Source organism: Streptomyces sp. NPDC031225 (assembly GCF_055570355.1).
Genome location: NZ_JBVIHJ010000010.1, coordinates 266,850 through 315,947, shown reverse-complemented (window position 1 = coordinate 315,947; position 49,098 = coordinate 266,850). Strand labels below are relative to the sequence as shown.

Annotated in this window: 23 protein-coding genes; 13 read left to right on the top strand and 10 right to left on the bottom strand. The window is 71.4% G+C overall.

Annotated elements, in window-relative coordinates:
- Positions 1–216: 216 nt before the first annotated feature.
- The 3 genes from ACZ48Z_RS19685 to ACZ48Z_RS19675 form a co-directional block, all read right to left on the bottom strand.
- Complete coding sequence (locus ACZ48Z_RS19685) at positions 217–4,866, bottom strand: RICIN domain-containing protein (RefSeq protein WP_468737118.1); 4,650 nt, start codon at positions 4,864–4,866, stop codon at positions 217–219.
- A 915-nt stretch (positions 4,867–5,781) separates the two neighbouring features.
- A complete protein-coding gene (locus ACZ48Z_RS19680; RefSeq protein WP_468737110.1) occupies positions 5,782–5,940 on the bottom strand; it encodes a hypothetical protein in 159 nt (52 codons plus the stop codon).
- Between the two features lie 156 nt (positions 5,941–6,096).
- Positions 6,097–7,089: a ScbA/BarX family gamma-butyrolactone biosynthesis protein gene (locus ACZ48Z_RS19675; protein WP_468737109.1), complete on the bottom strand. Its 993-nt coding sequence runs from the start codon at positions 7,087–7,089 to the stop codon at positions 6,097–6,099.
- Between the two features lie 182 nt (positions 7,090–7,271).
- Between ACZ48Z_RS19675 and ACZ48Z_RS19670 the strand changes: the two genes are divergently transcribed.
- Together ACZ48Z_RS19670 and ACZ48Z_RS19665 are read left to right on the top strand one after the other, a co-directional pair.
- Positions 7,272–7,958, top strand: coding sequence for an HAD family hydrolase (locus ACZ48Z_RS19670; RefSeq protein WP_468737108.1), 687 nt, complete (start codon positions 7,272–7,274; stop codon positions 7,956–7,958).
- Between the two features lie 222 nt (positions 7,959–8,180).
- Positions 8,181–8,837: a ScbR family autoregulator-binding transcription factor gene (locus ACZ48Z_RS19665; protein ID WP_468737107.1), complete on the top strand. Its 657-nt coding sequence runs from the start codon at positions 8,181–8,183 to the stop codon at positions 8,835–8,837.
- Positions 8,838–8,846: 9 nt separating this feature from the next.
- Here the strand turns inward: ACZ48Z_RS19665 and ACZ48Z_RS19660 are convergent, their stop codons facing one another.
- Positions 8,847–9,647: an SDR family NAD(P)-dependent oxidoreductase gene (locus ACZ48Z_RS19660; protein ID WP_468737106.1), complete on the bottom strand. Its 801-nt coding sequence runs from the start codon at positions 9,645–9,647 to the stop codon at positions 8,847–8,849.
- Positions 9,648–9,732: 85 nt separating this feature from the next.
- Positions 9,733–10,392 carry a ScbR family autoregulator-binding transcription factor gene (locus ACZ48Z_RS19655; protein WP_468737105.1) on the bottom strand — a complete coding sequence of 220 codons (660 nt, stop codon included), beginning with the start codon at positions 10,390–10,392 and terminating at the stop codon, positions 9,733–9,735.
- 267 nt (positions 10,393–10,659) lie between these two features.
- On the opposite strand from ACZ48Z_RS19655, the gene ACZ48Z_RS19650 reads away from it, so the two are divergent.
- Both ACZ48Z_RS19650 and ACZ48Z_RS19645 read left to right on the top strand, forming a co-directional pair.
- A complete protein-coding gene (locus ACZ48Z_RS19650; RefSeq protein ID WP_468737104.1) occupies positions 10,660–11,199 on the top strand; it encodes a helix-turn-helix domain-containing protein in 540 nt (179 codons plus the stop codon).
- 65 nt (positions 11,200–11,264) lie between these two features.
- On the top strand, positions 11,265–11,990 hold the full coding sequence (locus ACZ48Z_RS19645; protein ID WP_468737103.1) for an LmbU family transcriptional regulator: 726 nt from the start codon (positions 11,265–11,267) through the stop codon (positions 11,988–11,990).
- Between the two features lie 260 nt (positions 11,991–12,250).
- Here ACZ48Z_RS19645 and ACZ48Z_RS19640 read toward each other — a convergent pair whose 3' ends face one another.
- The 3 genes from ACZ48Z_RS19640 to ACZ48Z_RS19630 form a co-directional block, all read right to left on the bottom strand.
- Positions 12,251–13,519 carry an NAD(P)/FAD-dependent oxidoreductase gene (locus tag ACZ48Z_RS19640; protein ID WP_468737102.1) on the bottom strand — a complete coding sequence of 423 codons (1,269 nt, stop codon included), beginning with the start codon at positions 13,517–13,519 and terminating at the stop codon, positions 12,251–12,253.
- Complete coding sequence (locus ACZ48Z_RS19635) at positions 13,519–13,842, bottom strand: 2Fe-2S iron-sulfur cluster-binding protein (protein WP_468737101.1); 324 nt, start codon at positions 13,840–13,842, stop codon at positions 13,519–13,521. The genes ACZ48Z_RS19640 and ACZ48Z_RS19635 overlap by 1 nt, the downstream gene beginning before the upstream one ends.
- Positions 13,843–13,921: 79 nt before the next feature.
- Positions 13,922–14,749 carry a 4'-phosphopantetheinyl transferase family protein gene (locus tag ACZ48Z_RS19630; RefSeq protein ID WP_468737100.1) on the bottom strand — a complete coding sequence of 276 codons (828 nt, stop codon included), beginning with the start codon at positions 14,747–14,749 and terminating at the stop codon, positions 13,922–13,924.
- Between the two features lie 255 nt (positions 14,750–15,004).
- Between ACZ48Z_RS19630 and ACZ48Z_RS19625 the strand changes: the two genes are divergently transcribed.
- Together ACZ48Z_RS19625 and ACZ48Z_RS19620 are read left to right on the top strand one after the other, a co-directional pair.
- Positions 15,005–15,229, top strand: coding sequence for a hypothetical protein (locus tag ACZ48Z_RS19625; protein ID WP_468737099.1), 225 nt, complete (start codon positions 15,005–15,007; stop codon positions 15,227–15,229).
- Between the two features lie 220 nt (positions 15,230–15,449).
- Positions 15,450–18,413 carry an AfsR/SARP family transcriptional regulator gene (locus ACZ48Z_RS19620; protein ID WP_468737098.1) on the top strand — a complete coding sequence of 988 codons (2,964 nt, stop codon included), beginning with the start codon at positions 15,450–15,452 and terminating at the stop codon, positions 18,411–18,413.
- A gap of 239 nt (positions 18,414–18,652) precedes the next feature.
- Here the strand turns inward: ACZ48Z_RS19620 and ACZ48Z_RS19615 are convergent, their stop codons facing one another.
- Entirely contained in the window at positions 18,653–20,938 is a 2,286-nt protein-coding gene (locus tag ACZ48Z_RS19615; RefSeq protein ID WP_468737097.1) for a S9 family peptidase, read from the bottom strand.
- 309 nt (positions 20,939–21,247) lie between these two features.
- On the opposite strand from ACZ48Z_RS19615, the gene ACZ48Z_RS19610 reads away from it, so the two are divergent.
- Positions 21,248–22,759: a tryptophan 7-halogenase gene (locus ACZ48Z_RS19610; protein ID WP_468737096.1), complete on the top strand. Its 1,512-nt coding sequence runs from the start codon at positions 21,248–21,250 to the stop codon at positions 22,757–22,759.
- Here the strand turns inward: ACZ48Z_RS19610 and ACZ48Z_RS19605 are convergent.
- Positions 22,735–23,556 (bottom strand): AfsR/SARP family transcriptional regulator, encoded by an 822-nt coding sequence (locus ACZ48Z_RS19605; RefSeq protein WP_468737095.1) that lies wholly within the window; start codon positions 23,554–23,556, stop codon positions 22,735–22,737. The two genes, ACZ48Z_RS19610 and ACZ48Z_RS19605, sit on opposite strands and share 25 nt — an antisense overlap.
- Positions 23,557–23,849: 293 nt before the next feature.
- On the opposite strand from ACZ48Z_RS19605, the gene ACZ48Z_RS19600 reads away from it, so the two are divergent.
- The 6 genes from ACZ48Z_RS19600 to ACZ48Z_RS19575 all read left to right on the top strand — a co-directional run bounded on the left by ACZ48Z_RS19600 (position 23,850) and on the right by ACZ48Z_RS19575 (position 48,098).
- Entirely contained in the window at positions 23,850–24,635 is a 786-nt protein-coding gene (locus ACZ48Z_RS19600) for a thioesterase II family protein (RefSeq protein ID WP_468737094.1), read from the top strand.
- Positions 24,632–28,483: an SDR family NAD(P)-dependent oxidoreductase gene (locus tag ACZ48Z_RS19595; RefSeq protein WP_468737093.1), complete on the top strand. Its 3,852-nt coding sequence runs from the start codon at positions 24,632–24,634 to the stop codon at positions 28,481–28,483. Before ACZ48Z_RS19600 ends, ACZ48Z_RS19595 begins: the two co-directional genes overlap by 4 nt.
- A 91-nt stretch (positions 28,484–28,574) precedes the next feature.
- Complete coding sequence (locus tag ACZ48Z_RS19590; protein WP_468737092.1) at positions 28,575–44,888, top strand: amino acid adenylation domain-containing protein; 16,314 nt, start codon at positions 28,575–28,577, stop codon at positions 44,886–44,888.
- A complete protein-coding gene (locus ACZ48Z_RS19585; RefSeq protein ID WP_468737091.1) occupies positions 44,885–45,103 on the top strand; it encodes an MbtH family protein in 219 nt (72 codons plus the stop codon). Before ACZ48Z_RS19590 ends, ACZ48Z_RS19585 begins: the two co-directional genes overlap by 4 nt.
- A gap of 37 nt (positions 45,104–45,140) precedes the next feature.
- Positions 45,141–46,331, top strand: coding sequence for a cytochrome P450 (locus ACZ48Z_RS19580; protein WP_468737090.1), 1,191 nt, complete (start codon positions 45,141–45,143; stop codon positions 46,329–46,331).
- A 243-nt stretch (positions 46,332–46,574) separates the two neighbouring features.
- Positions 46,575–48,098, top strand: coding sequence for an MFS transporter (locus ACZ48Z_RS19575; protein ID WP_468737089.1), 1,524 nt, complete (start codon positions 46,575–46,577; stop codon positions 48,096–48,098).
- Positions 48,099–49,098: the final 1,000 nt, after the last annotated feature.

Genomic DNA, 49,098 nt, shown 5'->3' with positions numbered 1-49,098 from the left:
TCGCACCCACTCCCCACGAGGGAGGGATGCGGGATACCTCCCCCCCCCCCCCCCCCTTCCTCCCCCCCCCCCCCCCCTCCCGGCCCCCCCCCCCCCCCCCCCCCCCCCCCCCCCCCCCCCCTCCTCCCCTCCCCTCCCCCCCCCCCCCCCCCCCCCCCCCCCCCCCCCCCCCCCGAGCCCCGGTCTTCTGCTTCTTCTACGACGCGGCGCGGACCGCTACGGCGCAGCCACCGGATAGGCGCTCAGAATCTCCCTGGTCTGCGGGTTGACCGCGATCTGTAGATATCTCTCTCCCCTGGTTCCGATCGCTCTTCCCATGGGGAAGACGAACCGGAAGGCGTCCGCGGGATCCTTTATCGCCTTGCTCTGCATGGCCCACGCCTCGTCCACCAGGGCGAGAACCTTGCCGGGGTCCTTCTCGATGAACACCGTGTGTGTCGCCCTGGACGCATCGGGCACCGTGTGGGCGAGCACATGGTCGATCTTGGTGCCGAACTTCCTGTCGAGACCATAGATCAGCCCGCCGGGCGATTCGAGCTTGCCTGCGCCCAGGTCCGCGAAGCCGACCGGGCAGAAGGTGTTGTGTACGAGAACCGGCGTGGTCCCCGCCAGCACGTAGTAGGTGTGGATCTCGGCGACGCTGAGGTTGTAGGCCGAGTGGAGCCGCTGGTAGCGGTGCACGTCCACGACGGTGACGGTCTCGCCGCTGCTGGTGCGCAGCGTCTGGCCGGGTTCGAGATCTCCGGCGTCGACCCATCGGTGGACACTGGGCGACCAGAACGGGTGGTGTTGTGTGGCGGTGATCCGTGACCGGCCGGCGTCGATCGTGATGTCGGCGAAGTCGGTGTCGTCCGGCGTGTAGACGGTGTCGGTGACAGCGCGGCCCGCGGTCCGGCCGCTTCCGGGATCGGTGGCGAGGACCGCGTCACCGGTCCTGACGTCCTTGATCTCCCTGGTGGTCCCGTCGGCCATCAACACCTGGGTGGCGCCGGGGAAGCTGTTGGGCCGGCACGCTATGCGGGACTCCTCGTAGGCGTTCGCCGCTCGCTCGACGCTCGCCAGCGCCTCCGCGTCGATGTCCAGAGCACGCAGTGCCTTCATCGCGTCGGCGACGCCGATGCCGGTACGCAGGGAGGCGTCCACGGCACGGATCGCGTCTGCGATCTTCCCGATGGGTCCGCCGAGCGGGAGCCAGGTCGCGGCCCAGAAGCAGTCGCTCGCACTGCCCTCGCCGCCGCCGAAGGCCTTGTGGTAACAGCCGGTGAAGTCCCCCTTGATCGACTTGGCTATGCCCTTCCAGACGTCGAGGGTCGCGTCCCAGGTGTAGATCTTGACCGTCTTGGTCTGGTCCTTGACGGTGATCGTCTTCAGGAAGTACGTGTCGTCGGACGGGCAGCCGGCCGGGGTGGCGGGCACGTCGGGGTTCGCGCACAGGTAGAAGCTGACCACCGCGTCGAAGTGCGCGACGTACACCAGCTTGTCGCAGACGATGAGGTCGTGGCACTCGTTGGGGAGGCGCTCGGGCTCCCCGCGCGGTCTGATCTCGTCGATGACGGAGAAGACCCCGCCGACACCGGTCCCCGAGCCGTTCTTGACGTTCTTGCCGGCCTCGGCCGCCTCCGCCTCCGTGGCGGCCTGCTGGGCTTCCGTGGAGTACTTGTCGGCATCCTTGGCCGCTTGTTCGGCTTCGGTGGCGGCGGAGTCGGCGCGGGTGGCGGCGGCGCGGGCGTCCTTGGCGTCCTGTTCGGCCCGGGCCGCTGCGGCGCGGGCGGCCGAGGCGTCGAGTTCGGCCTGGTCGGCGGAGGCGCGGGCGTCCTCGGCGTAACCCTCCGCGTTGCCCGCTGCCCTGTCGGCGGCTGCGGCGTCGGCGGCCGCCTGCTTGTCGTAGTCGATGGTGCGGGCCAGTGAGGCTGCCGCCTTCGAAGCGGCGGTGGCGGCGTCGGCCGCGTAGCCGAGTGCTTCCTTGGAGTAGGTACGGGCGTCGGCCGCGTACTGGGCGGCGTTCGCGGCGTGCTGGTAGGCCTCCTTGCTGTCACCCTGCGCCTGGTCGGCGAGGTTCTTGGCGGCCTGGGCCTCGGCCGCGGCATTGCCGGCGTGTGCCTGGGCGACGGCCTGCTGCTGCTCCGCGATCGACTTCGAGGCCTGTCCGGTCAGGACGACCAGGCCGGCGGCGGAGTCGGTGTCGATGTAGGGAGAGCCGAGCTGGATGGCGTCGTTGGCGGGGGCCGCGACCTGTTCGGCCGATGTGGCGGCGTCGACAGCGGCCTGGGCGGTGACGTGGGCGAAGCCGACTGCCCTGGCCGCTGCGGCGATGGCCTTCACGGCTTCCGCGTTCGCGGCGTCGGCCTGGGCCCTGGCGTCCTTGGCGTGCTGTTCGGCCTCGTCGGCGAGTTTGACCGCGGCCTTGGCCTCGGCGGCGGCGTCCTGGGATGCCTTGATGGCGTCGGCGACCGCGGCCGTCGCGGTCCTCACCGCGGCGTCGGCCTTGAGCTTGTCGGCCTGGGCGGCGTCGGATGCGGCGCGGGCGCGCTTGGCGGCCGCCTCGGCCCGGGTGGCGGCGGCGTCCGCCGCGGCTGCGGCCCGGGTGGCGGCATTGGCCTCGGAACTGGCGTTGTCCGCCGCGGTCTCGGCGTCACCGGCGGCCGTGTCCGCCTCGTTCGCGGCCGCGCGGGCGTCCTCCGCCGCGGAACCGGCACTGAGTTTGTCGGCGTAGGCGCTCTTGGCATCGGCCTTCGCTCGCTTGGCGTTGGCCTCCTGCCGGGCGTCCCAGGCGTCGTCCCGCATGGCTTTGGCGTGGTCCCTGGCCTTGACCGCGTCGTCCCGCCTGCCCTGGGCGGTCTTCTCGGCGGACTCGGCCCGGCCCTTGGCGTCGTTGGCCTTGGTCGCCTCGGCCTCGGCGTTCTTCCTGTGCTCGGCGGCTTCGGCCTGCTCGGCGGCGGCCGCCTCCTTCTCGGCCTTGGCCGTCTTCTCCTCGGCCTCCGCGGTGAGCCGCTTGGCGTGGGCGTCGGCGGCGGCCGCCTTCGCGTCACCTTCGGCCGTGAGCGCCACCGTGAGTTTGGCCTCCGCGGTCTCCTTGTCCTTCTTCGCGTTGTCGCGGTGCACCTTGGCCGCGTCGGCGGCCGCCTTGGCCTGCAACTCGGCCGTCCTGGCGGCCTCCTTGCGGAACTCCGCCTTGGCCTGAGCGGCCTGCGCCAGCGCACGCTGCGCGATCGTCGCACTGTCTCCGGCGGCGGCCCGGGTGGCGGCCTCGGCCGTCTCACCGGCCTTCACCAGCGCCGTCAGAGCCGCGACCGCGCCCTTGGTCACCTGTGCCTTCTGCTGACCCACCAGCAGACCCCGGCCCCGCGGCGCACCGTTGGCGTCCGCGGTGTTGTACGCGCTCTGCAGTGCGGCGTCCGACCCGACCGCGGCCTTCTGTGCGGCGGCCAACTGCGCCTTGAGCACGGCCAGCTGGGCCTTCGCGCCGGTCTGGGCGGCGGTCACGCCGTTCTTCGCCTTGGTGAACTGCGCCTTGTCCGGGTAGTCCAACGCGGCGTCGCCGGTGTGCCCCTTGGGTACGATGCGCAGCTTCTGCGAGGCGGAGCTGTTGCAGGTGAGCAGCGAGGAGTTCTTGCTGTTGTCGAACGAGGGCAGGTTCAGGCACTTGTCGGTCGCGGCGTTGCGGAACACGGCCGCCGCCCGCACATCGAAGTCCCACTGCTGCGCCTTGCTGCTGTTGCAGCTCGAGATCTGGATCTTCGTACCGTCTGCGTTCTTGCCGCCGGCCACCTCCAGGCACTTCAGCGACTTGGTGTTCGCCAGGGCGTAGCCGCCGGGGTACGAGCCCCACAGCTGCCACTCCTGCGCCGCGCCACCGTTGCAGGTGTAGACCTGGACCGCGGTGCCGTTCGCCGTGCCGCCGCCTTCCACGTCCAGGCACTTGCCCTTGGCGCCGGGGATCTCGATGGTCAGCGGGGCGTCGCCGATGTAGCCGATACCGCCCGCGGACCAGTAGTCCTGCCAGCGGGTGGCGTGGTCGGCGATCCAGGAGTGCCCGAGCATCGCGCCCAGGGCCTTGGTGCCCTTGGTCAGGGCGTCGACCGCCGCCTTGTTGGCGTCGACGATCTGGTTGCGCTCGGTGGCCTGGGAGGCGATCTCCTGCTGCCACTCGCCGGCCGCGGTGGACGTGATGTCGTCCAGCACGCCGTTCGGATCCAGCGGGTCACGCCAACCGCAGGCGGCGAAGCGGGACTTCACGTCCTCCACGGAGATCCGGTACTCGGGCGTGCCCGGCTGCGGTGCGGTGCGCGGGAAGCCGCCCGAGCCCAGGAATATCCGCGCGTCGTCCGCACCCGGGTTAGCACTGGGACGGCCGTGCATCCATTCGAACGCGGCGTGCTCGGCCAGCGCCTGGTTGAACTCCTCCCAGGTCTTGCCCACCGAGCTGGGGTCCTGCCCGTACAGGGAGGTGCCCACCTGGTCGACGGCCGCGAGGGTCTTCTCGTCGGCCGCCGGCGTCTCGTCGTCGTAGAAGTCGGTGTCCGTCTTCCAGTACCGGTCGGAGATCCAGGACGTCAGACCGGTCTGCCCGTAGAACGTCTGCTGCCCGTCGTTACCGGTGCCCGGCGGCCAGTGGAACCCGGTCTCCGTGAACCCGCCCGGCGTCACCAGACCGTCCAGCGGCTTCTTCCAGGAGTCCTGGAGCGCGGACAGCGCCGCGCCCTCCTTGCTCGCCGTGTCCTTGTCCGCCTTGTAGGCGACGGCCAGCGGCGTCTTCTCCCAGTTGTTCCTGTCGGCCGCGACACGCAGCTTCTCCGGAGTCTGGTTCAGGCCGTCCTGCGCAGTCGCCGCCATCGAGGTGCCGCCCAGCCGCAGCACGTCGGCCATCAGGCACTGGTCCTGCCGCAACTGCTCGGCAGCGGTGTCCTCGTACCAGGGATAGGAGTCACTCGCCGGCTCCGCCCGCAACGGCGTCGCACCGGGCTGGACCGCCAGCCCGGCCAGCACTGCCAGCGCGACGGCGGCGGAGGTCACGAACCCTGAACTGCGCGATCTGGCCAGGCCGGATCGTGGTGTGGAACGCAAAGAAGCATCCTTGTCTTCGTCAAGGGGGATGCGTGCCGGGAGAGCGTCGAAGAACAGCCGAAGAGCAGCCGAAGAGCAGCCCAGAAGCCGTACGAACAGGTACGGCGGCATGACGAAGCGAACTTCCCCGTAAACGACGGTGGTCCCCCGGTCGCTTAGATGTGCACGGACACAGGTTGGTCAGGCCCGGTCATGCGCAGGCATCATATGAACCCATAATGTTCACGTAAAGTCCCCACTCGGATGTCAAGTCGGCTCGCCGGGGACATTCGTGCTGGTCGCGGGCTGGTCGTGATGAGGAAGGCCCGGCAGCGGCCGGGTTTCTGTGATGATCCTGTGCCCTTGCCGACCGGCTTCCACGATGCAGGACGCCCAACTCGCCCGCGCGGTGCCGGACGGACGCGACGGCGCGAGGAGCCCGGGCGCACGGGCCGGCGGCATCGGAAGGGCCGTGTTCCTCCGACCGCGGGCCTGGTTGCGGGCTTCGCGACTGCGCTCGGTGTCCCGCGCGGTGACCTCGCCGCCATCACGGGGTTCGAACGCGCCGAGCCACCGCGGGCCCAACATCCGCTGCCGGCGGAAATGGCGGGGCTGCTGTGGGGCTGCCGACGCCTGGCGGCGTCGAGGCGGTGAAAGGCTGGGCCCACCCCCGCCCCCGCCCCCGCCCTCAGCCTTTCGGATCGCTCTCCTCGGGGGAGTCGTTCGGAGGCAAGGCCATCACGAAGGGACCCTTGCCGGGCAGGTCAGGCCGCGTGCGCGGAGCTCCTGGGTGGCACGTCGTGCGGTGAGGTGTGCGAGGCCGTACTCGTCGGCGAGGTGGTTCTCGGAGAGGATGGGCCTGTCCGACGTCGGCTTCGGCTGTGCGGCATCGCTCATATGTGCCGCTCCCCAAAGGCTGGGCCTCTTCCTCGCCTCGGCACCGGACAACGCCGTCGAGGCTGCCCAACTCGCAACCGGCACCGACGTGCTGGACCTCGCGGCATGAAACGGAAGTGTCGGCACCTACGGGGTCACTTCACGTGGCGGCCGAGGCTAGTACGGGACCACCGGGCCGGAGACCGAAGAGCTGAACGCCGTCTTCCCGTCCTGTCGGCCCGTCACCAGGAAGCCGGCCAGTCCGTCCCGCTGGTCGGGCAGGGGAGCGGCTTCGATCCAGCAGGGGCTGCCGAAATCGACGTAGCGGTGGAACTCCGTGGACGCCTGCACGGGGATCAGGGCGGCAGCCGGACCGAGCAGGGCGCAGGACGCCTGACGCACCGCCTCCAGAAGGACCATGCCCGGGATGTGATCGCCGGCATGGTCGAACAGCACCGGGTGCCGGGTGTCGGAGGCGAGCAGCCAGCAGTGGGGCCGGTCGGTGGGCGCGAGCACCACCTCGCTCGGGAGGGCCCGGCCGACCTCGGCCGGGTCCATGCGGACCGGGTGCTCCTCCGGCCCCGGACCGGGGGAGGGCTTCAGCGCGTCCCCCCGCAGTCGCCGGTACGTCTCCGGCGTGAGGCAGGTGAAGCGGGAGGTGCCCGTCGCGGCGATGCGTCCGTCGCGCCGGATCGTCACCTCCAGGCGTCTCTTGACCGTCACGGCGTTCTTGCGGCCCTCGGTGGTGATCACGGCGTCCACGACGAAGTCGGTCGGCGTGGCACCGATGCCGAGCTGCTCCGGTGCGGCCGTCCAGTTGAGGTCCCACATCACGAAGTGCTGGCCGAGCAGGACTCCGAGCTCCGCGTGGGCCACGCACAGGCCCGCCTGGCGAATGGTTTCGGCTATCTGCAGGGGGTCGTGCTCTCGGCCGTCTGGGCTGTTGAAGTACGTGTGCGCCCGGGGCCACTGCCCGGTGAGTACGAAGTGTGACTCGTCGATCCGCGTGCAGCTGGTCAGGAAGACCTCCGCGACGGAGGCCCGGTGGACGTACTCCCGGGGCACCGTCGTGGTGAGTCGCGGCAGCTCGTCGAGGCCTTCGCCGGGAAAGCGTCTCTCCGATCGGTCGATGTGGCGGTGCTCTGGCTCGTGGACCGTGCGCACACTCATGGACCTCTCCCCCGAAGGAGGTGAATGGATGCGCCAAAGATACGTACTCACCGGTTTTTTTTCAAGGCTGGCGGTGGCGTCAACTGGCGTGGATGATGGGCGAGTTGGGGTCGAGACGGTTCCGGTGGGATGAAATGACGCCGATGAAACCGCGCACCTGGTTTATAACAAACGGAGCTGACATGACCCTCTGCCATCTGCGACTGGTCGCGGTGAACATCGACGGTGTGCTGCTCAACGACACGTTCAGCCCTGTCATCCACAGGTTCATCGTGAGCCGCGGCGGGCAGTACACGGCGGAGATGGAGCGTGCGGTGCTGTCCCGCCCCCGGCTGGAGGCGGCCGCGGCCACCGGACTGGAGGGGACCGCGGAGGAACTCGCGCAGGCCTACTTCCGCGAGCGGGACGAGTACCTCCGGGAGCATCCGCTCCGGGTGCAGCCAGGCGCGAGCGCACTGCTCGCCGTCCTGCGTGGTCTCGGGGTGCGCATGGTCTGCTACGGCGGGCTCGATCGCTCGCACTTCGATGCGCATCTCGCGGCGTACTCCGGGCTGTTCGACGATCCTGTGTACGTGTGCACCGATGCCTTCCGGCCGGGGATCCGGGAGATCGCGGAGGATGTCTTCGGGCTCCGCTGCGACCAGGCGCTCTTCATCGACGACGCGGCGAGCGTGGCGGAGGCGGCCAAGGCGCTCGGTGCCGCGTTCATCGGGTGCCCGACCGACTACGAGCACAGTTTCCAGGAGCAACTGATGCGGGGGGCCGGCGTGCGCCATGTGGTCCGGTCGCTCGGGGAGATCGACGAAGAGCTGATGCGGACCATCGACGCCGAGTCCGCCGCCGCGGTCACGGCGGTGGGCCGACGCTGATTCCACACCCCGCCGCGCACCACCCGGCCGAGCGCCGGAACCGAGCAGTCCGTGTTCCTTCGGACCGAGGTGCGCGGTGCTCGACGGGTGGGGATTCGATGCCCGGACCCCGAATTGGACCACTCGGTCTCTTACGGCTGCCCCCTGCCGCGTATAAGGTACGTGCTGGACGGTTTCTTTGCATGGCCGCCCCAGGCAAGTCCCCGAGCTGAGGGAGGTCCCGTGGCGCAGCAGGAGCGGGCGGTCCGGACCCGCGGGGTGATTCTGCAAGCGGCGGCCGAGGTGTTCGCCGAGCGCGGGTACGCCGCGACGACGGTTGCCGACATCCTCAAGGTCGCCGGCGTCACCAAGGGCGCCCTGTACTTTCACTTCGACTCGAAGCAGGCCCTGGCCAAGGGAGTTCTGGGGGTGCAGACGTCGCTGGACGTCCCCGCCCAGAGCTTCAAGCTCCAGGAGATGGTGGACACCGCCATGGTGGTGGCTCACCGGCTGTCGCACGATGCCGTTCTGCGCGCCGGCGCCAAGCTCTCGGAGGACCGGGACGGGCGCAACCACTACGGCAGCGCCTGGCCGGCCTGGATAGAGCTGCTCAGCGGCTTTCTGGTCGAGGCGCAGCAACGCAATGAGGTCCTCGCGCACGTGGTGCCGCGGCAGACCGCGGAGTTCATTCTGACGTCCTTCCACGGCGCCCAGACCTACTCGCATCTCGAGAGAGACCTGGCGGACATCGAATTCCGGGTCTCCGTCCTCTTCCGGCACATGCTGCCCTCGATCGCGGCCCCTGCGGTCCTGGCGAACCTGGACACGGCGCCGGACCGGGGGGCGCGCGTGTACGCGCAGATCATGAGCGAGGAACTCGACGAGCTGCGGGCGAGCTGACCGGGCGGTTCACCAGGCGGTGGCTCCGCCGTCCACGGGCAGGGTCGCGCCGGTGACGAACGAGGCCGCGTCGCTGCACAGCCAGGCGGCGGCCTCGGCCACCTCCTCGGGGTCGGCGACGCGAGCCTGAGGCGCCGAGGTGAGGCTGCGTTCCCTGGCTCCGGCATGGCCGGCGAACCAGTCGTCGGTCATTTCCGACCGGGTCAGGCCGGGGGCGATGGCGTTGATGCGGATGCCGTCCTTCACGTATTCGACGGCGGCAGCCTTGGTCAGGCCGATGACGGCGTGCTTGGAGGCGATGTACGCGGCCCCGGCCGACGTGGCGACCAGGCCGGCCGTGCTGCTGGTGTTGACGATGGAGCCGCCGCCTGACGCGATCAGGGCGCTGATCTCATGGCGCATGCAGTTCCACACGCCGCGCACATTGGTGTTCATGATCTCGTCGTACGCCTCGTCCTCCAGCAGGTGGAGGGGCAACGGGGCCACCGCCGTTCCGGCGTTGTTGAAGGCGGCGTCCAGGCGGCCGTACGTGGTCGTCGCGTGCGCGACGGCGCGGGCGATCTCCGAGGAGTTCTGCACGTCACCCACCGCGTGGGAGGCCTGCCCCCCTGCGGCCCGGATCTCGTCAACGAGGTCCACCAGCTTCTTCTCCCTGCGGGCGACCAGCACCACGCGGGCTCCCCTTCGGGCGAACAGCCGTGCCGCCGCCTGGCCGATCCCGCTGCTGGCGCCCGTGATGAGGACGACCTTTCCCGCGAGGGACCGGGCCGGTGCGGATGCATTCCGGGCAGGTCTCGTCGAAGCCTGCACAGGTGTCATTGAACGTTGCCCCCGTCTTCGCGACCTGCCGACCTGGGCAACCTAACCGGCGCGCAGTGCGAAGAAGACAGGGCGGTCAGTTTTTACTTTCCAAAATCTCCACACCATGTGGTCGCGCCAGGGGGTCGCCGGCCGGCGGGTCCAGGGCGGCGAGCGCTTCCGCCGTGGCCAGGCGGGGGAGGATCAGGTGCCAGAAGCGGCTGAGCGAGGCGGGGGAGAGCCAGCTCGGATCCGTACGGCCCAGGACCTCGAAGCCGGTGGTGGCCGCGGCGATGGCGGCGGCCGCGTCCTGCCGGGAGACGCCCTCGGCGAGGAGGTGCTCGTGGTCGGCCTCGGTGAGCAGACGGCGGATGCACTCGAACCACTCCCCTCGAAGGTCGAGGTCCGGGCGATGAGGGCCGTCGCCGCAGCTGAGCCGGAAGCCGGCGCGGGCCACGACGTCGTGGCGGAGCCGGTCGGCCAAAGCGTGGGACGCGCCGGTCAGCCGCTGCAGGGCGTTCGCTTCCGGCCGGCGGACGCCGTGTGCCGCGCGGCGCAGGGTCGCGGCCGCCGTCGCTTCCACGGTCGAGGCCAGGGCGTCCTTGTTGGCGAAGTGGAAGTGCAGGGCTCCGGTGGTGACCCCGGCGCTGGAGCTGATGTCCGCCAGCCTCGCCCGGGTGAACCCGTGTCGCTCGAACGTCTCGGCCGCCGAGCGGATGAGTAACTGGCGGGTGCGGGCAGCACGTTCCTGCTTCATCATCGGCTTCTTCCCGAGGGCGGCTGCGGTATGAAAGGTTAACAAACCGGGATGCTGGTTTGCCATGCTCCCCTTCACTGAATGTAGCCCTCCGCGCACAGCCTGACTTGCTCGTTCGGGACGTGCGCTTGTTTGTGGGGAATTGTGCCGTGGTGACTCCCGAGACTTGGTGTGAAGTTGAAGTTCTGGGGAGTAAAAAAAACCTGGGAACTGGTATTTTTATGGAAGTCCTGTGGCGGAGTGGCCTGCCGAAGAGACGGGGTTCGGATGATCACGCAAGAAGGACAGACCCACAGCAAGTCGCTGGACAGGGAAGTGCAGTTGTTGCGCTGGCCGGCCCAGCAGGACCTGCGCGAACAGTGCAGGTCCCGTGGCGTACCGCGGATTCTGGTGGTCGAAGCGGGCCTGCAGGCGCCGGTCTGCGACGACATCTACGAGGACTGGGTCCGTACGCCGGTCCCTTCCCACGACCTCAAGGCGCGGGCCGACGCGCTGGCGTACCGCTACCGGCGCTTCCGCTCGCCCCAGCTCGACGAGAACGGCGTGCTGTGGTTCGCCTCCCGGTCGGTGACGCTCTCGCCCACCCAGGCCGAGCTGCTGTCGCTGCTCGTGTCCCGTTTCGGCCAGGTCGTGCCGCGTGAGGTGCTCAGGTTCGAGGCCGGCGACGGTGCGGAGCCGATGACTCGCAACGCCCTCGACCTGCACATCATGCGCGTCCGGCAGCGGATCAACGCGCTGGGCCTCACCGTCCGCACCGTATGGGGCCGGGGCTATGTCCTCGATGTCCGGGCCGAGATGGCGTCCTGACCCCAGGCCCGTACAGAGCACCGGGACGACCGACACAGACAGCCGACACAGACGGGGGAACGTACGTGAGCTCGAACCATGGCGTTGAGGGGCACACGACGGCCCTGCCGCAGCCCACTCCGTGGACGACCAGGAATGCACCGCCGCTGCGCGGGACGCGCAGACCGCGCAACGACCAGGTACTGACGACCAGGGTGGGACTGCAGATACCGGACGTGCTCTCGTTCGACGAATGGGAGCGGGCCGGACGCCAGTTGGCGGGCGTGGTGGACTCGTCCTCGTGGTGGCTGGGCGACTGGCTGACCTACGGCAAGGACCACTACTCCGACCGCTATCTTCAGGGCATCCGCAGCGCCGGCCTCCGCTACCAGACACTGCGCAACTACGCCTGGGTGGCCCGTCGGTTCGACATGACCAGGCGGCGCGCGCGGCTGACCTTCCAGCACCATGCCGAGGTGGCCTCCCTGCCCACCGAGGAGCAGGACCGGTGGCTCCTGAGGGCCGAGGAGCTGTCCTGGACGACCAAGCAACTGCGCAACGCGCTGCGGGAAGCCAGGGGCGCCGAGCCCACGGTGGCGTCCGGCACCGTCCCCTTCCGTCCGTCGGCCGTCGCACGGGAGCGCTACCAGCGCTGGAACAAGGCCGCCGAGCAGAGCGGCGTCGAGGTCGCCGAGTGGGTGCTCACCACCCTCGACTCGGCCGCCGAACAGGTCATCGAGGACACCGACGAACCGTCGGCCGCCGTCGAAGGGGCCGTACCGGCCGACGAGTTGCCGCGTGCGGTGTCCTAGGCCGTCTCCGCAGGATCCCGTCATCCGCCCGGAGGCGGACGGGACTTCGCGGACGCGGCCTGGCCGGAGACGGGACGTCGCGCACGCACCGGCCTGGCGCGTGCGCGACGGTGGTCGCGGAAGCACCGGTACCGATCGGGTACCGCTTGGTCCGCGACGCCGGCCGGGTGGCCCGATCGGGGCCCGCCCTGCCGGGGCGTGGGGTGCGAGAGCCAGGCCGGTGGGCAGCGGCCCTCGCCGGGGCGGGGCAGGTGGGCCCCTCACACAGGTGTCGGTACGAGGCGGCCCGTGCGGGCCTTGAGGTGCCCCTTGAGCGTGAAGTCCGCCGCGGCCGCCTCCCATCGGACGAGCGGGATGCCGCCCGCCAGCAGCCGGCGCGCCGCCATGTGGTCCGCGGGCCGGCCGACGGACTCGACGGCGATCAACCGGTCGTCGCGGAACAGCAGCACGGAGAAGGAGCCGGAGTCCGGCTCGCCCAGGACCAGTTCGGCGTCGCTGCCGTGGCCGAGCCCCGCGATCTGCAGGGTCGCCGAGAACTGGGTGCTCCAGAACCAGGGCAGGTCGTCGTAGGTCCTCGGGGTGCCGGTGAGCCGGTCGGCGACCAGGCGGGCCTGGTCGACGGCGTTCTGCACCGACTCGATGCGCAACGGGCCGGCGGCGCGCGGGTGCGGGAAGACCGCGCAGTCGCCGATCGCCGAGACATGCGGGTCGCTCGTGAGCAGCCGGGAGTCCACGACGATCCCGCCGGCGACGTCGAGTCCGGCCGTCTCGGCCAGTTCCGTGCACGGCACGGCTCCGACACCGGCCAGCACCAGGTCGGCGGGCAGCCGGCGGCCGTCGGTCAGTTCCACTGCGGCCACCCGTCCGGTGCCCTCCGCGTGGAAGCCGCTGATCCCCTGTCCGAAGAGCAGCCGGTTGCCGTGCCGTTCGTGCAGGCGGGCGAAGTACGCGGCACTCGCGGCCGAGGCGACCCGGGCGAGAGGGCGGTCCAGTGCCTCGACCACCGTCACTCGATGCCCCAACTCCCTTGCTGCGGCGGCGAATTCAAGACCCACGAAGCCCGCGCCCGCGACGACCACGTTCGCGGCCCCGCTGAGCTGCGCCTTGAGCGCCCGGGCGTCCGCCAGGGAGCGCAGGGTGTGCACACCGCGCAGTCCGGCGCCGGGAACCGGCAGCGCTCTGGCCCGGGCGCCGGTCGCAAGGACCAGGTGGTCGTAGCGGTGGACGCTCCCGTCGGAGAGACGGACGGTCCGCGCGGCCCGGTCGAGGCCGACCGCGTTGCCGGTGACCCGTTCGATGGCGTTGCGTGTGTAGAACGTCTCGGGCCGCAGCCACAGTTGGCCCTCGTCCGCCGTTCCCTTCAGATAGGCCTTGGACAGCGGCGGGCGTTCGTACGGCAGGAGCCCCTCGTCGCCGACCAGGGTGAGCGGCCCTTTGTGACCGCGCTCGCGCAGGAACGCCGCGGTCTGGTGGCCGGCCTGTCCCGCGCCGACGACGACGATGCGGGCGGCCATCCCGTGGGTACCCATCAGCCCTGCCGTTCCGGGAGGCGGACCCGCAGCCCGTCGAGGTCCTCGCCGACCTTGATCTGGCAGCTGAGGCGGCTGCCCGGCTCCCGGGGGCACGCCGTGAACTCCAGCATCTCGTCCTCTTCGGCGCTCACCGGATCCAGGGTGAGGGCGGCGTCCTCGTCGACGTACACATGGCAGCTGGCGCACTGCGTGTAGCCGCCGCACTGGCCGACGATGCCGTCGATGTCGTTGGACAGCGCGCCGCGCATGACGGTGGTGCCCACGGGGAGGTCGAGTGTCTGCTCGCTCCGGTCGGCGGCCACGTAGGTGATCTTGGGCATCGGGTTCTCCTTGAGGGGCGTTGGGGCTTCAAGGTGTGAGTCAGGGGCGGGCCCCGGTGGCCGATCGTTGCCGACCCCTTTAACTTCCTGGAAAACGCCGGGAGTTAACGAGCAGCTCAGCGCCGGTTCCCGGGAGCAGTTCCGTGCCGCTGCGCACGGTCGTCCGTACCGAACGGACATCGAGGGCGGCCACGGCGGCGTGGTAGCCCTCGTCCAGCTCCACGTCGGCGATCGCGGGAACCGGTCGGTCGGGTGCTGGACCGTGCCACCCCAGCAGGGCGGGCCGCTGGTCGGGTCCCGAGAGGGTGAAGTCCGTCATGGGGACGTCGAGCCCTTCTCCGGTGGCCTTCAGTACGGCCTCCTTGCGCACCCAGTAGGTCAGGCAGGCGCGGGTCCGGCGCTCCGGTGGCAGCCGCTCGACGGCTGCCCGTTCGGCGGCCGTGAGGACCAGCTCGTACTCGGGCTGCAGGCCGGGGCCGGGCCAGGGCTCGTAGCGTTCGACGTCCAGGCCCAGTGGTGTGTCCAGGGCGACCGCCACCGCCACGAGCCGGCCCGAGTGGGAGATGGACAACTGCCACCCCTCCGCGAGGCCGACAGCCTGTGGCTTGCCGTGCGGGCCGCCGCACCCCGGGCACCGCGTGCGCAGCCGGATCGCCTGGGGACCGGTGCCCAGGAGACGTGCCAGTGCCGTCCTGGCGAGCACCCGACCGGTGACGAAGCGGGCCAGGTCGAGCTCATGGGCGAAGGACGAGGTGCGCAGCAGCTCGGTGCTGTCGAGCAGATGGAACCAGGACGACGGCCGGGGCAGCGGAGGGAGCGACCAGATACGGCACTCGGCGACCGGCCGCGGTGCACCGGTGCGGGCGGCGGACACGGGTGTGGCCGTGGCTGCTGGAAACGGCGTCATGGGTTTTCACCTCCGTCGGGCGGCAGTGCTTCTGCCGCCCTACCGAGTCTTCGTTTCGCCGAGCCGCCGCAGTAGCCGGAAATCCTCCGTTCTTCGGGGGGTGGAAAACCTCCGCCCGCCCCTCGTTATCGCCGCACCCGGCAGACGAAGCTGATCCGATAACGGCCCGAAAAGACCGGTCTTTAAGTTTTCTGTCAACCGCCAGGAAGCGCAGCTCAGAACCCCTGAGCGCCTCACAGACAGGAAACGAAGACAATGACGAAGAAGCTGAATGCCGCTGTCAAGTCCGTCGCCGTCGCGCTGACCACCGTCGCGGCCCTCGCGGTGGCCGTTCCCGCAGTGGGCGCGGCCTTCACCACGCCGGTGGGGGCCGCAGCCTCGCTGCTGGCCGACCCGATCGGGTGGGGCACGTCGAACTCCGCCCCCGCCGGCGGCACGGTGGTGTCGGCCGGGGCCCAGGAGGACCCCATCGGCTGGTAGAGGGTTTCCCCCACCCAGCCTTGCGCTCGCCGAATTAAGGGCCGATATCACGGGACCGCGGCCCGAGTCACGCTTCGCCGGAGCGTTCGAGAATTAACCGATCAGCACCGTACGGAAGTTGATTGCGTATGCCGCCAGTGCATCGCATTGGAGCATCTCGTCAGGTGACCTACATTGGTTGTCGTCCGGGAAATCAGGACTTCGACAAGGGGGAGCCGGAGTGGGCGCACACGTCAGCTTCAAGGTCTTGGGGCCCCTGGCGGTGACCGCGGGGGAGGCGACCGTCCCGATCGGCGGCGGCCGTCAACGGACCATCCTCGCTCTGCTGTTGCTCACGCCCGGCCGTGTCGTCCCCGTGGACACCATGGTGGACGCCGTCTGGAACAGCAACCCGCCGCCCACCGCGCGCACCCAGGTCGCGATCTGTGTCGCGGCACTGCGCAAGCTCTTCAAGGCCGCGGACGTCACCGACGACGTCATCGTCACCGCACATCCGGGATACGTGCTCCACACCGCGGGGCACCGGTTCGACTCCGTCGACTTCGCCGACCTCGTCCGGGAGGCCGAACAGGCCGCCAAGGACGGAGAGCCGCCACAGGCCGCGCAGCTCTACACGCAGGCGCTGCAGCTGTGGCGCGGGCCCGCGTTCGCCGGGGTGTACGGGCAGCTGATCGAGGACGAGGCGGCCCGCCTGGAGGAACACCGGCTCAACGCCTACGACGACTGCACCCTCGTACGCCTGGAACTCGGCCAGCACCAGGAACTCATCCCGGAACTGGCCGCCATGGTGCGCGAGCACCAGCTGCGCGAGCGCACCCGGCACCATCTGATGCTCGCCCAGTACCGCTCGGGCCGCCGCGCCGACGCGATGGAGACCTACCGGGACGCCCGCGAGCACTTCATCGACGAACTCGGCATCGAGCCGGGGCCCGACCTCAACGAACTGCACGACGCGATCCTGCGCGACGACCCGGCCCTGGCGTCCACGACGTCGGCCGAGACACACCGGCCGGCACCGGTCGCGCCCGCCGTCCCGTCCGAACTGCCGCCCGAGGTACCGGCATTCACCGGACGCACGGAGGAACTCGCCGCTCTGGAGAGCCTGGTGAGCGACGACGCCCGGGGCCAGGCCACCACCACGGTCGGTCTGATCACCGGCGCCGCCGGCATCGGCAAGAGCGGTCTCGCCATGCGCTGGGCCTTCAGCGCCGCCGAGCACTTCCCCGGCGGCCAGATCTTCGCCGACCTGTGCGGCTACGACGAACACCGGGAACCCGTCCGGGCCCACGAGATACTCAGCCGGTTCCTGCGCTCCCTCGGAGTGCCCGGCGAGCAGGTCCCCGACGACCCGGAGGAGCGCGTCGCGCTGTACCGCAGTCTGCTCGCGGACCGCAGGGTCCTCATCGTCCTCGACAACGCCCGCACCTACGCGCAGGTCCGTCCGCTGCTGCCCGGCAGCGGTCACTGCTGCGTCCTGGTGACCAGCCGGGACCAGATGGAGGAACTCGTCACCCGGCCGCCCCGGGCCCGGGTGCACCTGGGCCTGCTCTCCGAGGACGAGGGAATCGAACTGCTCACCGCGATCGTCGGCAGGGCCAGGATCGCGCCCGCCCGCGCGGACGCCGCCCGTCTGGTCGAGCTGTGCGACCGGCTGCCGCTGGCGCTCAGGATCGCCGCCGCACGGCTCGCGTCCAAGCCGCACTGGACGGTGCGCTATCTGGTGAACCGGCTGACCGACGAGCGTCGCAGACTGGACGAGCTCAGCCAGGGCGAGTCCCGGGTCCGGGCCAGCCTCGCGCTCAGCTACCGCTATCTGAACGAGGAGACGGCGCGGCTGCTGCGCAGGCTCGGGCTGCTGGACGTACCGGACTTCACGGCCTGGGCCGCCGCCGCGGTGCTCAACAAGGAGGTCCTCGACGCGGAGCGGATCGTCGAGGACCTTGTCGACGCCCAGTTCCTGGAAGTCGTCAGCATGGACGCCACCGGACAGCTGCGGTACCGCTTCCACACGCTCGTCCGCCTCTACGCGGCCGAACGCGCCCGGCAGGAGGAGACGGAGCCGGACCGGCTCGCCGCGACCACCCGGTTCCTGCGCACCTTCCTGACCATCGCGGAGGAGGCCGACCGGCGGGAGCACGGCGGCCACGGCACAGGGGTGCACAGCACCGTCCAGCGAAGGCGGATCGACTCCTTCCTCATGGACGAGCTGCTCACCGTCCCCCTCGCGTGGTACGAGGCGGAACGGCTGGCGCTGGTGGCCTCGGTGCGGCAGGCCGCCAGGGCGGGCGAGGCCGAGCTCGCCTGGGACCTGACGGTGTGTGCGTCGGCCTTCTTCGGCACCCGCAGTTACACCGACGACTGGCGCGCCTGCTGCGAGGTGGCCCTGGAGGCGGCCCGTGCCGTGGGCGACCTGCGGGGTCAGGGGGCGATGCTGTTCGGTCTGGGGGCGCTGGAGCTGATCTACAGCCGGCTGGAGAGCGCCCGCTCGTACCTCGAGAAGGCGCTTCACTTCTACACGGAGGCCGGCGAGGACCACGGACGGGCGATGGCGCTGCGCTCTCTCGGCCAGGGCGACCGTATGCGCGGCGACTCGGACAGCGCGGTGGCGCGCTTCACGGAGGCGTTGCCCCTCTTCCGTCAGGTGGGCAACCGCACCGGTGAGGTGCACACCCTGCACAACATGGCGGAGAGCGAACTCGACCGGGGGAACGTGGACTCGGCGCTCACGTTCGCTCTCAGTGCCGTGCAACTGGAGGAGAGCGGCGCGCCCGACACCCGGAACCTGGCCCAGGCGCTGTACCGGCTGGGGTTGGTCCGGCTCGCGGAGGGGGAGCTGGCGGCGGCCGAGGAGTCGTTCCTGCGGGCGGTGCGGATCGTCAAGGAGAAGGCGGACATGATCGGCCTCGCCTACGCACTGCTCGGGCTGGGGGAGACCCGGCTCGCCCAGGGGGACATCCAGCTGGCCGAGGCGACGCTGACGGATGCGCTGGAGATCGCCGACGACTGCCGCAGCCGGCTGGTGGCCGGCCGGGTCGGCCTGGTTCTCGGCGAGGTGAACCGGCGGCTGGGCCGTAACCAGGAGGCCCGCGCGATCCTGCACACCGCACGGGAGCGCTTCGCCGTCGTGGGGGCGGCGGGCTGGGAGCAGCGCGCCGAGGAGGCGCTGGGCACGTTGGTCGGCTGAGGGGTCCCTGCCGGGGGCTGCGGTGTCCCTGCCGGGGGCTGCCGTGGAATGGCGCCGGGGCTGCCGTGGGCCCCTGGGGGCTGCCGCCCCCAGACCCCCGCTTCGGCCTGAACGGCCTCGTCCTCAAACGCCGGACGGGCTGATGGAAGAGCCCCGGACGGGCTGACAAAAAACGGGGCCCGTGGCCGGAGGTGAGTCCGGGCACGGGCCCCTGGGTATTGCGGTGGCGCTGTGGCGGGTCAGCCGAAGAGGTCGGCCAGGGCCTCCAGATCGACGGGGACCGGCGGGAGGCGGAAGCCCGTGGGCGGCTCGGCCCCGATGAGGTTGCGGACCAGGAAGTCCCAGCGGCGCTGGGTGACGTAGTGCTCGTAGCCGAAGTAGATGTGGTCGGCGTCGGGGACGAGGAGCAGGTCGAAGTCCTTGCCGTGGGCGATCAGGCGCTCGGCGAGCCCAAGCGACACCTGCGGGGGCACCCGGTCGTCGAGACCGCCATGGACGAGCAGCAGCTTGCCCTGGAGGCGGTCCGCGTACTCGGCGTTGGACAGCTGGGCGTAGGCCGCCGCGTCGAACGGCCCGTGGTAGGCCTCGCCGAGGACCGGTTCCAGGTACCGGAAGTCGTGCATGCCGGACTCGGCGACGCCCACCTTGAAGACGTCCGGGTATTTGAGCAGCGCGCGCACGGCGGCGTAGCCGCCCGAGGACATGCCGGTGACGCCCACCCGGTCCAGGTCCATCCACGGCCGGGTGGCGGCCAGTTCGTGCAGCGCCGCGACGTGGTCGGCGAGGCCGCAGGCGTCGCCCAGGTTGCCGTAGGAGGCGTCGTGGAAGGCCTTGTTGCGGCCGGGGGAGCCCTGGCCGTCCACGGCGATGACGACGAATCCGAGGGCGGCGAGCGCCTCCGCGTCGTAGCCGTAGTGACCGGGGTCGAAGGACGGGCTGACACGGGGCGCCGTGGGCAGGCCGTAAGGGGTGTCGATGACCGGGTAGCGCCGGGCGGGGTCGAAGCCGTGCGGGAGGTACAGCAGTCCGTGGATGTCGGTCGTGCCGTCGGCCGAGCGGACCTTGAACCGCTCGGGCGCCCGCCAGCCGGTGTCGTGCAGACGGGAGACGTCGGCCTGTTCCAGCTCGACCAGGACCTTGCCCGCCCAGTCCCGGACGGTGGTCACCGGTGCGGTGCCGGTCGTGGAGGCGGAGTCGACGAAGTACTCGGTGTTCGGCGCGAGGGTGGCGACGTGGTCGAGACCGTCGTCGGTGAGCCGGACGAATCCCGAACCGTCCAGGCCCGCCGCGCACACCGTGCGCCGGTACGGGTCCTCCTTCACCAGCCCGGCGACGGTGAAGTAGACGACGCGCTCCTCCTCGTCGAGGTGCAGGATCTCCTGCACCGACCAGGTTCCCGACGTCACCGGGACGATCAGCTCACCGGAGTGCGCCGCGTGCAGGTACAGATGGCCCTGGCCGTCGCGCTGGGAGTACCAGAGCACCTCCTTGCCGCCGCTGAGGACCCTGATCGCGGGAGGCTGCAGCTGCTGCTGTGCGGGCTCCACCCGGGTCCGGCCGGACTCGGTGAGGACGACGCTCACCTCACCGGAGGCCGCGTCGAGCCGGTGGAGGCTCAGCGTGCGGGCGTCACGGCTGCGGCTGAGGTAGTGGGCGGCCGAGCCGTCCGCGGCCCACCAGGCCCACTTCTGGAAGATCGGCGACATCGTCGACATGGCCACCGGCTCGCCCTGCGCACGGGTGACCGTGCCGGTTTCGATGTCGATCACGACGAACTCGGCCGTCGGTATGTGCTCGTCGCCGGCGACCGCGTACCGCGGGGAGAGCAAGGAGGGCGCCTCGCCGTCGGCGGCGTGCAGCAGGTGCGTGCGCCGCACGCCCCGCTGGTCCGTGCGGTGGGTCAGCAGCCGGGTCCCGTCCGGCGACCAGGCCACGGCGGGCGGCAGATGGGGCAGCCCGATCTTGCCGAGCAGAGTGGAGTACATGAGGTAGTCCGGGTTGGCGGCGTAGTCCCGGTCCTCGGTGCCGTCGGAGGTGAGCGCCCAGTCGCGGGTGCCGTCCAGGGTGCGGACGCGCAGGTCGTGCCCGGCGCGGTACACCGCGTGCCGGCCGTCCGGGGAGACCACCTCCAGCGGGTTGCCCGGCGCCTGTCCCCCGGTCCGCTCGCACGTGTAGTCGGCCAGCCGGCACCGCCAGTGCTCGCCGAACGCGTCGAACTCCACCTGCCCGTCGCCGGGCCGGATCACGGGGAAGGGCAGCGCGGACGCGTCCACGCTCTGCCCCGACACCTCCGCCAGCGCCCGCGCCAGCCGCTCGTGGTCGAACGCGTCCTGCCGGGTGCCCGCCTTCACATCGACGAGGACGAACCGCTTCCCCGTGGCCGTGGCGACGGAGTACCAGAAGCGCGCGCCGTCCTCGAGCCAGTGCGGCTTGACCCGGTCGCCGAGGACGAGTTCCTTGCGGTTGTGCCGCAGTAGCCGCTCTGCCGTCTGATAGGCCCGCACATCGAGTTGACTGCCGTGCATCGGTGAGCCCTTTCGTTGGAGTAATTCGCCCATGAGCCGCAGAAGAATCGGGGGAGGCGGAGGAGGGGGCGTCTCATCATCGCCACTACACCCTTTTGTTGACCAGCCCGGGCGATGGGCGCCGGGCGTTGTCCTGTCGCCGGGACAGAACGCGGTGGACGACATCTCCCGACCCCCGTACCTGGTCAGAGAAAACCAGTAAGTCGGCCCGGATATAGAGGTCGCATAGATCCGGCTGCGACAGTGGCCGGGCGGGATGGAAAGAGACCGGACAGGTTCACACGTGGACATGTGAATTGAGGTGCTGACGTGAGTGCGCGGAACCCGGACAATGTCGTGATCGTTGGTGGCGGTGTCGCAGGCTGGATGGCCGCCTCGTATCTGAAAGCCGCATTCGGCGACCGGGTCTCGGTCACCCTCCTCGACCCCGGCGCGGCCGACCCCGCGGAGGAGGACGAGGCGAGCCTCGGGGATCTGGGGCGGTTCTTCGACGTCCTCGGCCTCGCGGAGGAGGACTGGATGGCGGCCTGCGAGGCCACGTACAAACTGGCCGTCCGCTTCCAGGACTTCAGCAGGCCCGACCACTACTTCTACCTCCCCTTCGAGGGGGCCCGGGAGGCCGGCGGGTTCCCGCTGACCGAGTGGTGGCCGCACAACGGTCCGAGCGGACGCTTCGACCGGGACTGCTTCGTCGCCGCGTCGCTGTGCGACGCCGGGCGCAGCCCGCGCGCGTTCCACTCGGCCCTGCCCGGTACCGCGCCGGAGACCGGCCCCTACGGCTATCACTTCAAGGGCGAGGCGCTGGCCGGGTACCTCGCCGGATACGCGGTGGAGCGTGGCGTACGCCGCCTCACGGGCGAGGTCCTGGATGTACGGCTGGACCCGCGCGGCTGGATCGACCATGTCGTGACCGCGCAGCACGGGCCCGTCCACGGAGACCTGTTCGTCGACTGCACCGGCACGGCGGGGCTGCTGCTGCGCCAGGCGCTCAGGGTTCCCTGGCTGTCGTACCGGAACTCGCTGCCCGGCGACGCCGTGGTCGCGCTCGATGTGCCCGCGGACATGAAGGCACATGGCATTCCGCCCTACACGACCGTCACCGCGCAGGCCGCGGGCTGGATCCGGGCCGTTCCGCTGCGCAGCCGGATCGTCACCGGTTACGTGTACGCCCAGGAGTACTGCACGCCGCAGGAGGCCGAGAGCACGCTGCGCGAGTTCGCGGGGCCGGAGGCGGCCGGGGCCGAGGCCGTGCACGCTCCGCTGGCCACCGGGCGCAGCCTGACGGCGTGGCGGCACAACTGCGTCGCCGTCGCGGCGGCCGCCGGCCGGGTGGAGCCGCTCCAGACGACGCAGGTGTCCTTCACCCACCACGCGCTGGAACAACTGGTGCGGCACTTCCCGGGCGCCGACTGGCACCCGCGGCTGAGGGAGGGCTACAACACCGCGGTCGCCCAGGAGCTGGACGGGGCCGTGGAGTTCCTCACCCTCCTCTACCAGGGCGCGGCGCGTGACCACACGCAGTACTGGCGGGACGTCAAGACCCGCCCGGTGCCGGACGGGCTGGCCGAGCGCATCGAGTACTGGCGGGTGCGGCTGCCCGGCGCCGAGCATCTGCCGCCGTACCAGCACGGGATGCCGGCGCACGCGTACGCCACCGTCCTGCTCGGCACCGGGGCCATCGAGGTGCGTCCCCCGGCCTCCGTGGTCCTCGCCGACGAGGCGGTCGCGCGCGCGGAGTTCGCGGCGGTGCGGCGGACGGCGCAGGGGCTGGTCGAGACGCTGCCCACCCAGTACGACTACCTGAGGCGGATCAGTGCCTGACCCGGGGTCCTGGGGCCTTGCTGCCGCCCGTCGGGGGTCGTGGCGGGGGCGAGGGGTGCGTAGAGGCCGGGGTCGGCGGTGAGGATGGCGCGGTGGATGCCGCGCAGCAACAGGCCGGGCTCGACGCCGAGCTCACGGGCGAGCAGGTGCCTGCCCCGGTCGTAGACGGCCAGGGCCTCGCCCTGCCGGTCGCAGCGGTAGAGCGCCGTCATCAGCTGGGCGCGGAAACGTTCATGCAGGGGGTGGTGGGCGACCAGTCGGGTCAGCTCGGGCAGGAGCCGCTGATGCCGGCCCAGCGCGAGGTCGGCCTCGATCCGTGAGGCCAGGGCGGTGGTGCGGGCCTCCTCCAGCGGCGGTCCCTCGGCGGCGGCCAGATGCTCCGAGACGCCCGTCAGCGCGGGACCGCGCCACCGGGCGAGCGCGTCCCGCAGCAGGTCGGAGGCCTCCTGGTACTTCCCTTCGGCGAGCGCGGCCTTGCCCTGTCCGGCCAGTTCCCGGAACTCCAGGACATCGACGAGGGCGCTCCCGGTGTGCAGGTGGTAGCCGTGCGCGCTGCGGGCGATGCATGCCTCGGGGCCGAGCGTGCGGCGCACCCGGGAGACGTGGTTGTAGAGCTGCGCGGTGAGGGTGGCGGGTGGCCGGTCGCCCCACAGGAACCAGCTGAGCCCCGTGTCGGCGACGACCGATCCCTCGGCCAGCAGCAGGGCCGCCAGCACGGTGCGCTGCTTCGCCCCGTCCAGCACCATCTCCGTCGCGCCGTCCCGCACCCGTACGGGACCCAGAATGCCGTATTCCATCGAAACCCCTGTCCTCAGAGCCGTCTTGGAGTTGGTCGGAGTTCTCTTATAGGGCTGTCCTGTCGCCAGGACAGCACCTGTCGTGGCCGGAACCCAACTGTTCCGTGCAGCACTTGAAGTTGCTTGACTCCGGCGCCGCGCAGGGCGGAAGGTATGGGACGGCATACGGGGGTGGATTCAAGGAATGTCTGAGTGTTTTCCGTGGACCCATCTTCCAGGTCGACTTCCCGTGCAGCCGGTTTCCGTATAGCCGGTTTCCCGTACAAGAAAACCGTGCGAGGAGTAACCCGCAGATGATTCCGTTGGAAATACAGGAACTGGCTCCCGAAAGCCCCTACATATGGCGCGCCAAACGGCCGAAAGCCACCCGCCGCCTGATCTGTTTCCCGCATGCGGGTGCCGGTGCGGCCGCCTATGCCGACTGGGCCTCGCTGCTGCCGGCCGACATCGAGCTGGTCGCCGTGCAGCTGCCGGGGCGGCAGAACCGGATCGCCGAGGACCCGTTCACCGAGGTCGGCCCGCTGGTGAACGTGCTCACCCACGCGCTGCGCCCCGTCTTCGACCTGCCGTTCGCGTTCTTCGGGCACTCCGGGGGCGCCACGCTCGCCTTCGAACTGGCCCGCGCACTGCGCGACCGCGGCGCGCGGGGACCCGAGCAGCTGTTCCTGTCCGCACAGCCCGCGCCGGGCGCCTCCGCGATACGGCAGCTGCACCAGCTCTCCGACGAGGACTTCCACGCCGAGATCGTCGCGCTGGGCGGCGTCGACGAGGAACTCGTCGAGAACGAGGACGCCATGGAGGCCATGCTCTGGGTCCTGCGGGCCGACTTCACGCTCTGGGAGCGGCACCGCCTGGAACCGGGCACCCCGCTCGACACCCCGATCACCGCGCTGTGCGGCGACGCGGACCCGCGGGCACCGCGCACCGAGGTCCTGCGGTGGCGGGAGCAGACCACCGGCGCGTTCACCGCCGAGGTCTACCCCGGCGGCCACTTCTACTTCATCGAGGACCCCGCCCCGGTGGTCTCCTTCATCGTCGGCCGAATGCCCACCCCCGCGGTGGCCGGGAGGACCGCATGAGCGCCCTGGACCCGATGGACCCGGACGTCCTGCGGGCCCTGACCGAGGCGGTAGGGGCCGTACCCGGCGTCCATGACGCGGCGGCCGTCGCCCGCAAGGGCGTACGGGCAGCCGTCCAGCAGCGTCCCGGCCGGCCGGAGCAGGCCGCCGCGCCCACCGCGGGGTGCCCGTTCGACCGGGCGGAACTGCCCGCGGCCGACCTGTACGGCGGCGACGTGCACCTGCCCGGCGACGCTCCCCGCACGCTGCAGGAGGGGCTGCGCCGGGCGGCCGAACAGGCTCCCGACAAGGGCACGGTGTACATCACCGAGGGCAACGACGACGTCCTGCAGACCTACGCCGAGCTGCTCGACGAGGCCCAGCACGTGCTCGGCGGGCTGCGCGCCGCAGGCCTTCGGCCCGGGGACGCCGCCCTGTTCGTCTTCGGCTCCAACCGCGGCTATCTCACCGCCTTCTGGGCCTCGGTGCTCGGCGGGTTCGTGCCGACCCCGGTGGCCGTCGCCACGACGTACACCGCCGAGAACGAGGCCAACCGCAAACTGCGCGGGGCCTGGCAGCTGCTCGACCGCCCGGTCCTGATCACCGACGCCGCCACCGGGCCCGCCCTGGCCGGGGTGCGAGAGCTCTGGGACGAGCCGGACGTGCGCATCCTGACCGTCGAGGAACTCGCCCTGCACGAGGCCGACACGGCGTGGTTCCCGGCGACCGCCGACTCGCCGGTGCTGAACCTGCTCACCTCGGGCAGCACCGGGGTGCCCAAGTGCGTCCAGCACACCAACTCCAGCGTGGTGTCCCGGACCTGCGCGGTCGTACAGCACTGCGGCCTGACCGCCGACGACATCAGCCTGATCTGGATGCCGTTCGACCACGTCACGGTCGTCTACTACAACGTGCGCGACGTGTTCCTGCAGTGCCTGCACGTCAACGCCAAGATCGATCACTTCCTGTCCGACCCGCTGCTGTGGCTCGACTGGGCGGACCGCTACCGCGTCTCCAACACCTGGGCGCCCAACTTCGCCATGGCGCTCGTGGCCGAGCGGGCCGCGGAGATCGGCGAACGCTCCTGGGACCTGTCCCGCCTGCGGGACGTCGTCAACGCCGGCGAGCCGGTGGTCGCGGCGACCAGCGCGCGGTTCCTGGAACTCCTCGCCCCGCACGGGCTGCCCGCCGACGCGATGGTCCCCTGCTGGGGCATGTCCGAGACCTGCTCGGGCGTCACCTACACCCGCCAGAGCCGCAAGGACCGTACGGCGGGCACCGTCGCCGTCGACCCGTCCTCGCTCGGCGGCACCATCCGCCACCTCGACCCCGCGGACCAGGACGCCGTCGTCCTGACCCGGGTCGGCCACCCGATCCCCGGGGTGCGCCTGCGCGTCGTCGACGACGCCGGGCGGGTCCTGCCCGAAGGCCGCATGGGCGAGCTGCGCATCACCGGCCCCACGATCATGGCCGGGTACTTCCGCAACGAGGAGGCCAACCGGGAGGGGTTCGACGAGCAGGGCTGGTTCCGCACCGGGGACCTGGCCTTCGTCCACGAGGGCGAGGTCGTCATCGCGGGCCGCAAGAAGGACCAGATCATCGTCCGCGGCACCAACTACATGGCGCACGAGCTGGAGAGCGTCGTCGAGCGCGTCGACGGCGTACGGGTCACCTTCTCGGCCGCGGTGGGCGTCCGCGAACCCGGCGCCTCGACCGACCAACTGGTCGTCTTCTACGTACCGAAGAGCTGGGACGCCGCCGCGCTGGCCCGCACCGGCGAACAGGTGCGCGCCGTCCTGGTCCGCGAGTCGGGGATCGCACCGGACCTGATCGTCCCGGTCACGGAGGCGGAGTTCCCGAAGACAGCGAACGGCAAGATCCAACGGCCCGCGCTGGTCGCCCGGTTCAAGGCCGGTGCCTTCACCGACCGGGTGTCCGCCCCTGCGGACGACGAGGAGCCGCAGGAGGACACCTGGCTCTTCACACGGCAGTGGGCGCGGCTCGCCGAGCCCGGGACCGAGCCCGGGAGCGGGGCCGGGAGCGGGGCCGTGGACGTGCGCCCGGGGGTGTGCCTGGTGCTCGCCGCCGACGACGACATCGACCGCCTCGGCATCGACGTGACGGCTGTCACCGCCCGCAGGGGCGAGGAGTTCACCGAGCAGACGCCGTACCGCTTCCGCGTTCCGGCGGCCGACCGCAGGGCACTGCGCCGCCTGCTGTCGACCGTGACCACCCTCCACGGCGGCCTCACCTCCGTCGTGTTCGCGCTGCCGCTGTCGCTCACGGGCGAGCCCGACGAGCGGCTGGCCACCGCCACCGCCGAGCTGACCGCGCTCGTCGCGACGCTCGCCGACGGCGAGTTCGGCCGGCCGCAACTGCTCGTGGTCACCCGGGGTGCCGTGCGAGTGCACGACGGAGACCGGATCGACCTGGGCACCTGCGCCCTGACCGGCCTGGTGCGCACCGCCGTCGGCGAAGCCGCTCCGCTGCCCGTGCGCCAACTCGACCTGCCGGCCGACACCGCCGACTGGGCGCCGGCCCTGCGCGCCGAACTCGACGACCCCGGTCGCACGGGCATCGTCGCCGCACGCGCCGGCGGACGCTGGCAGCCGAGGCTCGCACCCGTGGCCCGGGAAGCCGCAGGGGACACCGGCCGGCCGGTGACCGCGGGCGGGCTCTACCTGGTCACGGGCGGACTCGGCGGCATCGCCCACGACATCGCCGCCTGTCTGATCGCCTCGTACGGCATCCGCCTGCTGCTCGTGGGCCGCTCACCCGCCGACGGCGCCAAAGCCGCCCGGCTCGCCGAACTGCGCGCGCTCGGGCCGGCCGACTCGGTCGTCTACGAGCAGGTGGACGTCGCCGACACGGACGCCCTGGAGAAGGCGATCGGCGCGGCGGAGGAGCACTGGGGACGTCCGCTGGACGGCGTTCTGCACCTGGCGGCAGCCGACCCGACCGGGCAGTGGGCCGACCTGGAGCGGCACACGATCGCCCGCGAGAGCGCCGAGACCTACGCGGAGCAGTACCGCGCCAAGGTCACCGGGACGCTGGCCGTGGCCCGGGCACTGGAGACCCGGCCGCAGGCGTCGCTCGTGCTGTTCGGCTCGGTCAACGGCGAGTTCGGCGGCCATTCGTTCGGCGCCTACTCCGCCGCCAACAGCTTCCTGACCGGCTTCACCGACCACTGGCACCACGAGCGCCGTCGGCCGGTGCACTGCCTGGCATGGTCCCTGTGGACCGGGGTCGGCATGAACCGCGGCCAGTCGACGGCCGCGGCCGAGAACCGCGGCTTCCGGGCGATCGCCCCGGAGACCGGCCTCAGGCTGTTCCTCGACGCGCTGGCCCTGCCCGACCCGTACCTGGTCATCGGCCTCGACGCGGACAACCCGCACATCGTCGAGGAACTCGCCGCCCGGCAACTGCGGGTCAGCGAGCTCCTGATCGCCTACGTCGCCGAGGGCGTCGCCGGCGACGACGTCCGCACCGCCGTAGCCGCATGCGCGGCGAACCTCCCGGTGCCGGTGCGCCTCGCCGAGGTCCCCCGCATACCGCGGGACGCCTTCGGCGGCGTGGACACGGCCCAACTGCTGCGGGACACGGCACCCCGCAGGCCGGTTCGCCGCCACAGCCCGCCCGAGACCGAACTGGAGAACAGGCTCGCCCACGTCTGGGCCGAGGCACTGGGCCGCACACAGGTGGGCCGGGACGAGTCCTTCTTCGAGCTCGGCGGCAACTCGCTGCGGGCCACCCGGCTGCTCGCGCTGACCGACCGGAAGCTCGGCGTACGGGTGAGCACGCAGGAGCTCTACGAGAACCCGACCGTGGCGGGCATGGCCGTGACGATCGGCCGGCACCGGGTCGGCTGACCCGCCCACCGGCGGTCCGCCACCAGAGGCGTCCCGCCACCGCCCGCACACCACGTCTGCGCAGGACGACCGACCGAGGAGTAGACCCCACATGACGACCTTGTCCTTCGCTCAGCGGCGCCTGTGGTTCATCGACCGCTTCGAGGGGCCGTCGGCGACGTACAACATCCCCTTCCTGCTGCGCCTGACCGGCCGGCTCGACGTGGCAGCGCTGGCGTCGGCCCTGCGTGACGTGGTGATCCGGCACGAGAGTCTGCGCACGGTCTTCGTCGTCGACGACGGCGTGCCCGCGCAGCATGTCGTACCCGCCGGGGAACTGCGCCTCGACCTCCCCCTGATCGAGGCCTCCCCCGACGAGGCGGACGCCCTGGTGGCGCGGGCGGTAGCCCACCACTTCGACCTGTCCTCCCAGATCCCCGTGCGCACCACCCTGATCCGCACGGGGCGCGAGGAGCACACCCTCGTCCTCAACATCCACCACATCGCGGCCGACGGCGAGTCGATGGTGCCGCTCACCCGGGACCTGGCCCTGGCGTACGAGGCCCGTCTGGAGTCCCGGGAACCCGACTGGGAGGAACTGCCGGTCCAGTACCGGGACTACACGCTGTGGCAGCGCGAGATGCTGGGCGACGAGGACGACCCCGACAGCCCGCTCGCCGTCCAGCTGGAGTACTGGCGGGGTGCACTCGCCGGCTCCCCCGACCAGTTGCAGCTGCCCTTCGACCGGCCGCGGCCCACGGTGATCAGTCACCGTGGCGACATGGTCGACTTCCCCGTCCCGCGGGAGCTGGCCGAGGCGGCGGAGCGGATCGCCGCCGTGCACGGCGCGAGCACGCCCATGGTGATGCAGACCGCCCTCGCGGTGCTGCTGCACCACCTGGGCGCGGGCGAGGACATACCCATCGGTGCCACCATCGCCGGACGCGTGGACGAGGCACTGCTCGACCTGGTGGGCTTCTTCGTCAACACGTGGGTGCTGCGCGCGGATCTGTCCGGTGCGCCGTCGTTCCGTGAGGTGCTGGGCCGGGTCCGGGACCGGGCGCTGGCGGCGTACGACAACCAGGACGCGCCGTTCGAGCGGCTGGTGGAGGTTCTCAACCCGGAGCGTTCCACCGCCTACCACCCGCTGTTCCAGGTGATGTTCACCTGGCAGAGCAACGACCGCATCGACCTCGGCCTGCCCGGCGTGCACGGCCGACTGGAGGCCGTACCCACGCACACCGCGAAGTTCGACCTCGAGTTCAACTTCGCCGTCGACCCCGCCGACGGCGGCATGCGGTGCGTCGTCGAGTACGCGACCGATCTGTTCGACCGCGTCACGGTGGAGAACATCGGGGCCCGCTTCGTACAGCTCCTGGACACCTTCCTCGCCGAACCCGACCGGCCGATCCGCGCGACGGACGCGCTGCTGCCCGGCGAGCGCGAGCGGCTGGCCAGGTTCGCCGGGCAGGCGGCGCACACGCCCGCGCTCACCATCCCGGAACTGTTCGAGCAGCAGCTCACCGTGGACCCCGACGCGCCGGCGGTGGAGTGCGGTGCGGTGCGGTTGACGTACCGGGAGCTGGACGAGCGGGCCAACCGGCTGGCCCGTGCCCTGGTCGGGCGGGGTGTGGGCCGGGAGTCGGTGGTGGGGCTTGCGTTGCCGCGCTCGGCGGACCTGGTGGTCGCCCTGCTGGGCATCATGAAGTCCGGCGGCGCCTACCTGCCCATCGACCCGCGCTACCCCGGCGGACGCCTGAGCACGGTCCTCTCCCAGGCCCGCCCGGTGCTGCTGCTGACCGACGCCGCGACGGCACCCGCCCTGCCCGGGCACGACGTCCCCGTGGTCCTCCTCGACGACCTGGACCTCGACGGCGGCGACCCGAGCCCCCTCACGGTGGACCTGCACCCCGACAACCTCGCCTACGTGATGTACACCTCCGGCTCCACCGGCGTCCCCAAGGGCGTGTCGATCACCCACCACGGCGTGGTCAACGGTGTGCTGCGGCTGGCCAGCGTGGTCGGAGTGGGCCGCGACTCGCGGATGCTGGCGGGTACTTCCATCAACTTCGACGTGTCGGTGTTCGAGGTGATGACGGCGCTGACGAGTGGCGGCGTGGTCGAAGTGGTGCGGGATGTACTGGAGTTGGCGGAGCGGGAGAGCTGGCGGGGGAGCGTCGTCAGTTCGGTGCCGTCGGTGTTCTCCGAGTTGCTCGACCAGATCGTGGGCAGGGTGGCTGTCGACACGTTGGTGTTCGCGGGTGAGGCGTTGCCGGGTTCGCTGGTGGAGCGGGCGCGTGCGGCCTTTCCCGGGGTGCGCATCGTCAACGGCTACGGCCAGACCGAGAGTTTCTACGCCGGTACGTTCACCGTCGAGGCGGCACAGGACTGGGACGCCACGCGCAGCGTGCCGATCGGCGAGCCCTTGCGCAACATGCGCGCCTACGTACTCGGTGGGAGCCTGCGGCCGGTGCCACCCGGTGTCGTGGGCGAGCTGTACGTCGCGGGCGTCGTCGGACGCGGCTACCACGACCGCCCCGGCCTGACGGCGGAGCGGTTCGTGCCGGATCCGTTCGGGCCGGCGGGTGCGCGGATGTACCGGACCGGGGATCTGGTGCGGTGGGACCGTGAGGGCCGGCTGGAGTACGTGGGCCGGGGTGATGCCCAGGTCAAGATCCGGGGTCTGCGGATCGAGCCGGGTGAGGTGGAGGCGGCCCTGACCGCCCACCCCGGCGTCGCCCAGGCCGCCGTCACCGTCCACGACAGCGGCCGTTCCAAGCAGCTCGTCGGCTATGTGGTGCCGGTCGGCGTCGTCGGCACGGACCTCGGCGCCGCCGAGAGCATCGGCGACCTGCACGTCGACCTCACGGCGGGTGTCTCGGTACCGGAGCTACGCCGGTTCGTGTCCGGACGGCTGCCGGAGTACATGGTGCCGTCGGCGTTCGTGGTGCTGGACCGGCTGCCCCTGGCCCCGAACGGCAAGCTGGACCGGGCGGCACTGCCCGAGCCGGTCTTCCGTGGCGAGAAGTACCGGGAGCCGTCGTCCGAGGCGGAGCGGGTGCTCGCGGCGGTGTTCGCCGAGGTGCTGGGTGCGGACCGGGTCGGTGTGGACGACGACTTCTTCGCGGTGGGCGGGGACAGTATCCGTTCCATCCAGGTCGTCTCGCGGGCGCGGGCACGCGGGGTTGAGGTCACCCCGCGGGAGATCTTCCAGCACCGGACAGTCGCCGGACTCGCGGCGCTGGCCGCCGGACGCGGCGCCGCCACCGAGGCCCTGGAGGAGTTGGAGGGTGGCGGCGTCGGGTTCCAGCCGTTGCTGCCGATCGCCGAGTACCTGCTCGAACTGGGCGGTGGATACGGCCGGTTCAGCATGTCGTCGGTGGCGGAACTGCCGCTGGGGATCGATGCGGCCGGGCTGACCGCGACCGTCGGGGCGGTGTGGGACCGGCATGACGTGTTGCGTTCACGGCTGACCGGTGACGGTTTGACGGTTTCGGCGCCGGGTTCGGTGGACGTGGCTGGGCTGATTCGTCGGGTGGAGTGCGACGGGGTCTGGGACGAGGCCTGGCTGGAGCTGGCGAAGGCCGAACTCGACGCGGCGACCGGCTTGTTGGATCCGGTTGCGGGTGTGATGGGCCGACTGGTGTGGTTCGACGCCGGGCCGGATGTCCCGGGTCGGCTGATCGTGGTCCTGCATCACCTGGTCGTGGACGGTGTCTCGTGGCGGATCCTGCTGCCGGATCTCGCCGCCGCCTGGAAGGACGTCCGTGACGGCCGTACTCCCGAACTGCCCGCCGTGGGGACGTCGGCGCGGCGCTGGGCGCACGCCCTGGTCGACGAGGCGTCCTCGCCAAAGCGGGTGGCGGAGCTGGAGTTGTGGCGGTCCGTTGTCGAAGGATCCGATCCGCTGCTGGGCACCCGCGCCCTCGACCCCGCTGTCGACACCATCTCCACGCAGGAGTACGTGTGGCTGCGGGTGCCGACCTCGGTCACCCGTGCGCTGATCACCGATGTGCCGGCGGCTTTCCGTGCGGGTGTCAACGACGGTCTGCTGGGTGCGTTGGCGGTGGCGGTCGCGCGGTGGCGTCATGGCCGGGGTGTGGCGGAGTCGTCGCTGCTGGTGCGGCTGGAGGGGCATGGCCGTGAGGAAGCGGTGGTGCCGGGTGCTGATCTGTCGCGCACCATCGGCTGGTTCACCAGCATGTTCCCGGTGCGTCTGGATGTCGGTGACACCGACCTCGACGACGCGCTGGCCGGGGGTATGGCGGCCGGTTCGGTGGTCAAGGCGGTGAAGGAGCAGGTGCTGCGCATCCCGGACAAGGGGATGGGCTATGGCCTGCTGCGCTACCTGAACGACGAGACGGCGGCCGTGCTGGCGTCCCGGCCGAGCGGGCAGATCGCCTTCAACTACCTCGGTCACTTCACCGCGGCCGACATGCCGGAGGAACTGCGCGGTCTGGGCTTCCACCAGGCTTCGGGCGCGGGTGAGTTGATCGCGACGCCGGACGCCGACATGCCGGTGATGTCCACCCTGGAGATCAACGCGCTCGTCGACCACTCCGGCGAGCTGACCGCCCGTATCGGCTTCCCCAACGGTGTGCTCGGGCGGGCGGACGTCGAGGAACTGGCCCTGCTCTGGCAGACCGCCCTGGAGGGTCTGGCCCGTCATGTCGGGCGGCCGGGTGCGGGTGGTCTGACCCCTTCCGACGTGCCGCTGGTCACGGTCGGCCAGGCCGAGCTGGAGCGCTGGGAGCAGCAGCACCCGTCCCTGCGTGACGTGTGGCCGCCGACCCCGCTGCAGTCCGGCCTGCTCTTCGAGTCGATGCTCGCCGACACCGCCCACGACGCCTACCAGATGCAGTTCGCGTACCACCTGTCCGGGCCAGTGGACCCGCGGCGCATGCGGGCCGCGGGCCAGGCGCTGCTCGACCGCTACGACAACCTGCGCACCGCGTTCGTCTCCGACACGGCCGGCGATCTCGTCCAGCTCGTCCTCGGCGAGGTCGAACTCCCCTGGCGGCACCTGGATCTGACCGACGCCGACGAGGAGGCCTTCCAGCGGTTCCTGGCCGCCGACCGCGCCGAGCGCTTCGACCCGGCCGCGCCGCCACTGCTGCGGCTCACCCTCGTCTCCCGCGGACCGGACCGCTCCGCCCTGGTCCTCACCGCCCACCACGTCCTGTTCGACGGCTGGTCGGTACCCACCCTCATGCAGGACCTGCTGCGGCTGTACGGCTCCGCCGGCGACCCCTCCGTCCTGCCCCGGACGCGTGGCTTCCGCGACTTCCTGGCCTGGCAGTCGCGGCAGGACCGTGCCGCGGCGGCCGAGGCATGGACGGCCGAACTCGACGGCTTCGAAGAGCCGACGCTGCTCGTGCGGGACAAAGGCCCGGCCACGCGGAGTGACGACGTCGGCAACGTCGACGTACCGCTGTCACCGGCCCTGTCACACGGGCTGTCCGCGTGCGCCGCCGATCTGGGCGTCACTCTCAACACCCTGGTGCAGGGTGCCTGGGCGGTGCTGCTCGGCCAGCTCACCGGCCGCCGGGACGTGGTGTTCGGCGCCACCGTCTCGGGCCGTCCGCCCGAGGTGCCCGGCGTGGAGTCCATGGTGGGCCTGTTCATCAACACCCTGCCGGTGCGGGTGGAACTGTCGCCCTGGCACAGCCTGCGGCAGGTGCTGACCGGCCTCCAGCACAGACAGGGCGAGCTGCTCGACCACCACCACCACGGCCTCGGCGAGATCCACCGGTCGGTCGGGGCGACCCGGCTCTTCGACACCATCGTCGTCTTCGAGTCGTACCCGGTCGACCACGTCGGTCTGAGCGAGGCAAACGACACGGCCGGCGTCGCCATCACCGGCATCACGCCCTTCAGCGGCACCCACTACCCGGTGACCGTGATGGCCGACGCCGACCCCGGCCTGCGCCTGTCGCTGCAGTACCAGCCGCACGTGTTCGACCGGCCTGCGGTGGAGCTCGTCGCCGAGCGCTTCGAGCAGGTGCTGCGCAGGCTGGTGACCGACCCGGAGTCGCCGGTCGGCGCGGTGGACGTGCTCACGCCCGCCGAGCGTGAGCGTGTGCTGCGCCTCAGCGGCACCGCCGCGCCGACCGTGCCGGACACGACCGTGCCCGCGCTGTTCGAGGCACGGGCCGCCACGGCACCCGACACCGTGGCGGTGATCAGCGGCGAGGAGTCGCTGACCTACGCGGAGACGGACCGGCGCGCCGAGCGGCTGGCGCGCTCCCTGGCCGCCCGCGGCATCGGCCCGGAGTCGCTGGTGGCGGTGGCGCTGCCCCGTACCCCCGACCTGGTCGTGGCCCTGCTCGGCGTGCTGAAGGCAGGCGCCGGCTATCTGCCGATCGACCCCGAATACCCCAGCGCCCGGCTGGAGTTCCTCCTGTCGGACGCGGCCCCGTCGCTGATCCTCACCGACCCGGGGGCGGCGGCCGTCCTGCCGGACACCGGCATCTTCACCACCACCCTCGCCGAACTCACCGACCCCGGCGCCGCGTCCGCGCACCCGGTGGCGGCCCGGCCGGAGAACGTCGCCTATGTGATGTACACGTCCGGATCCACCGGACGGCCGAAGGGCGTCAGCATCACCCACCGCAACGTCACCAGCGTCCTGCCCGGCCTGGTCGACGCCCTCGGGGTCAGGCCCGGGATGCGGATGCTCGCGAGCGCGTCCGTGAACTTCGACGTGTCCGTGTACGAGATCTTCGCGACGCTCAGCCACGGCGGCAGCGTCGAACTCGTCCGCGACGTCCTCGCCCTGGGCGAGCGGGACACCTGGTCCGCCGACGTGGTCAACTCGGTGCCGTCCGCGTTCGCCGAACTCCTCGACGAACTGCCGGGCCGCATCAACCCCAAGGCCCTCGTGTTCGCGGGCGAGGGACTGCCCGGCTCCCTGGTGGAACGCGTCCGCGCGGCCTTCCCCGGCGCGCGGGTGGTCAACGGCTACGGCCAGACCGAGTCCTTCTACGCGACGGCCTACACGCTCGGCGCGGGCGAGCAGTTCACCGGCGGCGCGAGCGCGCCCATCGGCCGCCCCCTGCGGTACGGCCGTGCCTACGTCCTCGGGACCGGGCTGCGGCCCGTGCCGCCCGGCGTGGTGGGCGAGCTCTACGTCGCGGGTGCCTCGCTGGGCCGCGGCTACCTCGGCCAGGCCGGTCTGACCGCCGAGCGGTTCGTGCCCGACCCGTTCGGTCCCGCCGGTTCGCGCATGTACCGCACCGGCGACCTCGCCCGCTGGACCCCCGACGGCCAGCTCGCCTACGTCGGCCGGGGCGACGGGCAGGTGAAGATCCGCGGTGTGCGTGTGGAGCCCGCCGAGGTGGAGGCGGCCCTGCTGGCCCACCCCGACGTCGAACAGGCCCTCGTCATCGCCCGCCGGAGCCCCGCGAGCGGCGTCTCGGCGTCCTCGTATCTGACCGCCTACGTCGTCCCGGCCGGGAGCGGGCCGCCGCGGGACCTGCGCGGCTACATGTCCGCGAAGCTGCCCGACCACCTGGTGCCCTCCGCGTTCGTGACGCTCGACCGGCTTCCGCTGCTGCCCAACGGCAAGGCGGACCGCTCCGCGCTGCCCGAGCCGGAGTTCGCCGGCGTGCCCTACCGCGCCCCGCGCAATGCCACCGAAGAGGTGCTGTGCCGGCTGTTCGCCGAGGTGCTCGGCGTGGAACGGGTCGGCATCGACGACGACTTCCTGGTCCGCGGCGGTCACTCGCTGCTCGCCACCCGGCTCGTCAACCGCATCCGCGCCGAACTGGGCGCCGAGGTCCGCGTCGGCCGCGTGTTCGACGCGCCCACCGTCGCCCGGCTGAGCGGGCACCTGGCCACCAGCGGCCCGGCCCGGCCGCGGCTGCGTCGCGCAGACACCCGGCCCGAGCGGGTGCCGCTGTCCTTCGCCCAGCGCCGCCTGTGGTTCGTGGACCGCTTCGAGGGGCCGTCGGCGACGTACAACCAGTCCTTCGTGCTGCGCCTGACCGGGCCGCTGGACGTCGACGCGCTGCGCACTGCGCTGCGTGACGTGGTCGCCCGGCACGAGACCCTGCGCACGCTCGTCGCCGAGGACGCCGACGGCCGGCCGTACCAGCGGGTGCTGCCCGTCGCCGACGCCGGCCTGGACGTCGCGCTGACAGAGGTGACACCGGACACGGTCGACGGGGAACTCGCCCGGATCATCGGCCGGTCCTTCCGGCTGGCCGCCGACATTCCCATCCGCGCCGCACTGCTGCGGCTCGGCGCCCAGGAACACCTGCTGCCCCTCGTCATCCACCACATCGCCGTCGACGGCGAGTCGATCGCCCCCCTCGCGCGCGACCTGGCCCTGGCGTACGAGGCCCGTCTGGAGTCCCGGGAACCCGACTGGGCCGAACTGCCCGTCCAGTACGTCGACTACACGCTGTGGCAGCGCGAACTGCTCGGCGACGAGGACGACCCCGGCAGTCTGCTGGCCGCCCAGGCGGAGTTCTGGCGCCAGGAGCTGGCAGGGGCGCCGCAGCCGCTGCAGCTGCCGACCGACCGGCCCCGCCCCCCGGCGCCCAGCCACCGTGGTGACGTCGTCGAGTTCGGCATCGCCCCCGAGGTCATGACCGAGGTGGCGAGGCTCGCCCGGGACAGCGGCGCGACCGAGGCCATGGTGCTGCAGTCCGCGCTCGCGGTACTGCTCGGCCGCCTCGGCGGGGGCGACGACATCACCATGGGCTCGCCGATCGCCAACCGCACCGACGCCGGGCTCGCCGACCTGGTGGGCTTCTTCGTCAACACGTGGGTGCTGCGCGCGGATCTGTCCGGTGCGCCGTCGTTCCGTGAGGTGCTGGGCCGGGTCCGGGACCGTGCGCTGGCGGCGTACGACAACCAGGACGCGCCGTTCGAGCGTCTGGTGGAGGTTCTCAACCCGGAGCGTTCCACCGCCTACCACCCGCTGTTCCAGGTGATGTTCGCCTGGCAGAACATCGCCCGCGAGGACTTCGGGATGCGCGGGCTCAAGGTCAGGTGGGAACCCTCGTTCTCGGACACCGCCAAGTTCGACCTGTTCTTCAACCTGGGCGACATCCCGGGCCAGGGCGTCGTCGGCAACCTCGAGTACGCCGCCGACCTGTTCGACCGCTCCACTGCCGAGCACCTCGCCGACCGCTTCCTGCGCGCCGTCGAGCAGCTGGTGACCGACCCCGCGCGCCGCATCGACCAGGTGGACGTCCTGTTGCCGGGCGAGCGCGAGCGGCTCGACGGCCGCACCGTACCGGGCGTGTCGGTGGACACCACCGTGCACGGCCTGTTCGAGCGGCAGGTCCTGGCCTGCCCCGACGCGCCGGCGGTGGAGTGCGGTGCGGTGCGGTTGACGTACCGGGAGCTGGACGAGCGGGCCAACCGGCTGGCCCGTGCCCTGGTCGGGCGGGGTGTGGGCCGGGAGTCCGTGGTGGGGCTTGCGTTGCCGCGCTCGGCGGACCTGGTGGTCGCCCTGCTGGGCATCATGAAGTCCGGCGGCGCCTACCTGCCCATCGACCCGCGCTACCCCAGCGCACGGCTCGGTCTGATGCTGGAGCATGCCCGCCCGGTGCTGCTGCTGACCGACGCCGCGACGGCACCCGCCCTGCCCGGGCACGACGTCCCCGTGGTCCTCCTCGACGACCTTGACCTCGACGGCGGCGACCCGAGCCCCCTCACGGTGGACCTGCACCCCGACAACCTCGCCTACGTGATGTACACCTCCGGCTCCACCGGCGTCCCCAAGGGCGTCACGGCCACCCATCGCAACATCGCCGACTGCCTGCCGACCCAGGTGGACGCCGTCCAAATGGGCCCGGGCAAGCGGATGCTGGCGGGTACTTCCATCAACTTCGACGTGTCGGTGTTCGAGGTGATGACGGCGCTGACGAGTGGCGGTGTCGTCGAAGTGGTGCGGGATGTCCTGGAGTTGGGGGAGCGGGAGAGCTGGCAGGGGAGTGTTGTCAGTTCGGTGCCGTCGGTGTTCTCCGAGCTGCTGGACCAGATCGTGGGCAGGGTCGCTGTGGACACTCTGGTGTTCGCGGGTGAGGCGTTGCCGGGTTCGCTGGTGGAGCGGGCGCGTGCGGCCTTTCCCGGGGTGCGCATCGTCAACGGCTACGGCCAGACCGAGACCTACTACGTCTCGCAGTTCCTGCTTTCGGGCGCCCAGGACCGGACCGGCGGCGCGGTCGCTCCGGTCGGTTCCCCGCTGGACTGTGTACGCGCCCATGTGCTCGGCGAGGGGCTGCTGCCCGTGCCGCCCGGCGTGCCCGGCGAACTGTACGTCGGGGGCACGTCCGTCACCCGCGGCTACCGGGGTTCCCCCGGCCTGACGGCGGAGCGGTTCGTGCCGGATCCGTTCGGGCCGGCGGGTGCGCGGATGTACCGGACCGGGGATCTGGTGCGGTGGGACCGTGAGGGCCGGCTGGAGTACGTGGGCCGGGGTGATGCCCAGGTCAAGATCCGGGGTCTGCGGATCGAGCCGGGTGAGGTGGAGGCGGCCCTGACCGCCCACCCCGGCGTCGCCCAGGCCGCCGTGGTGGTCCGGGAGGGCAACGCGGGCACCAAGCAGCTCGTCGGCTATGTCGTCCCGGCCCGCACCACCGGGCCCACCGACGACACCACCGGCACGGGCCGCAGCCACCTCGACCTGACGGCGGGCGTGTCGACTCAGGAGCTGCGCCGGTTCGTGTCCGGACGGCTGCCGGAGTACATGGTGCCGTCGGCGTTCGTGGTGCTGGACCGGCTGCCCCTGGCCCCGAACGGCAAGCTGGACCGGGCGGCACTGCCCGAGCCGGTCTTCCGCGGCGAGAAGTACCGGGAGCCGTCGTCCGAGGCGGAGCGGGTGCTTGCCGGGGTGTTCGCCGAGGTGCTGGGTGCGGATCGGGTCGGTGTGGACGACGACTTCTTCGCGGTGGGCGGGGACAGTATCCGTTCCATCCAGGTGGTCTCGCGGGCGCGGGCACGGGGTGTGGAGGTCACTCCGCGGGAGATCTTCCAGCACCGGACAGTCGCCGGACTCGCGGCGGTGGCCGCCGGACGCGCTGCCGTCAGTGAGGCCCTGGAGGAGTTGGAGGGTGGCGGCGTCGGGTTCCAGCCGTTGCTGCCGATCGCCGAGTACCTGCTCGAACTGGGCGGTGGATACGGCCGGTTCACCATGTCGGCGGTTGCCGAGCTGCCTGTCGGTATCGACGAGGCGGGACTGTTCGCCACCGTGGGTGCGGTGTGGGACCGGCATGACGTGCTGCGTTCACGGCTGACCCGTGACGGGATGACGGTGACGGCGCCGGGTTCGGTCGACGTGGGCTCGCTGCTGCACCGGGTGGAGTGCGACGGGGTCTGGGACGAGGCCTGGCTGGAGGTGGCGAAGGCCGAACTCGACGCCGCGACCGGCTTGTTGGATCCGGCTGCGGGTGTGATGGGCCGACTGGTGTGGTTCGACGCCGGGCCGGATGTCCCGGGTCGGCTGATCGTGGTCCTGCATCACCTGGTCGTGGACGGTGTCTCGTGGCGGATCCTGCTGCCCGACCTCGCCGCCGCCTGGAAGGACGTCCGTGACGGCCGTACTCCCGAACTGCCCGCCGTGGGGACGTCGGTGCGGCGCTGGGCGCACGCCCTGGTCGACGAGGCGTCCTCGCCAAAGCGGGTGGCGGAGCTGGAGTTGTGGCGGTCCGTTGTCGAAGGATCCGATCCGCTGCTGGGCACGCGGGCGTTGGACGCGACCGTCGACACGGTGTCCACCGTCGAGCATGTGTGGCTCAACGTTCCGGCGTGGGTGACCCGAGCCGTGGTCACCGATGTGCCGGCGGCTTTCCGTGCGGGTGTCAACGACGGTCTGCTGGGTGCGTTGGCGGTGGCGGTCGCGCGTTGGCGTCATGGCCGGGGTGTGGCGGAGTCGTCGCTGCTGGTGCGGCTGGAGGGGCACGGCCGTGAGGAAGCGGTGGTGCCGGGTGCTGATCTGTCGCGCACCATCGGCTGGTTCACCAGCATGTTCCCGGTGCGTCTGGATGTCGGTGACACCGACCTCGACGACGCGCTGGCCGGGGGTATGGCGGCCGGGTCGGTGGTCAAGGCGGTGAAGGAGCAGGTGCTGCGCATCCCGGACAAGGGGATGGGCTATGGCCTGTTGCGCTACCTGAACGACGGGACGGCGGCCGTGCTGGCGTCGCGGCCGAGCGGGCAGATCGCCTTCAACTACCTCGGCCACTTCACCGCGGCCGACATGCCCGAGGAGCTGCGGGGTCTGGGCTTCCACCAGGCTGCGGGCGCGGGTGAGTTGATCGCGACGCCGGACGCCGACATGCCGGTGATGTCCACCCTGGAGATCAACGCGGCCGTAACGGACACGCCCGACGGGCCCCGGCTCGGCGTTCGCTTCGGCTTCCCCACAGGAGTGCTGTCGCAGGCCGAGGTGCGGGAGCTGGCCGACCTGTGGGGAACGGCCCTGGAGGGTCTGGCCCGTCATGTCGGGCGGCCGGGTGCGGGTGGTCTGACCCCTTCCGACGTGCCGCTGGTCACGGTCGGCCAGGCCGAGCTGGAGCGCTGGGAGCAGCAGCACCCGTCCCTGCGTGACGTGTGGCCGCCAACCCCCCTGCAGTCCGGCCTGCTCTTCGAGTCGATGCTCGCCGACACCGCCCACGACGCCTACCACGTGCAGGTCGTCTACCGGCTCACCGGCGCCGTGGACCCGCGGCGCATGCGGGCCGCGGGCCAGGCGCTGCTCGACCGCTACGACAACCTGCGCACCGCGTTCGTCTCCGACACGGCCGGCGATCTCGTCCAGCTCGTCGTCGACGACGTCGAACTCCCCTGGCGGTTCACGGATCTGCGAGACCTCGACGAGGTACCGCGGTCCGAGGAGTTCGAGCGGTTCCTCGCCACGGACCGGGCCGACCGCTTCGCCCCGGCCACCCCGCCGCTGTTGCGGCTGAGCCTCGCGCTGACCGGGCCGGACAGCGCCGAGCTGGTCCTGACCTCGCACCACGCGCTGCTCGACGGCTGGTCGCTGAGCGTCCTGATGGGCGAGCTGCTCGCCCTCTACGGATCCGGGGGCGACGCCTCCGTCCTGCCGCGGGCGCGCGGTTTCCGCGACTTCCTGGTGTGGGCGTCCGAGCAGGACGCCGCGGCCTCCGCGGAGGCCTGGCGGACCGAGCTCGCCGGGGTCGAGGAACCCACCCTGCTCGTGCCCGACCGCACGGTCGAGGCGGACCCGCAGCGGGTGGGGCAGCGGGACATCCCGCTGTCGGCCGACACCGCCCGCGCCCTGGTCCGCTCAGCCGCCGACCTGGGCATCACCCTCAACACCCTGGTACACGGCACCTGGGCGATCGTCCTCGCGGGCCTGACGGGCCGCCAGGACGTGGTGTTCGGCACGACGGTGTCGGGCCGTCCGCCCGAGGTGCCCGGCGTGGAGTCCATGGTGGGCCTGTTCATCAACACCCTGCCGGTGCGGGTGGAACTGTCGCCCTGGCAGAGCCTGCGGCAGGTGCTGACCGGCCTCCAGCACAGACAGGGCGAGCTGCTCGACCACCACCACATCGGCCTGCCCGACATCTGCCGGGCCGCCGGTCTGAACAGCCTGTTCGACACCGTCGTCGTCTTCGAGTCGTTCCCGATGGAACGCGACGGCCTCGGCGACGCCGACGCGCACGGCGGCATCGCCGTCACCGGAGTGTCCACCGGCAACGGCACCCACTATCCGCTGGGCATCGCGGCCGCGGCCGACGACCGCCTGCACGTGGTCATGGAGTACCTGGAGGACTACGTCGGCCCGGCCCTGGCCGAGGACATCGCCGCGCGGTTCGCACGGATCCTCGGCCAGGTGGCGACCGACCCCGACGTACCCGTCGGCGCGGTCGACGTGCTGTCCGCGGCCGAACGGGAACGGCTGCTCGCCGGCTTCAACGACACGGCCGAGCCCGTTGCCGAGGGAACGGTGGCAGACCAGTTCGAGCACGCGGCGGCCACCATCCCGGACGCGACGGCGCTGCTCCACGAGGACCAGCGGCTGACCTACCGCGAACTGGACCAGCGCGCCGACCGGTTGGCGCACGCGCTGCGCGCGAGGGGAGTCGGGCCGGAAACCGTCGTGGCGGTGGCCACCCGCCGCTCGCCTGACCTGGTCGTCGCCCTGCTCGGCGTGACGAAGGCGGGCGGGACCTATCTGCCGGTGGACCACACCTACCCGGCCGAACGGATCGCGTACATGCTGGGCGACTCCGGCGCCCGGCTCGCGCTGGTCGACGCCGCCGCGGCCGAGGTGCTGGCCGGGCACGAGCTCGACACCCTGCGGGTGGACCGGCTGCCCGAGACCGGCTCCACCGCGCCCCTCGAGCGCAACACCCGGCCGGACAGCGCCGCGTATCTCATCTACACCTCGGGCTCCACCGGGCAGCCCAAGGGCACCGTGGTCACCCACCGCGGTGTGGCGAGCCTGGTCGCGGCGCACGTACGGCGGATGGCGGTCACTCCCGACAGCCGGATGCTGCAGTTGGTCTCGCCGAGCTTCGACGTCTCCCTGTGCGAGATGTTCACGGCGCTGCTCTCCGGCGCCGTCCTCGTCCTCGCCGACAAGGAGGACCTGGCACCGGGGCTGCCGTTGGCCCGCACCGTGGACCGGCACGGCGTCACGCACATGATGCTGCCGCCCTCCCTGCTCGCCGCACTCCCGGCGGACTCGCTGACCGGCGTGGTCTCACTGCTGGTCGGCGGTGAGACGCCACCGCCCGAGCTGGTCGCCCAGTGGGCTCCGGGCCGCCGGATGATGAACGTCTACGGCCCGACCGAGACCACCGTGTGCGCCACCATGAGCGCCCCGATGGCCCCGGACGACCGGGTGTTCCCCATCGGCACGCCCATCCACAACACCCGCCTGTACGTCCTGGACGCGATGCTGTCACCGGTCCCGGTCGGAGTGCCCGGCGAGCTGTACATCGCCGGGGCGGGGCTGGCCCGCGGCTACCTCGGCAGGCCGGGCGTGACCGCCTCGCGCTTCGTGGCCTGCCCCTTCGGAGAGCCGGGGGAGCGGATGTACCGCACCGGCGACGTGGTGGCCCGGAACGCCGAGGGTGCGCTGGTCTTCCACGGCCGCGCCGACGACCAGGTCAAGATCCGCGGTTTCCGCATCGAACTCGGGGAGGTTCAGGCCGCGTTGACGGCACACTCCGGGGTCGACCGGGCCGTGGTGGTCGTCGACGACAGCGCCGGTGACCGGCGTCTGGTCGGTTACGTGGTGCCGGCCGGCCGCACATCGGCACAGCCGGCGGAGCTCCTGGTGGCCGAGGTGCACGAGCTGGTCCGGGAGCGCCTGCCGCAGCACATGGTCCCCGCGGCCCTCGTCGTCCTGGACGAGATTCCGCTGACCCTGAGCGGAAAGGTCGACCGGCGGGCGCTGCCCAGGCCCGACTACGCGGGAGAGCCGGCAGGCCGGGCGCCGCGCACCGCCCGCGAGGAGATTCTGTGCGGCCTGTACGCCGAGGTGCTGGGGCTCGACTCCGTCACCGTCGACGACGGGTTCTTCGACCGCGGCGGACACTCCCTGCTGGCCTCCCGGCTGATCAGCCGTATCGGCGTCGTCCTGGGCGTCGACCTGCCGTTGCGTACCGTGTTCGACGCCCCGACCGTCGCCGAACTGGCCGCCTTCCTGGAGTCGGAGGGCGAGGCCGGACCGGCCGGCAGCCCGTTCGCCCCGGTCCTGACCATCAAGGGGAACGCCGCTGGTCCGGCCGACGGATCCGAACCGCTCTGGCTCGTCCACCCGGGCGGCGGCATCTGCTGGCCCTACCTCGGATTCGGCGGCCGACTGCCTCAGTTCGGGACGATCCACGGAATCCAGGCGAAGGGATTCGACGGGGGGAGCCGGCTTCCCGCGTCCCTCGACGAGATGGTCGGGGACTACGTCGAGGAGATCCTGGCGGTCCAGCCGCAGGGGCCGTACCACCTTGCCGGGTACTCCATCGGCGGCACGCTCGCCCAGGCGATCGCCGCGCGGCTGCAGGGCCGGGGCCACGAGGTGGCGTTCCTGGCCATGCTCGACTGTGTGCCGGGCGACTACCTGGCGACGCAGCCCGCACCCACCGCGAGCGCGCTGCGGGAGTACTTCCGCCGGCACCTGACCGGCATGGCCGGATCGCGGGAGTACGAGACGTTCCTCGACAACGCGGTCCGGGTGATCGTCAACCACACCTCCCTGTCCGGGGATTTCCACTCGCCCGTCTTCCACGGAGACGCGGTCTTCTTCAACGCCGTGCCCAACCCGGACGGGATACACGGCGACCGGTGGAAGCCGTACATCACCGGATCCATCAAGCAGTACGACATCGAGACCACGCACCACGAAATGATCAACGCGGAGCCCGCCGCCGACATCTGCCGGATTCTCGGCCGGGAATTCACCGCACGGACCGGCTGGTCAACCGAAATGGAGTGCGACACATGAGCAGCAACCCCTTCGACGACGAGAACGGCGAGTTCCTCGTGGTGGTGAACGACGAGGACCAGCACTCGCTGTGGCCGGCCTTCGCCGAGGTGCCGGCGGGCTGGCGGGCCGTGTTCGGCACGGCGGGCCGTGCCCAGTGCCTGGCCTATGTCGAGGAGCACTGGACGGACCTGCGGCCCAGGAGCCTGCGGGCCGCGATGGCCGCCGAGAAATAGTCCAGGGTCCCGGGAACCAGAGAGGAAACCCCTTCCCATGTCGATAGTCATCGAGCGGTGGAACGTCCACCCGGGCAGCACCTGGATGCGCGGAGTCCGGCCCGAGAAGCCCGTCGAGTTCAACGAGGCGCTCGGCGCCTGGTGCGCCTACGGATACCGGGAGGTGCAGCAGATCCTCGGCGACCACGAGACGTTCTCGGCCAGGACGGCCGACCTTGCCGCGGTGCAGGTCGACGAGAAGTTCATGGCGGGCGACGTCTCCCAGATGGATCCGCCGGAACAGACCATGTACCGCAAGCTGATCGGGCGGGCGTTCAGCCCCCGGATCATCACCAACCTGGAACCGCAGATCCACAAGGTCACAGGTGAACTGCTCGACGCGGTCGCCGAGAAGGGCAGCTTCGAACTGGTCGCCGATCTCGCCTATCCGCTGCCGGTCCGCATCATCGCCGACCTCCTCGGTGTCGACGACCTCGACCTGTTCAAGGGCGCCGCGTTCGACATCGTCGAGAACATGGCGGGCATCGACTTCGTGGCCGGCGGAGAGAACGCCGAGGAGCAGATCCACAGTGCCGAGCAGCGCCTGCAGCCCCTGCTCGACTACATGCTCGAACAGGTCCTGGCCCGCCGCCGGAGCCCGCGCGAGGACCTGCTGACCTATCTCACACAGGTCGAGGAGGACGGCAAACGGCTCACCGACAACGAGATCGTCAACGTGGCCAACGTGCTGCTGATCACGGGCCACATCACCAGCACGATGATGCTCGGCAACGTCATGGCCTGCCTGGACGCCGAGCCCGACAAGCTGGCGCGGGTGCGCGAGGACCGCTCCCTGGTGCCGGGCGCGATCGAGGAGGCCCTGCGGCTGCTGCCGCCGGCCGCGGTGCTGTCCCGGGGAACGCTCAGGGACGTGGAGATCGGCGGTGTCACTGTTCCCAAGGGCCAGATGATCCTGCCGTGGGTGGCGGCGGCCAACCGTGACCCGCTCCAGTTCGAGCGGCCCGACGAGTTCCTTCCGGACCGCAGCCCCAACGACCACGTCGTGTTCGGTCACGGCGTCCACTACTGCCTGGGCACCCGGCTCGCCAGGCTTGAGGGCAGGATCGCGGTCAACGCCCTGCTCGACCGCTACCCCGGCTTCAGGTCCGATCCAGCCCGGCCGACGGAGTTCTTCCCCTCCCCGGACATGGTCGGCGTCCGCTCGATGCCGGTCCTGCTCGACAGGTAGTCACCGACTGGCCGTGGGCCAGCAGTTCGGCGCAGCGCCCGGCCGGGATGTCCCGGCCGGGCGCTTTCGCGCGCCCGGCCGCGGGCGCCCCGGCGGACCGATAACGAAGCGATAAGCGCCCTCCGTAACGTCGTCGGCGAACGAGCAAGGAACCCCCCACGACGACGGGAGTCACTTCTCGTAGGCGCATACGCGTCGTCGCTCTGCCGAACCCCATGCACGCCCCATGAGAAGGAGAAATCCGTGACCCAGCCGAAGCGTCGAGGGGATCGCTGGCTGATCCTCGGCGTCGTCTGCCTGGTGCAGCTCGTCGTCATCCTCGACAACACCATCCTCAACGTCGCCATCCCCTCCCTGACCAAGGAACTCGGCGCCACCACCTCGCAGACCCAGTGGGTGATCGGCGCGTACTCACTGGTCCAGGCGGGCCTGCTGATCACCGCCGGCGGGTTCGCCGACCGGTACGGGCGCAAGCTCACCCAGATGCTGGGTCTCGCCTTCTTCGGGGCCGGCTCGCTCGCCGGGGCTTTCGCCACGGAACCCGTCCAACTCATCATCGCCCGCGCGGGCATGGGCATCGGCGGCGCCCTGCTGCTCGCCACCAACATGGCGATCATCGTCCGCACCTTCGACGCGGAGGAGACGCCCAAGGCGCTCACCGTGATCATGGGTGTGGCCTCGCTCGGCCTGGCGCTGGGGCCCGTCATCGGCGGCGTCCTCCTCGCGCACTTCTGGTGGGGCTCGGTCTTCCTGGTCAACGTGCCGGTCTGCCTCATCGGCCTGGTGGCCGTGGCCAAGCTGGTCCCGGAGTCCAAGGACCCGCACGGCGACCGCCCCGACCTGCTCGGCGCGCTGCTGTCCACCGTCGGCATGACGGCGGTCGTCTACGCGGTCATCCAGGGTCCCGAGTACGGCTGGACCTCCGGCCGCACCCTGCTGACCGGGTTCGGCGGAGTGCTCGTCATGGCCGCCTTCATCCTCTGGGAGCGCCGCACGCCGCACCCGCTGCTGGACATGTCGTTCTTCGCCAACCCCCGCTTCCGCGGTGCCGTCTCCGGCGGTGTGCTGGTCGCGTTCGGCCTGTCCGGTTCGCTCTACCTGCTCACCCAGCACCTGCAGTTCGTGCTGAACTACGACCCGCTCGAGGCCGGCCTGCGCCTCATGCCGATGGCGCTGACGCTCGTCGCGCTCAACCTCACCGGTGTGGGCGTGCGGGTCACCGCCAAGCTGGCGCCCCCGGTCGCCACCGGTCTGGGCCTCGCCCTGATGGCGGCGGGTCTCGCCTCCATCGCGGTGCTCGGCCGTGACGGCTCCTACCCGGGCATCCTGCTGGGTCTGGTGCTGATGGGCGCGGGCGTCGGCTGCGCCAAGCCGGCGATGGCCGGTGCGGTGATGACCTCGATCCCGCCGGAGAAGGCGGGTGTCGGCTCGGGTCTGATGGGCACGATCAGCGAGGTCGGCAACTCGCTCGGCGTCGCCTGCCTGGGCGCGGTGCTGACCGTGGGCTTCGCCGGCGCGCTGCCCGCCGGGGTGCCCGACAGCGCCGCGCGTTCCCTGCCGGACGCCGTCGCGGCGGCCGGCCCGAGCGCGACGCACCAGGTGCACCAGGCCTTCGCGGACAGCCTGACCACCGCCCAGCTGATCGGCGCGGTCGCGGTCCTGCTCGGCGGACTGGTGGCCTCCTGGCTGCTTCGCCAGGGCGGGGCGGGGCAGCCGGACAGCACCGAGCAGGCCGACGCGACCGAGCAGGAGGCGGTCGCTGCCTGAGCCGGACCGGCTACCGGTTCACCCCGCCCGCTCATCCCCCGCGCAGCCCGTGGCCCACCCCCTCCGTGAGCCACGGGCTGCGCTTTCACTCCGCTGAGGGCATCGTCATGCAGGTCTTCGACACTCCGGAACCGATCCTCGCCACCATCGAACTCAACGTCGGTGACGTGCGGATCACCGCAGGCGACCGCACCGACACCACCGTCGACGTTCTCCCCGCCGACCGTGCCGACTTCCGCGACCTGGTGACCGCGGCCGAGGCCGTCGTCACCTGCGACGGCGCAGAGCTGCTCGTATCCGTCCCGTGCGCGGGCGACCTGCCCCGCAGCGGCGGGGCCGTGTCCGTCGCCATCGAGCTTCCGGCCGGCTCCGCCGTGTACGGCAAGGCCCTCGCCGCGGACTTCCACGGCACCGGCCGGCTGGGGGAGTGCCGGATCGCCGTCGACTGCGGCCACATCCGTCTCGACCGGACCGGACCACTGCACCTCAACTCCCTGCTCGGCAACGTCACCGTGGGGTGGGTGTCCGGCGACGTCGAGGCTGTCGCCGAGAGCGGCGACCTGCGCATCGGCACCGTCGAGGGCAGTACGCGGCTCACCCGGACCCAGGGCGTCACGCACCTCGGTGAGTGCATCGGCGACGCGCATGTGTCGGTGCGCAGCGGGGACGTGCGCATCGGCCGGGCGCACGCCGCGGTCGGCATCCGGGCCGAGCAGGCCGACATCGGTGTCGACGAGGCCGTACGAGGACCACTCGCGCTTCAGGCCGAGGCCGGGACCCTGGAGATCGGCATCACCGACGGCGTCGAGGCCCGCCTCGACCTCCTCGCCCGTTCCGGGACCGTCTACCGGTCCCTCGACCTGCTCGGTGGCACCGCGTCGCCCGCGGATGCCGACAACGCTGTCGAGGGGGGGGGGGGGGGGGGGGGGGGGGGGGGGGGGGGGGGGGGGGGGGGGGGGGGGGGGGGGGGGGGGGGGGAGGGGGGGGGGGGGGGAGGACG

Excerpts from the sequence above, each read along its gene's own strand:
- ACZ48Z_RS19685 (WP_468737118.1), bottom strand. The coding sequence starts at position 4,866 with ATGGCCGACGTGCTGCGGCTGGGCGGCACCTCGATGGCGGCGACTGCG.
- ACZ48Z_RS19680 (WP_468737110.1), bottom strand. The coding sequence starts at position 5,940 with ATGAGCGATGCCGCACAGCCGAAGCCGACGTCGGACAGGCCCATCCTC.
- ACZ48Z_RS19675 (WP_468737109.1), bottom strand. The coding sequence starts at position 7,089 with ATGAGTGTGCGCACGGTCCACGAGCCAGAGCACCGCCACATCGACCGA.
- ACZ48Z_RS19670 (WP_468737108.1), top strand. The coding sequence starts at position 7,272 with ATGACCCTCTGCCATCTGCGACTGGTCGCGGTGAACATCGACGGTGTG.
- ACZ48Z_RS19655 (WP_468737105.1), bottom strand. The coding sequence starts at position 10,392 with ATGAAGCAGGAACGTGCTGCCCGCACCCGCCAGTTACTCATCCGCTCG.
- ACZ48Z_RS19650 (WP_468737104.1), top strand. The coding sequence starts at position 10,660 with ATGATCACGCAAGAAGGACAGACCCACAGCAAGTCGCTGGACAGGGAA.
- ACZ48Z_RS19640 (WP_468737102.1), bottom strand. The coding sequence starts at position 13,519 with ATGGGTACCCACGGGATGGCCGCCCGCATCGTCGTCGTCGGCGCGGGA.
- ACZ48Z_RS19635 (WP_468737101.1), bottom strand. The coding sequence starts at position 13,842 with ATGCCCAAGATCACCTACGTGGCCGCCGACCGGAGCGAGCAGACACTC.
- ACZ48Z_RS19630 (WP_468737100.1), bottom strand. The coding sequence starts at position 14,749 with ATGACGCCGTTTCCAGCAGCCACGGCCACACCCGTGTCCGCCGCCCGC.
- ACZ48Z_RS19625 (WP_468737099.1), top strand. The coding sequence starts at position 15,005 with ATGACGAAGAAGCTGAATGCCGCTGTCAAGTCCGTCGCCGTCGCGCTG.
- ACZ48Z_RS19615 (WP_468737097.1), bottom strand. The coding sequence starts at position 20,938 with ATGCACGGCAGTCAACTCGATGTGCGGGCCTATCAGACGGCAGAGCGG.
- ACZ48Z_RS19605 (WP_468737095.1), bottom strand. The coding sequence starts at position 23,556 with ATGGAATACGGCATTCTGGGTCCCGTACGGGTGCGGGACGGCGCGACG.
- ACZ48Z_RS19600 (WP_468737094.1), top strand. The coding sequence starts at position 23,850 with ATGATTCCGTTGGAAATACAGGAACTGGCTCCCGAAAGCCCCTACATA.
- ACZ48Z_RS19595 (WP_468737093.1), top strand. The coding sequence starts at position 24,632 with ATGAGCGCCCTGGACCCGATGGACCCGGACGTCCTGCGGGCCCTGACC.
- ACZ48Z_RS19590 (WP_468737092.1), top strand. The coding sequence starts at position 28,575 with ATGACGACCTTGTCCTTCGCTCAGCGGCGCCTGTGGTTCATCGACCGC.
- ACZ48Z_RS19585 (WP_468737091.1), top strand. The coding sequence starts at position 44,885 with ATGAGCAGCAACCCCTTCGACGACGAGAACGGCGAGTTCCTCGTGGTG.
- ACZ48Z_RS19580 (WP_468737090.1), top strand. The coding sequence starts at position 45,141 with ATGTCGATAGTCATCGAGCGGTGGAACGTCCACCCGGGCAGCACCTGG.